The sequence below is a fragment of the Chromohalobacter sp. HP20-39 genome, assembly GCF_033052815.1.
Taxonomy (GTDB): domain Bacteria; phylum Pseudomonadota; class Gammaproteobacteria; order Pseudomonadales; family Halomonadaceae; genus Chromohalobacter.
In genome coordinates this window covers 55,963-113,633 of sequence record NZ_JAWHTP010000009.1, presented here as the reverse complement: position 1 = coordinate 113,633, position 57,671 = coordinate 55,963, and the positions used below count along the sequence as shown (strand labels likewise).

Below are 57,671 nucleotides of genomic sequence, written 5' to 3'. Positions count from 1 at the left end.
CCAATTGACGCCCAACTCCCGGGAGGCGGTGTCGCGGGCGATGACGATGCGTGCTTCGATCTGGACCTGACGTACTGGCACATCGAGCTTGTCAAGCATGTTGCGGATGCCGGCCAATTGCTCGGGAGTATCGCGCACCAGCAAGGTGTTGGTCCGCTCGTCGACCACCACGCGTCCACGCTCGGACAGCAGACCGAAACCTTCACTGCCACGCAGCATTTCCGCCAGATTGGTGGCCTTGGCGTAGCGCACCTTCACGTATTCGGTCTCCAAAGGAGCCAACTCACGGCTTTCAAGCGTCTGCTGCTCCATCTGCGCCAGCTCGCCAGCGGGCGCGACCATGATCACATTGCCCTGGCGCCGACTCGCCAGTCCATGACTTTTGAGAATCAAGGCCAACGCCTGATCCCAGGGCACCTGATCGAGATTGAGTGTCACGCTGCCATTGACGCTATCGCTGGCGACAATATTGACCCCGCTAAAATTGGAGAGTACCGACAATACTTCGCGTACTTTAATATTCTGGAAATTGAGGCTGATCGGCTTGCCATCATATGTCTGTGTGCCGTCCGATGACGTGCGTGCCTCCTCAGCGCGCGGCTGCACCTCCACGATCAGCTTGTCGCCGCGCTGCGTGACCAGGTGCTGAAAATCCTCGCGATTGTCGAACGTCAACGTCACCCCGTCATCGCCCTCATGGGGCACGATGCGCGACACCGGCGTATCGAAATCACTGACGTCGAGGATGCTGTCCAATTCTTCAGGCAGACGTACATCGGGCAATGTCACCGTCAAAGTATCGCCCTGGGTATTCGTTTGCGGCGTCACGTCGCCGTGGTCGAGCGTAACCACCAAGCGCCCGCCACCGCTATCGCCGCGCCGAAAATCGAAGTCGCGGATGCTCGGGGCCGTGTCGCTAGGCATTCCGGCATCGCCCCCCAGGCGTACACGCAGACGTTGCCCCTGACGCTGGGTCGAATAGGACAGGGCCTCGACCAGGTCGAAGACCAGGCGCGTACGCGCAGGTGTCTCGGCCACTCGTACTTCCTGCAAGCCGCCCTGACCCACCTCGAAACGTTGTCGTTCGAGACGGCTGCTCGTCTCCGGCAGATCGAGAACGACCCGCGGCGGTGATGTGCTTCGATAGCCATTCGCCACTGGCGCCGGCCCATCGAAGTCCAGCAACGCATCAACCCCGCCGTCCTCGCGCTGGGCGAACTCGAGCGACGTCAACGTCGCCGCCTGTACTTGGGCACAGACGACTAATCCTGCGAGAAAGAGCCCGCCGACCAGCCAGTCGCGCAGCGTTCGCATCATGTAATTCTCCTGCCTGTACGCATCCGCCATCACTCGGCGGCTTGCGATGATTCGTTGAATGCCAGGGTACGACGCCGCTGACGCCAGGCGCTTCCGCCATCACGCACCCGCTCGACCAGTTCGACGCCCGCGTCATCAATCGACGTGATACGCCCGAAATCGGTCCCCAGATGGTCACCCTCGAAAAGACGGTAGACGTTGCCATCAGGCGCGCGAATCAAGGCCGATGGTCGCCCGTCCACCGTCAAGGTTCCCACCAGTTCAAGCTGCTCCAACGGGAAGCGTTCCAGGGGATCGCGAGGGCGCTGACGATCGGGACCATTACCCTGCGATGAGATCGCACTCTCCATTTGCATGCGGCGTTCGGCATTGAACGGGCTGCGCTGTTGGGCCTGCGTATACTGCGCCGTGCGGTACGTTGGTGGAGGCGGGAGCGCCTCGATGCTACCTTCCGGACGTTGACGCAGATCGTCCAGACGCGCTTCCAGGGCGCTCAGCTCCGCATCGCGACAACCGCTCAGCAACACCAAGGCGGCCAACCCTGCCAGCAGACCACGCCAGCACCGACAATTCGCCAGCCACTCACTCATTATCACGCTCCCCAGCCTTGGGCTCGGCGTCTTCGTGATAGCTGTAGGTACGTGCCAGCAGCGACAGGCGCAGCGTATCGCCATCGTCCACAGGCATTAGCGAGAAGTCATGCAAGGTAACAATACGCGGCAACGCCGCCACGTTGGCCAGGAAAGCAGCGATATCGTGATAGCCGCCCCGCACCTGAATATCGAAGGGCTGTTCGACGTAGAAGTCTTTTGGCACCGGGGAGCGCAACCTAATCGACTCGATGGCAAGCCGATGGGCCTGAGCCGCATCGCTGATATCATCCAGCAACGCGGGCACCTCTGTGTCGGTAGGCAGCATCTCCAGCAATGTCTGCATGCGTTTGTCGAGTTCCGCCATCTGCATACGCATCTGCTCTAGGTTCGCTGCCTGATAAGCGCGGCTCTCGTATTCCTGGAGCAGTTCGACTTCGCGTTCCTGCAAGCTTTCGAGGGTCGCCTGGCTAGGCGCCGCGAAGAACCACTGGGCAACCCAGAAGACGGTCAAAAACAGCGCCACCAGGCACATCGCCTGCAGCAGCGCCGGCCACGTGCCGGCCTCCTTGAGGTCCAGGTCGCGCCATTCGACCTCGCGCAGCTGTCGCCACTGTGAACGCAGACTCATGGCGCCTCCTCGGCATCACGACGAGGCGTTCGCGCCTCGACACTGAGCTGGAAACGCTTCACCGCTGCATCACCGTCGCTCGACTGCACGCTGGAAAGTGCCGGCGTGGCGAAAACCGGCGAAGCCGCGAGTTGTCGCAATTGCTCGGACACACGCCGGTTGGAGCGCGCCAGGCCACTGAGTTCGAGTCGATCGCCCTTGCGTATCAGGCGGTCGTAATACACACCCTCGGCCAGGGTCGCCGCCAACTGATCGAAGATGCGCACCGTCTGCGGGCGGCTGAATTGCAACTCCCGAATCAGGCCTATCTGTTCGAGCATCCGCTCTCGCAATGCGCGATAGTCCTTGACCGTGGCGATATCTTGTTCGAGTGCCTCCATGCGGCGCTCGATCAGCGCGAGGCGGCCGCGCTCGGCGTCGATACCGGCCTGGTACCAGCGCGCCACACCCAAGGCACAAATCAGCGCCAGTGCCGTCACGCCCACCAGTCCCATATAGAAGCGCCGCGTGCGCCGCTGTCGATGCGCCTCTCGCCACGGCAACAGGTTGATTTCGATACTCATCGCCGCCCCCTCATCGCCAGACCACACGCGGTGAGCATCGCCGGCGCATCACTGGCGAGCGCCTGCACGTCGACGCGCGACGCCACGCGCATGCGCTCGAACGGATTGGCCATCACCACCTCCAGTCCGCTTTGCGCCTCGAGCCTTTCTCGCAGCCCCGGGATGACACTCGAGCCGCCCGCCAAAATCAGACGTTGAATGTCACGGGGCTTGCCCGAGGTGTGATAAAGCTGCAATGAGCGGCCGACTTGCTGGATCAGCATATCGATGAAGGGCAACAGCACTTCATGTTCATAATCCTCGGGTAAGCCGCCGCGCTTCTTGGCCAACCCCGCCTCCTCGAGACTCAAGCCATAGCGCTTGCGGATTTCCTCGGTCAGATGACGACCGCCCAATACGTTGTCGCGGGTATAGGCGATGCGCCCATCGATGAGCACATGGAAGGCGTTCATGTTGGCACCGATGTCGACCAGCGCGGCACACTCTCCTACCTGGCCGGACGTCGTCTCGTCTCGCAGCAGCTTGCTGGCCGCGCGCTCCATGGCGAAGGATTCCACGTCAACCGCGGCGGGCTCGAGACCGGCACGGCGAAGGACATCGGCAAGGTGGTCGACGTCCTGCAGGCGACACGCGACCAGCAAGACATCTTGCTGGTCGGGATAACGCGCGTTGAGTCCCAGGCGCTGGAAATCGAAGGCCACCTCATTGAGTGGAAACGGGATATGGCGCTCGGACTCGAGCTGAATGCGGGCCTCGATCTCGTCGTCGCTTAGGGTAACCGGATACGTCAGTGTCTTGGTGATGGTGGCACTGGCGGGCACCGCCGCCACCGCACGCCGTGAATGCGGACGCGCATGCTCGACCGCGCGCGTCAACGTCGCGGCCACCTCGTCGAGATCGCGAATGCGCCGCTCCACCACCGCGCCTTCACGCAAAGGGCGAACGGCATAGCTGGCGATACGCTGGCCCACCCCCGCGCGATCGAGCTCGATCAATTTGACGGTGGCCGAGGTAATATCCACCCCTACCAGGCCTTGCTGGGACTTTTTAAACCGCCACACTGTCATACCCCTGCGATATTCTTCGGCGTGGCGTGGCGCTCGGTCTTGTCATTCGTCGAGCCAACCCGCTGCCCCTGTGCCGAGGCAAGCCGCTTTATTGTCAGCATGCCACACTATCGTATGAGGCACGCCACATTGCGTAAGGTTACATTATGCATACTGCCGTGACAGTCGATTTGCATCAACGCTAGCCCCCATGCGGCTGCGTTCTTATAATACCGACGGCAACGGATTGCACCATTCATCGCGGCCAGACCGCCACCCAAGACGACGGAAAACGCCTTTTCATGAAGCTTTTCAAACGCTTGTTAACGTCCATTCTATGGCTAATTGTGTCTTTGGGGCTGGGCTGCGTACTAGCCATCATCGGCGCCGGTATCTACTTCGCGCCGGGCTTGCCCGACGTTCGCCAACTACAAGGCTTCGAACTACAGACCCCGCTGCGCGTTTACACGCGTGACGACAAGCTGATCGGTGAGTTCGGTGATCAGCGCCGCACGCCCGTGAGCTACGACGACATCCCCCAATCCTACATCGACGCCCTATTGGCCGCCGAGGATGCCAGTTTCTTCGAACACCCCGGCATCGACCCCAAGGGACTCGCACGCGCAGCGCTGGAACTTGCCATCAGCGGCAATATCCAGTCGGGGGGTAGCACCATCACCATGCAGGTGGCACGTAACTACTTGCTTACTCTGGATCAAACGTTCACGCGCAAGATCCGCGAGATCCTGCTGTCGCTGCAGATGGAACAGGTGCTCAGCAAGCAGCAGATACTCGAGCTTTACGTCAACAAGATCTATCTCGGCAATGGTGCCTACGGTATCGGTGCCGCTGCCAAAAGCTATTACGACAAACCCCTCGCGAAACTGGATCTGCCGCAATTGGCGATGCTGGCGGGGCTTCCCAAGGCACCCTCGGCGCTCAACCCCTTGAGCAACCCCGAGCGCTCGCTGATTCGCCGCAACTGGGTATTGCTGCGCATGCGCGAGCTGGGCTTCATCGATCCCATTCAGTACCAGGCCGCCGTCAAGGCACCGATCACGGCGCATCAGGCGTACTCGCAGTATGAGGTCAATGCATCCTATGTCGCCGAAATGGCACGCCAATACGCTGTGAACCGATTCGGCGATAATGCGTACACCGACAATATCAAGATCACCACGACCATCGACAGCCGCCTCCAGTCCCTCGCACGAAATGCCCTCGTGAATGGCTTGATCGAATATGACACCCGGCATGGCTGGCGAGGCCCGGAAAAAACCGATATCCCTTCGAGCTTGGTGGAAGCCCAGGAAAACACTGCGCCCCGGGGCCTAGAGAAAGAGCTGTCCGAATCCCCCGAGGTCATGAAAACCGCACGCCAAGCCGCCAAGAGTAGCGAGCAGACAATCGAAGGTGTCGATGGCGATGTCAGCAACTGGGTCAAGGTGCTCGACCGCACGCCCCGGCTCGGCCCCCTGGAACCGGGCATCGTGGTGAGCACGGACGGTCGCCAGATGCGTGTTCTGACGCGTGACGATGGCGTGGTCACACTCGGCTGGGACGGGCTTGACTGGGCACGTACGTATCACAGTGCCGAATGGCGCGGCAAGGTGCCTGCCAATGCCGGCGCCATCGCTCAACGTGGCGATCTCGTCCGCGTCATGCAGACCGACGACGGCGACTGGCGTCTCTCCCAGATCCCCGGCGCCCAGGCCGCAATCGTCGTCATGGATCCGCAGACAGGCGCCATTCGCGGCCTGCAGGGCGGCTTCAACTTCTCAGCGAGCAAGTTCAACCGCGCCATTCAGGCCGAGCGCCAGGCCGGCTCGATCTTCAAGCCTTTCATCTATCTTGCCGCATTGCACAACGGCATGAGCGCCGCCACCATCATCAACGATGCCCCGGTGGTGATGTCGGACATGGGCGGCAAATGGCGTCCCGAAAACGCCGAAGGCGAGTTCCGTGGCCCCACCCGGTTACGCGTCGGGCTCTATGAGTCACGCAACCTGGTGACTATCCGAGTCCTGCAATCGCTGGGGCTGGACAACACTCTGACGTTCCTTGAGAACTTCGGATTCACCAAGGAACACCTCCCCCACGGCCTGTCCTTGGCACTGGGCAGCGCCTCGCTGACCCCACTGGAGATGGCCAATGCCTATGCCGTTCTAGCCAACGGCGGCTTCAAGGTCGCGCCGTGGTATATCCAATCGATCACCAAAGGCAGCCAGGACAAGCTGATCGAGGAAGCCAATCCCGTGGTGGCATGCCGGGAGTGCGCCCCCGACCAGAAGACCGTCGCAATCAACGGCGAAACCCGCCGCATCGCCGAGCGCGTGGCCACGCCCGAAGAGATGTACATCATCCGCGACATGATGCGTGACGTCATCGAGAAGGGCACGGGACGCGGCGCCCTGGAGCTCAATCGCCCCGATATCGTCGGCAAGACCGGCACCACCAACGATCAACGCGACGCTTGGTTCTCGGGCTTCAATAGCGACCTGGTGGCCACCGTCTGGGTCGGCAAGGACGACAACAGCACAACCGGGGAATACGGCTCGCAAGCCGCCTTGCCGATCTGGAAATCGTTCATGGGCCAAGCGCTTCAAGGCCAGCCCGAAAGCATGCCTTCGCGCCCCGACGATATCGTCAAGGTTCGCATCGACCCTGAAACCGGGCTACGCCTGCATAATGACCAGCCGGGGGGCATGCAGGAAATCTTCCGAGAGGACAACCTGCCCGACTATAAGCCGCGTTCGATTCAGCCCGAACTCGAGAACAGCAGCGGCTCCCAAGGGACCGGCACTTACGATGCCATTTTCTAGTGACTCTCCATGGGTGGCCTCGACGGCCACCCCCATGAGCGCGCCAGCTCCCACACCACCGACCGAGAACCGTTTCTGAAGGGAATCCACCATGCTCGTGTCGCGAGGCTCGCAATGGTTATTGCTCGTCATGCTACTCGGCGGTGCACTCCCGGTGCACGCCGACTTGTTCTACGCACCCCCCGCACCACAAGACGATACCCCCAAGATGAGCGGCGACGCCGAACTCGGCTATACCCACCTCTCCGGTAACAGCAACAGCCGGACGCTGCTCGCCAAGGGGCGCCTCACTTGGCTGACGGGTCGCCATACACACACGCTGCGCGGCGAGACGCGCAGCGTTCAGGAAAACGATGAAACCAGTACCGAACAGTACCTGCTGGGTGGCCGTGAGCGTTATGAACTGAAAGGCCCTCACTACCTGTTCGGCTTCGGGCGCTGGGAAAAGGACCGCTTCAGCGGTTATGACTACCAGTTCACCACCATCGGCGGCTATGGCCGCCAGTGGCTCGACGGCCCGACACACACGTTTTCCACGGAATTCGGCCCCGGCTATCGTCACGACGCCTACCAGGGCGGCAAGGACAATGACCTCGGTCTGGCCTACGCCGCGCTCGACTATCGCTGGAACATCTCGGAGGGGGCCTACTTCGAGCAAGCCCTTTCCATCGAGGCGGCCGAGCCCAACACCACGACACGTTCGATTTCGTCGCTGACCTCCCAACTCAATTCGCACCTGGCGCTCAAAATGTCTTTTGAGGTCAAGAACAACACGAATCCGCCGGACGACGCCGAAGCCAACACCGACCGCACCACCTCGATGTCACTGCTCTACAGCTGGTGACGCCGACACACCACGCCCCATAACCTAAAAGGGCCGCTCCAGGAGCGGCCCTTCGATATCCTGCCTGTTAGGCGCGCGACTATATCGGCCCGTAAACGTCCTTGATGCTGGTCAACGGATAATGTGCCGGATAGGGCTTACGCGCCACACCGCTATCCACTGCCGCCTGTGCCACCGCCGAGGCAACCCGGTCGAGCAGCCGGGAGTCCAGCGGCGTGGGAATGATGTAACCGCGCCCGAACTCCAGCGACTCGATACCATAGCCATCCAGCACCTCGCGGGTCACCGGCTCACGCGCCAGGTCCTTGAGGGCATGCACGGCCGCGACTTTCATTTTTTCATTGATACGCGTGGCGCGAACGTCCAGCGCTCCCCGGAAAATGAAGGGAAAGCCCAACACGTTATTGACCTGGTTGGGGTAGTCGGAGCGCCCGGTGGCCATGATCACATCGTCGCGGGTCTCGTTGGCCACGTCCGGATGAATCTCGGGGTCGGGGTTGGAGCACGCAAACACCACCGGATTCGCGGCCATGCGCTGGAGTTGCTCCGGCTTGAGCAGATTGGGGCCGGACAATCCCACGAAGACATCGGCCCCCTCGATGGCATCATCCAGCGTACGTCGCGACGTCTCGGTGGCGAACATCGCCTTGTACTGATTGAGATCGTCACGCTCGCTGTGCACCACGCCTTTGCGGTCGAGCATGTAGATATGCTCGGCGCGGGCGCCACACGAGACCAGCAGCTTCATGCAGGCGATGGCCGCCGCGCCCGCTCCCAGGCAGACGATCTTGGCGTCTTCCAGGCGCTTGCCGGCGATATCCAAGGCATTGAGCAGCCCTGCCGCCGTGACGATAGCCGTGCCGTGCTGGTCATCGTGAAAGACCGGAATATTGCACTGCTCGATCAACGCTTGCTCGATCTCGAAGCACTCCGGCGCCTTGATATCCTCGAGATTGATACCGCCCCAAGTATCGGCGATGCGGGCCACGGTATCGATGAAAGCCTGCGGACTCTCGGCATCGACCTCGATGTCCACAGAGTTGATACCCGCGAAGCGCTTGAACAGCACACCCTTACCTTCCATGACCGGCTTGCTGGCCAACGGACCCAGGTTACCCAGGCCGAGGATCGCGCTGCCGTCAGAGACCACCGCCACCAGATTGCCCTTGCCGGTATACAGATAGGCGTTTTCTACATCCTTGGCGATCTCTCGGCACGGCTCGGCTACGCCAGGACTATAGGCCAAGGACAAATGCTTCGATGTCTCGGTAGGCTTGGTCAGTTCGACGGACAATTTGCCGGGAATCGGCTTGGCATGATAATCCAGCGCGGCCTGTCTTTTTTCGTCACTCATGAGCTTTTCCAGTCGTCTGCATGGAGGCGTGACTTCCAGAATATAGAAAAAAAATCCGCCAAACAACTTACGCCAAGTTCGCGACAGTAAAGGCTTTTAAGCGACCTTTTGAAGCAATTAACAGCCATTTGTTGAAACTTATGCCTGATGAACCAGGCATAAAACAAACCTTATCGGGGCGGCGTTTTCGACTTCCAAAAATAAAAAAACCCGCCGGAGCGGGTTTCTCGAATGCCGGCGCGTCACCGACGTATCGCTTCTTGCTTGGTTTAGTTGCGCTTGAGCGCTGCACCGAAACGCTTGTTGAAGCGTTCGACACGACCACCAGTAGTCGCCTGCTTCTGCTTGCCGGTATAGAACGGGTGGCACTGCGAGCAGACATCCAGATAGAAGTCGTCTTTGGCCGTGGAGCCCAGTGCGAAGGTCGCGCCGCAGGAGCACGTGGCGGTGACCTTCTTGTATTCGGGATGGATCGCTTGTTTCATTTTGCTGCCTCACGCTATGGTGCGCCGCCACCTGGTCGATGCCAGGCACCGCACACGGGTTGATAAAGATGCAACCGATTGATTCGGCATGCGACCCCGACGATACTCGCCTTGGCCCACAGCCGAAGGGCCGCGCATTATAGCAGTGCCGTGATATCGCTGAAAAGACGCGTGGCGCCTGCAACGCCATGTGTCACCGCCTTTTCGGAGGACTTTTGTCGAGCACCAATCATATGCCGCGCCTACTCAGGGTCGCCCTGCCCACGCCCTTGCGACGCCTCTTCGACTATCGCCCTTGTCGCGAGGCTCCCGCTTGTGGCTGGCGCCCAGGGCTTCGCGTCAAGGTGCCGTTCGGACGCCGCCAACTCATCGGCGTAGTGGTCGAATGTCCCGAGCGCAGCGACGTCCCGGACGCGCAGCTCAAGTCCGTGCTGGCGTGTCTCGACGATGCCCCCTTGCCCGACGACTGGTGGTGGCTGTGTCGCTTTACCGCGCGCTACTACCAGCATCCACTGGGTGACACCATCGCCCAGGCACTGCCCGTCGCCTTGCGCCAGGGGCGGCCCTTACAGGCGCGCTACCAGGAACGCTGGATAGCGCGCGACGGCGATACCGGCCCGCTCGAACGCGCGCCTCGCCAGGCCGAACTGCTGGCGATGCTGCGCCAGCATCCCCGTGGCTTGATGACGCGCGCGATCACCGCGCAAGGCTTCACCCGCGCGCAGCTCGAAGGCCTACAGGCCAAGCATCTCGTCGAGTGCCACGAAGAGCGACTGACGGCCACCGAGGAAGATCCCGGCTCGCGGCTCGCCGAACCCTCATTGCCACTAACCCGCGAACAGGCAGGCGTCCTCGCCGAGATTCACGAGGGCCTCGAGCGCTACCATCCATGCTTATTGCACGGCGTCACCGGTAGCGGCAAGACCGAGGTCTATCTGCAACTCATCGAAGCGGTACTCGCGCGGGGCCGCCAGGCGCTGGTGCTGGTACCGGAGATCGGCCTGACACCACAAACGCTGTCCCGCTTCCGGCAACGTTTTCGGGTCCCGGTGGTGGCCCTGCATTCAGGACTCACCGACCTCGAACGCCTGGATGCCTGGGACGCCGCGCGCACTGGCCGGGCACCGATCGTCATCGGAACGCGCTCGGCGGTCTTTACCCCCCTGGCCGCCGCCGGGGTGATCGTCATCGACGAAGAACACGACGGCTCCTTCAAGCAGCAGGAAAGCCTGCGTTACCACGCCCGCGACCTGGCCATTGCTCGCGCCCACCGCGAGAAAATTCCGATCGTGCTGGGCAGCGCCACGCCAGCTCTAGAGACCCTCGCCCAGGCACGCAGCGGCCGTTACCGTCATCTGCGCCTGACCCAACGTGCCAATCGGCACGCCCCGGCACGCCTGGAGTTGACCGATCTCCGTGGGCGTCACCGCCAGGGCGGTTTAATCGCCCCCGCCATCGAAGCGATTCGGCAGACCTTGAACGCGGGTAATCAGGTGCTGGTCTTCATCAACCGACGCGGCTTCGCCCCCACTCTGGCGTGTCACGCCTGTGGCTGGCTAGCCGAATGCCCGCATTGCGATGCTCGCATGACGCTGCATCGCCAGCCCCAGGAGCTGGTCTGCCATCATTGCGACTTCCACCGTCCGCTTCCCGATGCCTGCCCGGAATGCGACAGCGGCGACCTGCGCCCACTGGGTAGCGGCACTGAGCGCACCGAGGAAACGCTGGCTGCATTATTCCCCGAGACGCCCGTGCATCGCATCGACCGCGACAGCACCCGGCGCAAGCAAGCCTTCGAGGAGATTCTGCGCGAGATTCGACGCGGCGAGCCCAGCCTGCTGGTCGGCACCCAGATGCTCGCCAAGGGCCACCATCTGCCCCATGTCACGCTAGTGGTCGTGGTCAACGCTGATGCCGGGCTCTACGCCAGCGATTTCAGAGCCCTCGAGCACAGCGCCCAGTTGTTGGTACAAGTCGCCGGTCGTGCTGGCCGCGCCGAGCATCCGGGCCGCGTGCTGGTCCAGACTCTGCATCCCGACGACCCCAACCTGCGCCTGCTTGCCGACAGCGGCTATGAAGCGCTGGCCGGCCACCTGTTGGAAGAACGGCGCCTGGCCGGTCTGCCGCCCTATCGGCATCTGGCACTGGCTCGCTTCGAAGCTGCGCGCGAGGAACACGTTGCCGAATTCGCCACCGCTGCCGCCGAGGCATTGCGCGAATGGCTTGGCGCCGAGGACGCCTCGGTCATCTGCTTGGGGCCGGTACCAGCGCCCATGGAGCGGCGCCAGAACCGCTACCACATGCAGTTGATGCTCTCCGACACACGGCGCAGTGCCTTGCACCGCGCATGCGCCTGGCTCGTGCAATGGCTGGAGAGTCACCCCGATAGCCGACGTGTACGCGCCTCTCTGGACATCGACCCCCAGACATTGACATGAGCGCTACCACGAGGCGCCCTGCCCGCGCACCCGCCGTCACGAGCAACCTAGAAAGACTCATGGCATCGCTGGGTTTAAAGGCGTCGGCCAATCGCCGATAATAGGCGATCTAACGCTCTTAGCGCACTTCGTAGCCTGGCGCTCGCCGGCCTGTCGCGCGCCAGACACAGGACATCGGAATTTCATGAAAGAGACGATCATCGAACTGCTCGACGCGGCCGGTACGCAGCTCAAGCAGCAAGGCATTCTTCCCCAAGATACCCCGTTGGACATCAAGGTCGAGCCTACCAAGGACAAGGCCCACGGCGACTACGCCAGCAACCTCGCGCTAACCCTGGCCAAGCCGGCCGGACGCAAGCCACGCGAGCTGGCCGAGGCGCTGGTCGCGGCGCTGCCGGAAAGCGCCGCTCTGCGCCAGGTCGACATCGCCGGTCCCGGCTTCATCAACTTCTTCGCCGCCACCGACGCCGTGGCCCAGGTCGTGCCCAGCATTCTCGACGCCGGCGATACCTACGGACGCAGCCTGAGCGGTCAGGGCCAGAAAGTGCAGGTGGAATTCGTTTCCGCCAATCCCACCGGGCCGCTGCACGTCGGCCATGGGCGTGGCGCCGCTATCGGCGACTGCCTGTGCCGGCTGCTGGAAGCCACCGGCTTCGATGTCACTCGCGAGTTCTACTACAACGACGCCGGCGCCCAGATCCACAACCTCGCCCGCTCGGTGCAGGCCCGTGTGAAAGGCCTCACGCCGGAGGCCGCCGAGTGGCCCGAGAACGGCTACCGCGGCGACTATATCGCCGATGTCGCCAAGGCATATCTAGCCGGCGAGACGATTACCGCGGATGATCGTGAAGTCACCGGCAAAGGGGATGCCGAGAACCTCGATGCCATCCAGGACTTCGCCGTCGCCTACCTGCGTCGCGAGCAGGATCTCGACCTCAAGGCGTTCGGTGTCGCATTCGACGTCTATTTCCTGGAGTCATCGCTATACAACGACGGCAAGGTCGACGCCACAGTGAAAGCACTCGTCGACGGTGGCCATACCTATGAAGAGGATGACGCCATCTGGCTGCGCACCACCGACTTCGGTGACGACAAGGACCGCGTGATGCGCAAGAAGGACGGCGGCTACACCTATTTTCTGCCGGACGTCGCCTATCACTTCGACAAATGGCAGCGCGGCTTCACCACCGTGATCAACGAGCAGGGGGCCGATCATCACTCCACGGTCACTCGCGTGCGCGCCGGCCTCCAGGCGCTGGAGACCGGCATACCTCAGGGTTGGCCGGACTACGTGTTGCACCAGATGGTGCTGGTCACGCGTTCGGGGGTCGAGGTCAAGCTCTCCAAGCGCGCCGGCAGCTACGTGACGCTGCGCGACCTCATCGATGAGGTCGGACGCGATGCCACGCGTTTCTTCCTCGCCGCGCGGCGTGCCGATTCACAGCTGACCTTCGATATCGACCTGGCCCGCTCGCAGTCCAACGACAATCCGGTCTACTACATCCAGTACGCTCATGCGCGCGTGTGCAGCATGGTGCGTCGTGCCGAAGCCGATGAAAAGGCCTTCGATCATGCACTGAGCATGCAGCACCTGAGCCGGCTCGATGCCGAGCAGGAAAAGGACCTGATGAATCGCTTGGCACGCTATCCGGAGGTCGTCGAGCGGGCCGCTCGCACCCGCGAGCCACAACAGGTCGCCCAGTACCTGATGGACCTGGCCTCCGATTTCCACACCTGCTACAACGCGGTCAAGGTCATGGTCGACGACGATGAATTGCGCAATGCCCGGCTGGCACTGGGCTTGGCCACGCGCCAAGTGTTGCGCAACGGCCTCGACCTGATGGGCGTCAGCGCACCCGAGGAGATGTAAGTATGGCTCGTCGCCCCGCCCAGCAAGGAAAAAGCAATGCCCGCGCCGCATCACGCGGGGCCACCAGCCGCAGGCGCCAGGCCAAGTCTTCGCGCGCGGGCTTGCCGGGTTGGCTATGGGGGGTGGTCGGCTTGATCGCCGGCTTCGTGCTCGCTCAGTATTTCCAGCAGACGGCCCCTTCGCCGGTCGCTACGGTCGTGCCCAAACCCTCCAGTAGTGCCTCGTCCGGCAACGATGCCGACGGCAGCAAGGGTGCCTCCAACGGCGCTGCCAGCCAGGCTGCATCAGACGCTCCCGAGTCGCGCATGCCGACCTTCGAGTTCTATACCCTGCTGCCGGAATCGGAAGTCATCGCGCCCAAGGTGGATAACACCACGGCGGCGCCCCAGAGCAGCGACGAGGGTGCGGCAGACTCAAGCGAGCAACGCGCCGACGAAGTGGTCGCCGACCCCTCCGCCGATGGCCTCAAGTACATGCTACAGGCGGCCTCGTTTCGCAACGCCGCCGATGCCAAGCGTCTGGCTAGCCGTTTACAAGACCTCGGCCTGATCGCCAAGATCACCAAGGTCCAGACCGCCAGCGACGAAATCTGGCACCGTGTGCAGGTCGGCCCTTACCAAGATACGAATGAGTTGACGCGCGCCCAGGACTTGATGGTCACGCAAGGCATCGAGCCTTTGCTGATCAAACTGCAGAACTGAAGGGGGCTCGGGCGGCTTGATTTCCCCGCATGCCGCCCGCATTACCGTGAGCATCATGGCATTCGTCGCCACCGTTTTATCGCCTGGGGGCCACGGGCGCCTCGGCCATCAAGTCATCGGGTGTCCGACACCCCCACAAGGAGTTCCCATCCATGACCACGATCGTATCCGTACGTCGCGGCGAGCATGTCGCCCTCGCCGGCGACGGTCAGGTCTCGCTCGGCAACACGGTGATGAAAGGCAACGCCAGCAAGGTACGTCGCATTCACCACGGCAAGGTGCTGGCCGGTTTCGCCGGCGGCACGGCCGACGCCTTCACGCTGTTCGAGCGCTTCGAGGCCCAACTGGATAAATACCAGGGGCATCTGGTCAAGGCCGCCGTCGAGCTTTCCAAGGAATGGCGCACCGACCGCGCCCTGCGCCGCCTGGAAGCGATGCTCGCCGTGGCCGACAAGAACGCCTCGTTGATTCTCACCGGTAACGGCGATGTCGTCGAACCCGAACGCGGCATCATCGCCATCGGTTCCGGCGGCCACTACGCCCAGGCCTCCGCGCGCGCCCTGCTCGAGAATACCGAGCTCGATGCCCGCGCCATCACCGAGAAGTCGCTCGAAATCGCCGGCGATATCTGCGTCTTCACCAATCAAAACATTACCCTCGAGGAGCTGTGAGCCACGCTCACCGCTCCCGGGCAGCATAGGGCTCCGTCATGACACAGATGACTCCCCGCGAGATCGTCCACGCACTGGATCAGTACATCATCGGCCAGCAGGAAGCCAAGCGCTCGGTGGCCATCGCCCTGCGCAACCGCTGGCGCCGCATGCAGCTCGACGACAGCCTGCGCGGCGAGGTGGTACCCAAGAACATCCTGATGATTGGCCCCACGGGGGTCGGCAAGACTGAGATCGCCCGTCGTCTGGCCAAGCTGGCCGGGGCGCCGTTCATCAAGATCGAGGCAACCAAGTTCACCGAGGTGGGCTACGTGGGCCGTGACGTCGAGTCGATCGTCCGCGATCTGGTCGAGATGGCCATGAAAATGGTCCGCGAGCAGGCCAAGGAAGAAGTCGCCCACAAGGCCGAAGACGCCACCGAGGAGCGCATTCTCGATGCGCTTCTGCCGCGGCCGCGCGGCAGCGAGTACGACCATGCCCGCGATGATTCCTCAACGCGCCAGACCTTCCGCAAGAAGCTGCGCGAAGGCCAGCTCGACGACAAGGAGATCGACATCGAGGTCACGCCTCAGGGTGGCAACTTCGATATCTCCGCGCCGCCGGGCATGGAAGAAATGACCAGCCAGCTGCAAAGCATGTTTTCCAACATGGGCAAGCAGAAGTCGGAATCGCGCCGCGTGACCGTCGAGGAAGCCCGGCGCCTGCTACACGACGAGGAAGCCGCCAAGCTGGTCAACGAGGAACAGATCAAGAACCGCGCCATCGAGGCAGTGGAGCAGAACGGCATCGTCTTCCTCGACGAGATCGACAAGGTCGCCAAGCGCGGTGAATCGGGCAGTGGCGGCGATGTCTCCCGCGAAGGCGTACAGCGCGACCTGCTGCCACTGATCGAGGGGTCGACGGTGTCCACCAAGCACGGCATGGTCAACACTGACCATATCCTGTTCATCGCCTCGGGGGCGTTCCACCTCTCCAAGCCATCGGATCTGATCCCCGAGCTGCAAGGGCGTCTGCCGATCCGCGTCGAGCTGCAAGCGCTGACGCCGGATGACTTCAAGCGCATCCTCACCGAGCCGTCCGCCGCACTGACCCGACAATACCAGGCGCTGCTGGCCACCGATGGCCTGGAAGTGAACTTCACCGACGAAGGCATCACGCGCATCGCCGAGATCGCCTGGCAGGTCAACGAAGGCACCGAGAACATCGGCGCCCGGCGGCTGCACACGGTGATGGAACGCCTGCTCGAGGAGCCATCTTTCCAGGGTGGCGACATGGCAAGCCCGCTGACCATCGATGCCGCCTATGTCGACGAGCAACTCGGTGAACTAGCCACCGACGAAGACCTGTCGCGGTATATCTTGTAAGACGCGGCTACGCCGCTGGAAGAAGGAAGAACGGCGCTTCGCGCCTTCAAGGGAGAAGAAAAGCGTCTAGCTTGTCTTCTTTCTTCCTTCTTCCCTCTTACGTCTCACCGAAGGTGATCCTATGTCCTCTCCCGTTCCCACACGTATCCATTACCATCAGCAGGCCCGCGAGCTCGAACTGGGCTATGCCGACGGCGAGCACTACCGCCTACCGGCGGAGCTATTACGGGTGTTCTCGCCCTCCGCCGAGGTTCGCGGCCACGGCCCGGATACCGCTGTCCTGCAGGTTGGCAAGAAGGATGTCGGCCTCAAGAACATCACCCAGGCCGGGCGTTATGCCCTCAAGCTGCATTTCGATGACGGCCACGACAGCGGCCTATACAGTTGGGACTACCTCTATGAAATGGCCCGTCATCAAGAGCAATGGTGGGCCGATTACCTACGCCGCCTCGAGGAGGCCGGTGCCTCGCGCGAGCCTTCCACCATCAGCATCAAGGAGTTATAAGACGCCCCGGCGTGGCGACAAACGCCGGGGGTGACGTTACAATGCAGCCCCACTTCCACGCATCGCGCGGGCACTCCACGCCTGCCCAAGGAAAGGTCATGGACAAGCGCACGACCCACTTCGGTTATCAGGAAGTTCCGGTCGAGGAGAAAGCCGACCGGGTGGCGCAAGTCTTCCATTCGGTCGCCGCCCGCTATGATGTCATGAACGATCTCATGTCGTTCGGCGTGCATCGCCTCTGGAAACGCCTGACCCTCGAGCGCGCCGGTGTCCGCCCTGGCCATCATGTGCTCGACATCGCCGGCGGCACAGGTGACCTGGCACTCAAATTCTCGCGCCTGGTCGGTCCCCGCGGTCGCGTGGTCCTCGCCGATATCAACGCCTCGATGCTGCGTGTGGGCCGCGACAAGTTGCTCGACAACGGTGTCGGCGATAATGTCGAATACGTGCAGGCCAATGCCGAAACGCTGCCCTTCGCCGACAACAGTTTCGACTGCATCACCATCGCCTTCGGTCTACGCAACGTCACCGACAAGGATGCCGCACTGCGTTCCATGGCGCGCGTGCTCAAGCCCGGCGGTCGTCTGCTGGTGCTGGAATTTTCCAAACCGGCGAGTGCGGCACTGTCGCGCCTCTACGACGAATACTCCTTCCGCGTCTTGCCGCGCATGGGTGAATGGGTCGCCCAGGACGGCGAGAGCTATCGCTATCTGGCTGAATCGATCCGCATGCATCCCGATCAGGAAACCCTCAAGGCGATGATGGCAGACGCCGGGCTCGAACGTGTCGAGTACACCAACATGACCGGGGGCGTCGTCGCCCTGCATCGTGGCATCAAACTATGAGGCCGTCATGCCGGTGATGTTCACTACCCTGTTGGCCAGTGCGGAAACACTGATCAACGGGCTTCTCAAGCACGATCCCGCCTCGCCCTCTCGATTGGCGCAGCTTGCCGGACAACGCGTATCGCTACGCCTGGAGCGTCCGGCACTCGCGGTGCTGGTGCATTTCGACACCCACGGCATTACTCTCCTCTCCCAGCACGACCCCGATGAGGCCGATAGCGACGTGGTCGTCGAACTGGACGCCGAGACCTTGGGTGCACTGCTGGGTGGCGAACGTGTCGAGGCGCTGATGTTTGCCGGACGGCTGTCGGTGCGCGGTCGCACCCATGTACTGGAACGCGCCAGTCAGTTGCTCAGTGATCTCGAGATCGATTGGGAAGCCGAACTGGCGCACTGGCTGGGCGACATGCCTGCTCACAGCCTCTCGCAAGGCCTGCGACGCCTGAACCGCTTCGGTCTGCGCACGCGCGGCGAATTGCAACGCGATGTGCATGAATACCTGACCGAGGAAGCGCGGCTGCTGCCCAGCCGCACCCAGTGGGAGATTGCCCGCGAGCACCTGACGCAGTTGGGCCTGGCTACCGATCGGCTCGAAGCGCGCCTGGACCGGCTAGTCCGCGAGATCGAGCGTCGCCGACAGGAGGAGCACGCGTCGTGAGTTTGCGGCTGTTTCGCATCGTCTGGGTAATCGCGCGTTTCCGACTCGACGCCCTGATCCCCGCAGACCGCCTTCCCGGCGTACTGCGGCTATCGATGAAGCTCTCGCCGCTACGTCTTCTGCCCACCGGCCCACATACTCGGGGCAAGCGTCTGCGCCTGGCGCTCGAAGCCCTCGGGCCGATCTTCGTCAAGTTCGGCCAGATGCTTTCCACCCGCCGAGACCTGCTACCGCCGGACATCGCCGACGAACTCCGGCGCCTCCAGGACCAGGTGCCGCCATTCCCCGGCGAACAAGCCCGCGCGCTGGTGGAAGAAGAACTCGGCATGGATATCGATGTCGCCTTCGCCGACTTCACCCGCGAGCCGCTCGCTTCAGCCTCCATCGCCCAAGTCCATGGCGCACGCCTGCACAGCGGCGAAGACGTCGTGGTCAAGATCATCCGCCCCAATATCGATGGCGTGATGCGCAAGGACATTGGCCTGCTGTATACCTTCGCGCGCCTGCTCAAACGTGTGCCCGAAGCCAAGCGGCTACGCCCCGTCGAGGTCGTTGCCGACTACGAGGCCACGCTGTTCGATGAGCTGGACCTTCACAAGGAAGCCGCCAACACCTCGCAGCTCAAGCGCAACTTCCGCGATTCGCCGCTGCTTTACGTGCCGGCCATCCATTGGTCGCTGACACGCAAGCAAGTGATGGTCCAGGAGCGCATCCACGGCATTCCGGTGGCCGACATGGATGCTTTGGAAGCGGCCGGCATCGACTTGCGCCGACTCGCCGAACGCGGTGTGGAGATTTTTTTCACCCAAGTGTTTCGCGATAATTTCTTCCATGCCGACATGCACCCCGGCAATATCTTCGTGTCCGCCGATAACCCACAGGATCCGCAATATATCGCCATCGACTGCGGTATCGTCGGCAGTCTGACCCGCGAGGACCAGGATTACCTGGCCCGCAACCTGCTCGCCTTCTTCCGCCAGGACTACTACGAAGTCGCCGTGCTGCATATCGAATCGGGCTGGGTCGGCGAGGATACCCGCGCCAACGAGTTCGCCGCCGCCATTCGCGCGGTCTGCGAACCGATCCTCGAGAAGCCACTCAAGGACATTTCCTTCGGTCAGGTGCTGTTGGGGCTGTTCCAGACCGCACGGCGCTTCAACATGGAAGTCCAACCCCAGTTGGTGCTGTTGCAGAAAACGCTACTCAACATCGAAGGGCTCGGCCGCCAGCTCTACCCGGACCTGGACTTGTGGAGCACCGCCAAGCCCTACCTGGAACAGTGGATGAAGGAGCGCGCCGGGCCACGCGGCTTCTGGGACGCTTTGACCAAGCACGCACCCGAACTCTCGCGCCAACTACCCGAGCTGCCAGTGCTGGCGCATCAGGCATTGGCCCGGAGCGAAAACAACCATCGCCAACATCGCCAGCAGACCGAAGCACTCAACGCCCTCAGACGACGCCTGCGCGGGGCTGGCGCACGCGCGCGTCGGCTACGCTTCGGGGCGATATTGGTCGCCATCGCCTTGGCTTGGCAGCCTCTCTGGGAGTGGGCGCATAACCAGCCCTGGCCGGTGCTCGCCGCTGCCGCGCTCGGTCTGCTATTGATTGCCTGGCGTTGATCCCCCTATCAGCGCGCAATGTTGCTGCTATCATCCACCCACCACCTTTTTGTCTCGGGACCGTAACATCATGAGTGATACGCTTTCCCAGCTATCGGATGTCCTGGCCACACGCCGCCATGCCGACCCCGACAGCTCATACGTTGCCAAGCTCCATGCCCAGGGCCTCAACAAGATCCTGGAGAAGGTCGGCGAGGAGGCGACCGAAACCCTGCTTGCCGCCAAGGACGCCGAACACGGTGACGATAAAACGCGTCAAGCATTGGTCGCCGAAACCGCCGACCTGTGGTTTCATAGCTTGGTGATGCTCTCGCATCTGGACATCGACCATCAGGCGGTGCTGGATGAGCTGGCCCGGCGTTTCGGAATGTCCGGCCTGGAAGAGAAAGCATCACGCCAATCACCCTAATCGGCTCGGCCATGCCCGAGCATGAAGGAGATCTTCCATGTTAGGTGGAATCAGTATCTGGCAACTGCTGATCGTTCTCGGCATCGTCATCTTGGTCTTCGGCACCAAGAAGCTGCGCAACATGGGCAGCGATCTCGGCGGCGCCGTGAAGGGATTCAAGAGCGCGGTCGGCGAAGAGGAACAGAAAAAAACGCACGACGACGAGGACACGACGCAGCAGCGCGTCGCGCATGACGCCAACGAAGAAACGCTCGACACCCAATCGAACGCCTCGCAATCGTCCAAGGCCGACGAAAACTCAGAGCGGAAGTAACCCGCCATGTTCGATATGGGCTTTCTCGAGCTGATGCTCATCGGTGTCGTGGCCCTGTTGGTGCTGGGGCCGGAGCGCTTGCCCGCAGCGGCGCGCACCGTCGGTCTGTGGATAGGCAAAATAAAGCGCACGGTGTCCGGCATGCAGCGCGAGATCAACGCGCAATTGGAGGCAGAGGAACTGCGCCAGAAGCTCAACGAGCAGCAACGCAAGCTCGACGCCGGTCTGCACAAGGTCCGCGATGGGGTCGAACGCCACGCCGATACCGACACACATCACACCGGGCCGCGCCGCCCCCCGGCGGCGCCTGGACCGGATGATGACGCATCGGCGTCGGCCCCCGACGTTACCCCGGAAACATCCGACGCCTCGTCCGCCAAGGATTCCAACACCCCATGAGCGATACATCGCCACACGAACCGGAGGAGCACGCTCAGACGCCACTGATTGAACACTTGGTCGAGCTGCGCTCGCGGCTGGTCAAGGCAGTGGCGTTGATCGTGATCATCTTCGCCGCGCTTTACGCCTTCTCCAATGACATCTACAGCTTCGTCGCCGAGCCGTTGATGGCGCTTTTGCCTGCGGGCTCGCAGATGATCGCCACCGAAGTGGCCTCGCCATTCCTGGCGCCCTTCAAGCTGACGTTGTTTACGGCCTTTTTCATTGCCGTGCCCTTCGTGCTCTACCAGGCCTGGGCGTTCATCGCGCCGGGGCTCTATCGGCACGAGAAGGCCCTGGCGTTCCCCCTGCTCGCCTCAAGCATCCTGCTCTTCTATGGCGGCGTGGCGTTCGCCTATTTCGTGGTCTTTCCCCTACTGTTCGACTTCTTCGTCCACACGGGACCGGAGAACGTCACGGTGATGACCGACATCAATCAATATCTCAATTTCGTTCTCAAGCTTTTCTTCGCCTTCGGCGCGGCCTTCGAGATTCCCATCGCCACCTTTCTGCTGATCTGGACCGGCGCGACCAGCGTCGAAAGCTTGGGCAAGAAGCGCCCCTACGTGATCGTCGGCTGCTTCGTGGTCGGCATGATGATGACGCCCCCTGATGTAGTCTCCCAGAGCCTACTTGCCATTCCCATGTGGCTACTGTTCGAGATCGGCATTATCTTCGGCCGCCTGGTGCCACGTCACCGACGAGACACAGACACAGACACAGACACGGCAGAAGGCTAATCTTCACGCGCCCGCCCTTACCACTGGCGGGCGCATGGCGAGCCCTGTTTCATGTATATACTGAAAATGCTTGGCCGCTACTGTCACACTCCTGTCACGTAGGAGTGTCATACTTTCGAGTCAGCGGTTGATCACCAGCGACGACAGGGAGCTCATGATGGACGGTACGCGCTCTTCCGATGTTCCCCTCGGTAGCGACAACTCAACGTCCCAAGAGACCGGTGAAACGCCAACGCTTCGCGTCAACCGCACGCGTACGGGCATTCACGCAAAGCCCGCACCGTTTCCGGAAGCCGACCTCGATGACCCAGGGCTTTACTTCAACCGTGAGCTCTCGCACCTGCAGTTCAATATCCGCGTACTCGAGCAGTCCCTGGATCCCTCGCATCCACTGCTCAATCGGCTGACATTTCTGCTGATCTTCTCCTCCAACCTGGACGAGTTCTTCGAGATTCGCGTGGCCGGCCTCAAGCATCAGATCGCCCTGGCCCGCGAGGAAAGCGGCGCCGATGGCATGCCGCCACGCCAAGTGCTTGCCGAGATATCACGCATCGCCCACGAGCAGGTCGAACGTCAGTACCACATTCTCAACGAGACACTGATCCCCGCGCTCGAGGAACAGGGGCTGCGCTTCCGGCGCCGTACGCAGTGGACAAAGGCACAGGCCGATTGGGTGCGCGAGTATTTCGCCGAAGAGATCATGCCGGTAATAAGCCCCATCGGCCTCGACCCCTCACACCCCTTTCCGCGTCTGGTCAACAAGAGCTTGAATTTCATCGTCGAGCTCGAAGGCACCGATGCTTTCGGTCGCAAAGGGGGGCTGGCCATCCTCCCCGCGCCGCGCTCGCTGCCACGTTTGATGCGCCTGCCACGCGAGCTGAGCGAGGCCGGCTATACCGAATACGTCTTCCTGTCATCGATGATCCACGCCCACGCTCAGGAAGTGTTTCCCGGCATGCAGGTGCGCGGCTGCTATCAGTTCCGCCTGACCCGCAACGCCGATCTGGCCGTCGACCCCGAGGACGTCTCGGACCTAGCTTCGGCCTTGCGCGGTGAGCTGCTGGCACGGCGCTACGGCAGCGGCGTACGCCTCGAGGTAGCCGATAATTGCCCTGACCGACTGGCACACTTCCTGCTCACCCAGTTCGAGCTCGAAGCGGAGGATCTCTACCGTGTATCCGGCCCGGTCAACCTGACGCGGATGATGTCGGTACTCAGCGACGTCGACCGTCCCGACCTGCTTTATCGCACCTTCACGCCAGGACTACCACGTCAGGTCAAGGGCGACGTCAGCCTGTTCTCACAGATCGCCCAGAACGACATTCTGCTGCACCACCCCTTTCAGTCGTTTTCGCTGATTGAGGACTGGCTCCACGAGGCCGCCCAGGACCCGGACGTATTGGCGATCAAGCAGACCCTGTACCGAACCGGCGCCGATTCGCCCATCGTCAGCGCCCTGGTCGATGCCGCGCGCAACGGCAAGGAAGTCACCGTGGTCATCGAACTGCGGGCGCGTTTCGACGAGGCCGACAACCTGGCGCTGGCATCGCGCCTACAGGAAGCCGGCGCCATCGTCATCTACGGCGTCATGGCCTACAAGACCCATGCCAAGATGCTCCACGTGGTCCGCCGTGAGCGCGGTACGTTGCGCTACTACGCGCACCTGGGCACCGGCAATTACCACTCCAAGACCGCCAAACTGTATACCGACTACAGCCTGCTCACCGCCAACGAGACGCTTTGCGAAGACGTTCATAAGGTCTTTCAGCAGCTCTCGGGAATGGGCAAGCCACGTCAGATCGATACGCTACTGCATGCGCCATTCGTACTGCACGACCGCCTGGTGTCGATGATCGACCGCGAGGCACGCCATGCCGAAAAGGGTCACAAGGCGCAGTTGATCATCAAGTGCAACTCGCTCACCGAGCCACAACTGATCCGCGCGTTGTATCGCGCTTCGCGCGCCGGCGTACAGTGCGACCTGATCATTCGCGGCATGTGCTGTCTGCGCCCCGGGGTCGAGGGTATCTCCCACAATATCCGGGTGCGTTCGATCATCGGTCGTTTCCTGGAGCACACCCGTGTGTTCCACTTCCATAACGGCGGCAAGCCTGAAACCTGGTGCTCCAGCGCGGATTTCATGGAGCGCAACATGTTCCGTCGCGTGGAAACCTGCTTCCCGCTGCTCGACAAGAAACTCGCCCAACGCGTGCGCAAGGACCTGGCGACCTACATGGTGGACAACTGCCAAAGCTGGGAGCTAATGACCGATGGTCGCTACCGCCTCCTCGAGGCCGGCGATGCCGAACCGATCAGCACTCAGGAAACCCTGCTCTACGCCTACGCCGCCAAGCCCTGAGCTCGAAGCTCGAAGCTCGAAGCTCGAAGCTCGAAGCTCGAAGCTCGAAGCTCGAAGCTCGAAGGCAGCCTAAACCGAACCGCCTCCGTCGCCAGCTCACGCGACGGAGGCGGTTTTTGCTGTCAGCTTCCAGCCTTCAGTTACACCCCGACCTGACCACCATCGACTTTCTGGATCACCACCGTGGCCGCCCGCGGACGCACGCTGCCATTAGTGGCTTGTGTGGCATCCTGAGTCGCGGCATCGGCATTCGCCGGCCAATTGCCGGGATGCTGGATGTTGATGAACAGCGCCGTCTTGTCGGGCGTAGCAAAGATTCCCGTCACCTCGCAGCCGTTGGGGCCCACTGCAAACCGCTTGAGTTGGGTCTGATCATCGGCGCTGATCACCGAGGCGTCGTTATTGCCCCGCTTCACCGACGATGGCACCACGGCCAGCACCTGGTTGTTGGTGTGCTCTGCCACCCCGGCATAACCGTTATCGGTCTGAATCCAAAGAATGCCCTGGCCATCGCCGCGCTCGTCGTACCACAAGCCATCGGGGCTGGCGAACTGATTCGCTTCGGTAAGCCCAGAGAGGTTGACCGTGTCGTCTGCGGCGGCGCCAAAGACGAAAATCTCCCAATCGAAGGCAGTGGGCGAATGCGCCGACTCACGCCAGCGGATCACCTGTCCCCCCTCATTGCGGGGACGTGGATTGGCGGCATCGGTGGGGGCCGTGGCGTATCCAGCCCGCACCGCATCAATGGAGTCGCCATCATTGGTGTACGTCGGCTGCGTATTCTCCGCCGTACGATCGGAGTTGTTGGTCAACGTCATGTAGACCTCGCCGGAGACCGGGTCGACGGTCCCCCATTCCGGGCGATCCATCGGTGTTGCGCCCATCAGGTCAGCAGCGCTACAGGTATGCACGATCACTCCGGCCTGATCGTCGGCATCAAGTCCCAGTGCATCGGCCAAAGTGCGGCCCTCAGGCGTTTTCGCACCCGCCGTCAAAGGCAACCACTCACCACGGCCATCAGCGTCGAAGCGTGCGACATAAAGGGTGCCCTGATCCATGTACTTGGCGCCAATGGCAAGACGATCGTAACCTTCACCGGGACGATTGGCATCCGCCGGGTCCCACTTGGCATCGGAAACGAACTTGTAGATGTATTCATTGCGCGCGTCGTGCCCGGAGTAGAAAACGACCGGCTCGCCCGCCACGAGTTTACCGGGCCAGCAGCCTTCGTGGCGAAAGCGCCCCATGGCGGTACGCTTGACTGCCTGGGATTGGCCATCGTAGGGATCGATTTCCACGACATAACCGAAAGTCCGCGTCTCGTTGCGGTAATCATCTCGCGGTCCATTCCCACGCGGCGTGACATCGAAACGCGCGAATTCACCGCCACGCTCGCTCGCATTGCCGGCGGCGGTTTCCCAGCCATAGCGTCCCCGCTCGGTGGGCAACCCCAGACGAGCATCATCGACATGAAGCTCACCGGTATTGACGAAGACCTCCGGCCAGTTCTCTTCGCAGGTCAGGTAGGTGCCCCAAGGCGTAAAACCATGGGCGCAGTTGTTGTTAGTGCCTCGCGTGCGCGTGCCGTCCGGGGAGTAGCGGGTTTTGACGTAATCGCTGCCGGCCACGGGGCCCGACAACGCCATCGGCGTGGCACTGGTGAAGCGACGATTGTGGACATCGCCAGGCACATGCGACCAGCTACCATCGCTCTGCTTGCGTACCCGCACGATGGTGACGCCATGTGCGTTGATCTCGGTACGCACCTCGTCGGCAGGACGCTGGCCTGCATCGGCATTCGTCGGCCCGCCACGCGGCGCCCAGAGCGCCTGCTGATCGATATACTCGTTGTTGAGGGCCAGCAAGAAATCGCGCGAGGCATTATCCTCGCCCAGTGGGAAGGCATGCATGCCATCATGATGCATCCCCACGCTGTGTGCCTGCGCCTCGGCAGTCATTTCTTGCTCAGGATTCCAGGCCATTCCCTGATCATCGAGCGGCGTACCCCAAGGCACCAACACCTGAGCGGTGTAGCCCTCGGGCACCACCACCGCATCGGTACGCGAGCCGCGCAGCGAATCGAATGCCAGCGCCAGCGACGTCTTCTGGCCGCCGCTTTCCTGTGCCCTGGCCATATTGAGGCCGCCGATACCGCCCAACATGCCCAAGGCGGCCAGACTCAGGCCGCCGCGCATGATGTCGCGTCGCGAGACATGACGCTCCATAACGGATGAGAACGGCTCGTTATTGCTAGGGTTCAGATTGCTGTGATTCTCGATTTCCTTGCTCATGGTCTCTCCTCACGGCGGTCGACCGACAGGATCGTCGGCACATGTTATATGTGCCTTACCCTAGAGAGACGATATGACAGAGGAATGAAGCCTTCTTCAAGCGCGTGAGTTGCGCAATCGCTCGGCGGCCAATGCAAGCAAGTGCTCGGTCGTTTCCCAGCCCAGACAGGCATCGGTGACGGAAACGCCATAACGCATGGCTCCCGGTTGCAGCGACTGCTTGCCTTCTTGCAGGTGACTTTCCAACATCACGCCGACCAGATCGCGATCACCGGCCAGGCGCTGCTCGAGTACATCGAGCATGACCTCGGTCTGGCGGCGGTGGTCCTTGCGTGAATTGGCATGGCTACAGTCGACCATCAGGCGCGGCGTGATACCCGCGTTGTGTAGCTCGCGGCGACAGGCACGCACCGAGTCCGCATCGTAGTTGGGCTTGCCATGTCCACCACGCAGCACCACGTGGGTATGCGGATTGCCGTCGGTCTCGCGCATCGCCGGACGCCCCGCATCGTCGAGGGTGAAATGACGGTGCGGATGCGCAGCAGACTGCATCGCGGCAACGGCGACATCGACGCTGCCGTCGGTACCGTTCTTGAAACCTACCGCGGCGCGCAGGCCACTGGCCAACTCACGATGGACCTGCGACTCGGTGGTGCGCGCGCCGATGGCCACCCAGCTGAGCAGATCTTCCAGGTACGGCGCGGCCATCGGTTGCAGCAATTCGGTGGCCACGGGCATGCCCAGGGCAGCGATGTCGCGCATCAAGCGCCGCGAGACCTCCAGGCCATATGCCATGTCGTCGCTGCCATCCAGATGCGGGTCATAGGCGAGGCCCTTCCAGCCCACGATAGTGCGCGGCTTTTCGACATAGACACGCATGACCATCAGCAGACGGTCGTCAAGGCGCGTGGCAAGTTCACTGAGCTTTTCGGCGTATTCCAGCGCCGCACGCGGGTCATGGATCGAGCAAGGTCCCACCACCACCAGCAGGCGGTCGTCGCGGCCATCGAGAATGGCCTGGATCTCGCCACGCTGGCGTTCGATCTGCTCCTCCAAGGCGTCCCCCAGCGGCAGGCGCTGCTTGAGGTCACCCGGCGTGGGCAAAGGCTGATGCGAAGGCGCCGTGGCGACGTCGGGGCGTTGGGGCATCGTCAAGGGTGCGTTCATGTCGAGTCTCTTGTCTGGGCTGTCCGTCACGCGCGGACAGCGGAACTTCGTGTTCGTTGGTGGACGCCACCCAGCGTTTCACGGTCGGAGGTGGCAGCTAAGACCGACCGGACGTCGCTAAATCGCCAATAATATAGTGCCTGCGTGCTCTGCCATGCGCTGCCGATCTCGAACATGTTCTGCTCCCGTGTCATTCATCAAAAAAGGAGTGGATTAAACGCAAAAACCCCCGGTCGGGTTGCCGACCAGGGGTTCTAAGACGCTGGAGGCAACCCGGGGTAGGGCGTGCCTCGTGGCGTATCAGGTCATGTGACCCTACCGCCGGGCACGCCGGGGCTAAACCAATACCCATAGCTAAACCCGAACAACGCGCACACGACATCTTCCGCCGCCTGAATCGGCAGAGAATGCATGCTTGCGGTGATGGGTGCTATCGACATGGGTTGACTCCAAAACATACCTTCATCCTACACGGCTGTCGCCATTTGGCAAGCCCGCGGGAGAGCCATCGCTCATCGCAGGTGGCGGCCACCATCGACAGGCAATATCGCGCCCGTCACGAAATCGTTGTCGAGTAGGTAGCGTAGTGTCTGATAAATGACACCCGGCCCCGGCACTTTGGCCATCAATGATTTGGCCTTGGCCTTCTCGACATAGGCTTCGTCATCGCCGTCATTGAGCATGATCAAGGCCGGCGCAATGGCGTTGACCTGGATGCTTGGCGCATACATCGCGGCGAACGACAGGGTCAGGTTGTCCAACCCCGCCTTGGTCGCCGCGTAGGCGGCGTGCTTGCGCGAGCCTTTCTGAGTGACGTAATCGGTCATGTGGATGATGTCACGCTGCGGTTCCCGGCAGGCATCGAGCAGCTCGCGGGCATGCAGGTTGATCAGATACGGAGCCTGCATGTGCACGCGAAACAGACGCTCGAAATTGGCGCCGGCATCGTCATCGAGGCTATCCGGCGCCCAGTCGCTGGCATTATGGACGATGGCGCGCAGCGACGAGGTCTGCGCCTTGAGGCGCGCGATGAAATCGTGAATGCCCGCCTCGCTGGAGAAGTCCGCTGCCAGGGTCACCGCCCCGCGCCGACGCAATGCCTCCAGGGACTCGCGCTCGCGACGGTAGCTCATGATCACCGGCTGGCCATCGTCGAGCAGGCGCTCGACGCAATGGCGGCCCAGACGCTGAGCGCCCCCGGTGACGAGAATCGGTGATTGGCTCATGCGTCGTCCTCCGCGCGGCGCTCGCCGGGCGACAGCGGCGCGGTCTCGTCCGGCAGCGGAATCAACGGCACGCGCGGCGCATAGGCAAAGACATCCGAGAAGACCCGCTCAGGATCAAGCCCCAGTGGCACCAGCGTGTCAATACAGGCGTAGACCATGCCCGGCGACCCTGAGAGGTAGACATCGTCACCGGAAACATCACCCAGCGCCTCGGCGAGGACCGCATCGATACGTCCGACGTGACGTGTCACGCCGGGCGGCATGCTCGACACGGTGGCATTCTCCTCGGCCACGGTGTGCACCTCTATGTGCGCGTGCTGAGCAGCCCAGTGCAACGCCAAGCTTTCCAGATACAGATCGCGTGGGGACTTGGCCGCCCACCAAAGCCGAATCGGCCCGGGGTGACCATTGGCCAGCGCGGCCTCGACGATGGCCTTCATCTGGGCGAAACCAGTGCCCGCCGCGATCAGTGTCAGCGGCCGCCGGCTGTGAGTATCCAACACGCAGCCGCCATTGGGCAGGCGCACCGTCAACTGGGCGGCATGCACGAGAATCTCGCGCAGGCGTGCCGAGTTGCTGCGTTCCGGCCAATGCTGGACGTGCAATTCGATGATGCCGTCATCGACATGCGCGTTGGCGATGGAGAACGGCACCCAGGTCTCGTCGTCGAGCTTGAGTTCCAGATACTGCCCGGGAGCATGCGCGATGGCCTCGCGGCGCCCCGCCAGATGAACGCGGAATACGTCGGTCGTCAGGTCCTCGACCGATTCAACATGGCAGGTCAGGGTCTTAGGCGTCATCGTGTCCTCGTTCGTCGCTCGCGGGCGAATGGCGGGGGGCCGGTGGCGGCGTAGCGATGCCGTATTCCTCCCAGCGCGCGTCGACACGCCGCTTGACGGCATCGTCCATGACGATGGGCGTGCCCCACTCGCGGTCGGTTTCGCCTGCCCATTTGGTGGTGGCATCGAACCCCATCTTCGAGCCCAGGCCCGCTACCGGCGAGGCGAAGTCGAGATAGTCGATCGGCGTGTTCTCGACCATGACCGTATCGCGCGCCGGGTCCATGCGCGTGGTGATTGCCCAGATCACGTCTTCCCAGTTGCGCGCGTCGACATCATTATCGAGCACGATCACGAACTTGGTGTACATGAACTGGCGCAAGAAGCTCCAGACGCCCATCATCACGCGCTTGGCGTGACCTGGATACTGTTTTTTCATGGTTACCACCGCCATGCGGTAGGAACAACCTTCCGGCGGCAGGTAGAAATCGACGATCTCAGGAAACTGCTTGCGCAGGATCGGCACGAATACTTCGTTGAGCGCCAGGCCCAGGATGGCGGGCTCGTCCGGCGGGCGCCCCGTATAGGTGGAATGATAGATCGGATCGCGGCGATGGGTGATCCGCTCCACGGTGAAGACCGGGAAGGTTTCGACCTCGTTATAGTAGCCGGTGTGGTCGCCATAAGGGCCTTCCGGCGCCGTGTCATCGGGGTAGAGGTAGCCCTCGAGAACGATTTCGCTGGATGCCGGCACCTCGAGATCGGCATGCCCGCACTTGACCAGTTCGGTGCGCGAGCCGCGCAGCAAACCGGCGAAGGCGTATTCGGAAAGACTGTCCGGCACCGGCGTCACTGCGCCGAGAATGGTCGCCGGGTCAGCCCCCAGCGCCACCGCCACCGGGAACGGCTCGCCCGGGTGGGCTTGCTGCCATTCCTGAAAGTCCAGCGCTCCGCCGCGATGCGACAGCCAGCGCATGATCAGGCGGTTCTTGCCCAATTTTTGCTGGCGATAGATGCCCAGATTCTGGCGCTCCTTATGGGGCCCCTTGGTCACCACCAGCGACCAGGTCACCAGCGGCGCCACATCGCCCGGCCAGCAATGCTGAATCGGCAGTTGATCGAGATCGACATCGTCGCCTTCGCGGATCACTTCCTGGCATGGCGCCTTGCGCAGCGTCTTGGGCCCCATGCTCATCACCTGCTTGAAGATCGGCAGCTTTTCCCAGGCATCGCGGAAGCCTTTGGGCGGCTCCGGCTCCTTGAGAAACGCCAGTAGTTCGCCGACCTCGCGCAACGCGGCTATCGAGTCCTGCCCCATGCCCAGCGCGACACGCTCCGGCGTCCCGAACAGGTTGCCCAGCAGCGGCATCGCGTGGCCCTTGACGTTCTCGAACAACAGCGCCGGTCCGCCCGCGCGCAGCGTACGATCACAGATCTCGGTGATCTCCAGGTAAGGATCGACCTCCGCCGTGATTCGCTGGAGCTCGCCACGATCCTCCAGCGCCGCGATGAAATCGCGCAAGTCCTGATACTTCATGTGGTTTTCCGTGCCAGAACGCGAAAAAGGGCAGCATAACATGCCGCCCCTTTCATTGACCGCCCATCGGCCTTCAGCCCGGCGATATCTTGCACGCGTCAGCCGAGGCAGGCCTTCCGGAGGCGCTATGAACCCATCCCTGGACGCTACCTACGCCATCCATGGCGTAGGACCTCCTGCAGGCCTGTCCTCGGCGCCGCTCGCCTCGACATGTCATCAAGCGTTGAGAGCTGGCCGCAGCCAGCAGGTGCGTCATGAGCGACACGCAGACAAGGCGAATCCGACTGAGGCAGCGGAGTGTACGCGTTTGTACATGAGCATGCCGAAGGAGGATTCAACACCGTCTGCGTGAGCGCAATAGCACCGGATCAGCGTCGCTTCATGGCCTCGAAGAATTCCAGGTTAGTCTTGGTATCCTTCAAGCGGTCGATCAAGAACTCCGTCGCCGCCACATCATCCATGGGGTTGAGCAGCTTGCGCAGAATCCACATGCGCTGCATCTCTTCCTCGGAGGCGATGAGGTCCTCGCGGCGCGTGCCGCTGCGGCGGATATTGAGCGCCGGATAGACCCGCTTCTCGGCCAGCTTGCGGTCGAGGTGCGCTTCCATGTTGCCGGTACCCTTGAACTCCTCGAAGATGACTTCGTCCATCTTGGAGCCGGTATCGACCAGCGCGGTGGCGATGATGGTCAAACTGCCGCCTTCTTCGATGTTGCGCGCGGCGCCGAAGAAACGCTTGGGCTTCTCCAGCGCGTGAGCGTCGACACCGCCGGTAAGCACTTTGCCGGAGGACGGCACCACGGTGTTATAGGCGCGTGCCAAGCGGGTAATGGAATCGAGCAGAATGACCACGTCCTTCTTGTGCTCGACCAGGCGCTTGGCCTTCTCGATGACCATCTCGGCAACCTGAACGTGACGCGCGGGCGGTTCATCGAAGGTCGAGGCCACGACTTCGCCACGCACGGTGCGCGACATCTCGGTGACCTCTTCGGGGCGCTCGTCGATGAGCAGCACGATCAGATGACACTCGGGATTGTTGCGCGTGATCGACGTCGCGATGTTTTGCAGCATCAGCGTCTTGCCCGCTTTGGGCGGCGACACGAGCAGACCACGCTGACCCTTGCCGATGGGCGACGTGAGATCGATCACCCGTGAGGTCAGGTCCTCCGTCGATCCATTGCCGATTTCCATCACCATGCGTTCCTGTGGGAACAGCGGCGTCAGATTCTCGAACAGGATCTTGTGCTTGGCATTTTCGGGCCGATCGAAGTTGATCTGACTGACCTTGAGCAGCGCGAAATAACGCTCCCCCTCCTTCGGTGGCCGAATCTTGCCGGCGATACTGTCGCCTTTGCGCAGGTTGAAGCGACGGATCTGCGACGGCGAGACATAGATGTCATCGGGGCCGGCCAGATAGGAGCTGTCAGCGCTGCGAAGAAAGCCGAAGCCATCCTGCAGGATTTCCAGCACCCCATCGCCATAAATGTCTTCACCACTTTTCGCATGCTTCTTGAGAATGGCGAAGATGATGTCTTGTTTACGCGAACGCGCCAGATTGTCGATGCCCATTTCCCGGGCAATATCCAGCAGTTCGGGAACGGTTTTTTGCTTGAGTTCGGTAAGATTCATCGGTTTCGTCAGAGATTGCTCGTGTCGGCGAGGCAATGGGATTGCCGGACAAAAGACAGGAGGCGGTCATGCGCCGCGCGGTGCGTTCAGAGGGCCCCAGGAAATCCTTTCCACTCGTCGCTTTCATGCCTCAAGGCATCGCCGCGCGAGGGGTTGGCGAAAAACGGTATTGAGAGATTCGGTTCGCGTCGCCTGGCGCCATGCCCAGCTCCTGATCGGGAGGCTTGGCGAGACAAGAATACTTGGGGCGATCTGACGACTTGGAGGACCGCGACGGCAATGCCGCGTGACGGTCAGGAAGCATTCGGAACAGGCGAACGACTCGATGGTAGTCAAGGCGCCAGCCAAACGCAAGCCCACTTTTCTCATGCATCATCGCGGAGCGCAAAATCGAGTCGCCGCACATGATGGTTCCCTGCGAGGCAGGTGTCTCAATTCGTCAGCTGGTGGTCGAGCCATGTCTCGAGCTGAGAAGAGGACAGCGCCCCCACGCGCATGGTATCCAGCCCCGCGTCGGTAAACAGCGCCAGTGTCGGCATACCACGCACACCGTACTTGCGGGCCGTGGCCGCATTGAGATCGACATCGCAAAACGCGACCTGCAAGGTATCGCGTGCGCTGGCAAGCGCAGACAGGCGCGGGCGCAATTCGGTGCAGGGGCCGCACCAGGACGCCACGAAGGCCACCAAGGTGGGCGTGACCGCGTCCAGCACGCGGGCCTCGAAGGTATCGTCCGCCACTTCGAAAATTCGCTCGGACATGCGCACTCCCCTGAACATTCGGCCTCTTCATCGCCTCTCATTGGACGCTGCATGGCGACAATTGACAAGCCTCGGACAGCCCCGCAACCTTGCCATACTTCTGTGAAAAGGATCCTCGCATGAGCAGTCGCCACCCGGCACCCCGGCGTCTCGCCGCCATCGACCTGGGCTCGAACAGCTTTCACTTGCTGGTGGCCAATCATTACGCCGGTCAGCTTCAGGTCGTCGCCAAGCTCGGCGAAAAGGTCCAGCTGGCGGCCGGACTCGACGCCGAGGAGCAGCTCGATGAAGCGGCCATGCAGCGCGCTCTCGCCTGCCTAGAGCGTTTTGCACCTTACCTGAACGGCCTGGAAGCCCACGACGTGCGCATCGTCGGCACCAATGCATTGCGCGCGGCACATAACCGCCAGACGCTGATCGACCGCGCCGAGGCGCTGATCGGCCACCCCATCGAGATCATCGCCGGCCGTGAGGAAGCCCGCTTGATCTATCTGGGCGCCGCGCATGCGCTGGCCGAGGTCCACGGGCGCCGGCTCATCGTCGACATCGGCGGCGGCTCCACCGAGCTCATCATCGGCGAGCGCTTCGAACCGCTGGCGTTGGAAAGCCTGCACATGGGCTGCGTGGCCTATACGCAACGCTTCTTCGCCAGTGGAGACATCACCGAGAAGGCTTTTCGCAAGGCCGAGCTTGCTGCGCTTTCCGAGCTGGCCAACATTCGCCGTTCCTATCAAACACTCGGCTGGCAGGATCCGGTCGGCTCGAGCGGCACCATCAAGGCCATCGCCGCCGTGCAAGCCGCGAGCGGCGATGCACCGGAAGGCATGATAACGCGCCAGGGGCTGAAGAACCTGCGCAGCCGACTGCTGAAGTGCAAGAAACTCGACAAGGTCGCCATGGAAGGACTCAAAAGCGACCGGGCACGGGTATTCCCGGCGGGGGTGGCGATTCTATGCGCCATCTTCGAAGCCTTCGAGCTCGAAGGCATGCGCTATTCGGACGGCGCCCTACGCGAAGGCGTGCTCTACGACCTTCTAGGTCGCAACACCGCCGAGGATTCCCGAGCCTCGGCGCTCATCACGCTGCGCCGACGTTTCGACGTCGACACGCGTCAGGCAAACAACGTGCGCGCCACGGCCGATCATCTGGTCACGCAGGTCGCCGATCATTGGTCGTTGAATCAGGAACAACGCCAGTTCCTGGCCTGGGCAGCCGAACTGCACGAAATCGGTTTGGCCGTCTCGCACAGCCAGTTTCATCGCCACGGCGCCTATCTACTTGAAAACTCCGACTTGGCCGGATTTTCACGCCCCGAGCAACAGGCCCTGGCTTTTTTGGTGCGCGCCCATCGACGCAAGTTTCCCGGCAAGGAGCTCGATGCCCTCCCGGCCTCCTTGCGACCCGCCTATACACGACTGGCACGCCTATTACGCCTAGCGGTGGCGCTCAATCATTCGCGCCCCGAGCACCCCGTCCTTGACGCCCGCCTCGAGACCGATGGCGACACGCTGCGACTGGGGCTCGGCGAGGACAATGATCAATCGCTGCTGATGGCCGACCTCGAGCAGGAGGTGCGCTATCAACGTAGTGCCGGCTTTGCGCTGGTTATCGACGCTTAGCCGAGTCGGCGTCCTTGGGCATCGGCACCAACCGCCAGCCTTCGGCGGCGACTACGCCGAGTACGCCGACCAGGGTGTCGCCTTCCCAGGCCAGCCATAGGCGCTCGCGCTGCCACGGCGGCACGTGGTGCTCCTGCAGCAAGCGCTTGAGATCGCGCCGCCCGCGCCCTGGCAAACGCAGCGTCTCGCCGCCCCGGCGCAAACACAGGGTGAGGCTGACATCACGCAGTGGATCGGGAAGCAGTTGCCACGCCAGCGGACCCAGCGGCGTCTCCAGGGGCGAGCAACCATCCCAGGCCAGGGAAATATCCGCCATCGGTGGGGCACCCAGCGGTGCCAGCAGATAGAGATGCCCTCGCCAGCGCCTGGCCTGCGCACCCGGCCATGTCAGGCATACCTGGGCATCGTCGCGGGCCTGCAATTGATCGAGCAGACTTTCGAGCCTCGCGCGCGGCGGCGTAGGCAGGGAGAGCCGCCGACAGGCATGGCGTACCAGCAAGCGCTGGCGAGGCCGGGAGAGTGCCACGAGGCGCGCGACCGACAGGCAAGATGCTTCGCCTCCTAACGCCTGCAAGGTGTCCTCGGCCAGTTCCTCCAGCAGCGCATCGCTCTCGCCGAGTTGCTCGGCAGTGCGTGCCAGCGATGTCGCCGCACCCGGCCAGCGTGCCGCCAGCGCCGGCATGACCGTGTGGCGTAGATAGTTGCGATCGAAGCGCTCGTCGGCGTTGGACGGATCCTCGACCCAACTCAGATCGCGTGTCGCGGCTTCGCGCTCCAGCGTCGCGCGCGTCACGGACAGCCACGGCCGGACCATGAAACGCCCCTGCCACTCGCGTCTCTCAGGCATGCCGGCCATGCCACGTAAGCCACTACTCCGCATCCCCGCCAGCAACAGGCCTTCGGCCTGATCGTCGGCATGCTGCGCCAGCAGCAGTGTGTCTCCCGGTGCGACACGGCACGCATATGCCGCGAGCCGCACCTCACGGGCATTGGCCTCGAGGCCACGCTCACCGCGCGCCACCGTGACGTGCTCGACGAAGAGGGGTACACCCAGGCGGGAGCAGAGCGCCCGACAATGCCGCTCGAAATCCTCGGCGGCCGGTTGCAGGTCATGATTGACGTGCAACGCATAGAGCCGCCGTGGATGTCGACGACACGCCGCCACCGCCAGCGTCAGCATCAACGAGGAGTCCAGGCCGCCGGATAGCGCGACCCAAACGCAACGCCCCGGCGAGGTCATCACCAGGGCGTCTTCGACAAGGGCTTCGGGAATCGACCGTGCGTTATTGGGGCGCGCCATAGCTCATCAGACGCGCATAGCGACGCGACAGCAGATCATCCGTCTCCATGGCTTCCATTCGCTCGAGGCTAGCGCCGAGGGCGTCCTTGATGCTATCGGCCATCTTCTGAGGGTTGCGGTGCGCGCCCCCCAGCGGTTCTTTGATCAGGGTATCGACGAAGCCCAGTTCCTTGAGGCGCTCGGCGGTAATCCCCATCGCTTGCGCCGCCTCGGAAGCCTTTTCGGCGCTCTTCCACAAGATCGAGGCGCAACCCTCGGGGGAAATCACCGCATAAGTCGAATACTGCAGCATCTGCAGTTCATCGCAAACACCGATCGCCAATGCCCCGCCGGAGCCGCCCTCGCCCACAACGGTCGAGATGATCGGCGTCTTGAGGCGCGACATGACCGCCAGGTTGTAGGCAATGGCTTCGCTCTGGCCGCGCTCCTCAGCGTCGATCCCGGGATAAGCGCCTGGGGTGTCGATGAAGGTCAATACCGGCATCTTGAAGCGTTCGGCCATTTCCATCAGCCGGCACGCCTTGCGATAGCCTTCCGGGCGCGGCATGCCGAAGTTGCGTCGCACCTTCTCCTTGACGTCGCGCCCCTTCTGATGACCGATGACCATCACCGGTTTTTCATCGAGGCGTGCCACGCCGCCCACGATGGCGGCGTCATCGGCGAAGTGACGATCGCCATGCAACTCGTCGAAATCCTCGAACAGGCTGTCGAGGTAATCCAGCGTGTAAGGACGCTGGGGATGACGCGAGAGCTGCGATACCTGCCAGGCGCTGAGATCACGGAAGATCGATTCGGTGAGCTTGCGATTCTTGTCTTCAAGCTTGCCGATTTCTTCGCTCAAGCTGATATGGCTGTCGTTACCGACCAAGCGTAGCTCATCGATCTTGGATTCCAGCTCGGCGATCGGCTGTTCAAAGTCCAGGTAGTTGGGATTCATAGAACGTCTACTTTGTGGTCTGGGGCAGCCCGGGGCCGCACGTCCGATGCCGCGCAAGGCGACGCTGTGACGGACAGGGCATGGCGCCAACCGGCCGTAAACCGGCATTATCGCACCCTGAACGCAGCACGCAAGACACCTCGCGCCAAGTGCCATCGCCAGCGATAGCGGATTCACCCACGATAACGCAACGTAACCGCCTCCTGACCCTCCACCTCGCGTAGGGCGATGAGCAGATCGTCGCTGGGCGCCACCCGCCAGGGGTCGCCCAGTTCCAGCACGCCGCTGGCCTGGGGGTTACGGTAGCGCACGCGCACCGGCAGGCCCTTGGGATCGCGCCACCGCGTCAGGTTATCGTGCAGATGTCGCGCGAAACGTCCATTGAGACGCGCGCCGTCCACGGAGAGTTCCACGGCCTCGCCATAGCGCGTGCGCGCATCGATCATCGGCGTCACTTCCTTGCCACGCAGGCGCAGGCCGCCCGAATAATCATCGGTGCTCACTTCGCCTTCGATGATCAGGACGTCGTCGGCACCGAGCTTGCCACGCATCTGCTCGTACATCTCACCGAACAGCGAGGCTTCGATGCGCCCGGTACGGTCGTCCAGGGTAATGAACGCCATGGTGTCGCCACGCTTGGATTTCATGGTGCGCATGGCCACCACGAGTCCGGCGACACGCTGCGATTCGCCGCGCTGGGGTTTCAGATCGACGATGCGCGTCGACACGAAACGCTTAAGCTCGATTTCATACTCGTCGATGGGGTGGCCGGTCAGATAGAGGCCCAAGGTGTCCTTTTCACCGGCCAGGCGCTCCTTGTCGGTCCATTCCCGGACATGGTGATAGTCGGCGTAGACATCGCCGCTTTCCGGTTCGACGAAGGCATCGCCGAACATGTCGATCATCCCCGCGCTGGCATTGGCATTGCTCTGCGACGCCGCCTTGAGCGCGGCATCCAGCGACGCCATCAACACCGCTCGGGTCGGCCCCAGGTTGTCCAGCGCACCGGAGCGGATCAATGCCTCCAGGGTACGCTTGTTGAGACGCTTGGCATCGACTCGGCGACAGAAATCGAACAGGTCGTCAAAGGCACCGTCGGCCTCGCGCGCCTCGACGATCGCGCCGATGGGTCCTTCACCGACGCCGCGAATCGCGCCCAGGCCATAGACGACCCGGTTCTGCTCGTCGACGGTGAACTTGTAGCTGCCGATGTTGACGTCCGGCGGCGTGACCGTCAGCCCCTGCTTACGGCATTCCTCGATCAGCGGCACGACCTTATCGAGGTTATCCATTTCAGTGGACAACACCGCCGCCATGAAGGGCGCGGGATAATGCGCCTTGAGCCACGCCGTCTGATACGAGACCAGTCCGTAGGCTGCCGAGTGTGACTTGTTGAACCCGTAACCGGCGAATTTCTCCACCAGGTCGAAGAGGTTGCCGGCCAGATCCTTGTCGATACCGTTGGCGGCGCACCCTTCCATGAAGCCGGCGCGCTGCTTGGCCATTTCCTCGGGCTTCTTCTTGCCCATGGCACGCCGCAGCATATCCGCCTGGCCCAGGCTGTAACCCGCTATCACCTGAGCGATCTGCATCACCTGCTCTTGATAGAGGATGATGCCGTAGGTGGGGCCGAGCACCGGCTTGAGCAGCTCGTGCTGGTACTCCGGATGCGGGTAGGCGACCTCGGCACGGCCATGCTTGCGGTTGATGAAGTCATCGACCATGCCGGATTGCAGCGGCCCGGGGCGGAACAACGCCACCAAGGCAATCATGTCCTCCAGCGAGTCGGGCTGCAGGCGCTTGATCAGCTCCTTCATGCCGCGCGATTCGAGCTGGAAGACCGCCGTGGTCTCGGCCTTCTTGAGCATATCGAAGGTGGGCACGTCATCCAGCGGGATCGAGGCGATATCCAACGGCCCCTGCCCTTCGCGGGCGCGCACCGTATCGACCATCTCCAACGCCCAGTCGATGATCGTCAGCGTGCGCAACCCCAGAAAGTCGAACTTGACCAGCCCGGCTTCCTCGATGTCGTTCTTGTCGTACTGCACCACGAGCCCGCTGCCGTCCTCTTCACACAGCAGTGGCGAGAAATCGGTCAGCTTGGTGGGCGCAATCACCACCCCCCCGGCGTGCTTGCCGGTGCCGCGCGTGATGCCCTCGAGCTTGAGCGCCATGTCCCAGATTTCCTGGGATTCCTCGTCGTTGTCCAGGTACTCCTTGAGCGCCGGTTCCTGCTCGATGGCCTTGGACAAGGTCATGCCGACCTCGAAGGGGATCAGCTTGGACAGTTTGTCGCCCATCGAATACGGCTTGCCCTGGGCGCGGGCCACGTCGCGGACCACGGCCTTGGCGGCCATGGTACCGAAGGTCACGATCTGCGAGACGGCATCACGCCCGTAACGACTGGCCACGTATTCGATGACCCGGTCGCGCTTTTCCATGCAGAAGTCGACATCGAAGTCGGGCATCGACACGCGCTCGGGGTTGAGGAAGCGCTCGAACAGCAGGTCGTACTCGAGCGGGTCGAGGTCGGTGATCTTGAGCGCATAGGCAACCAGCGAGCCGGCCCCGGAACCACGCCCCGGCCCCACCGGGATATCGTTGTCCTTGGCCCACTGGATGAAGTCCATGACGATCAGGAAGTACCCGGGGAAGCCCATCTCGAGGATGATATTGAGCTCGAAGTCGAGCCGCTCACGATAGGCCCCCTCATGCTCGGCGAGATCGCGCCCGGGGTAGATCGGCATCTCGCCGGTAAAGAGCTTCTCGAGCCGTTCGGTGAGGCCGTCATGGGAGATCTTGCGGAAGAAGCTCTCCATGCTCATGCCCTCCGGCACCGGGTACTCGGGCAGGAAGATTTCACCCAGCGGCACGTCGACGTTACAGCGCGCGGCAATCATCACGCTGTTTTCCAGCGCCTCGGGAAGATCGGCGAACAGCTCGGCCATTTCCTGCGGGCTCTTCAGGTACTGCTCTTCGCTGTAGCGGCGCTCGCGCCTGGGATCGTCGAGCGCCTTGCCCTCGCCGATCGCCACCCGCGTCTCGTGGGCCCAGTAGTCCTCACGGGTCAGGAAGCGCACGTCGTTGGTCGCCACCACCGGCGTCTCGGTCTCGGCCGCCAGGGCCACCGACAGATGCAGGCACTCCTCGTCGTGCTCGCGGCCGGTACGCTGGACCTCCAGATAGAACCGCCCCGGAAAGGCAGCGTTCCAGGCATCGCACAACTCGCGCGCCGCCTGGCCGTGCTCGGTCAGCAGGTAACGTCCGATCTCTCCCTCGCGAGCCCCGGAGAGCGCGATCAGTCCCGCACTGCGCTCGAAAATCCATTCCTTCTTGAGGATACCCTGGCCACGCTGCTGCCCCTCGCTCCAGCCCCGCGAGATCAGTTCGGTGAGATGGCGATAACCGTCGTTATCCATCGCCAGCAGCGTAACGCGGTAAGGATGCGCCTCGTCATGTGGGTTTTCCATCCACAGGTCGGCGCCGATGATCGGCTTGAGCCCTGCGCCCTGCGTGCCCTTGTAGGCCTTGACCAAACCGAACAGATTGGAATCGTCGGTCACGGCCACGGCAGGCATGCCGCCCTCGGCCGTCGCTTCGATCAGTGGCTTCAAGCGCACTAGGCCATCGACCAAGGAATATTCACTATGCACGCGCAGATGAACGAAAGGCGTAGTCATGACGAGCTCTTGAGACGAAACGGACGATGCCGCACGGGCGACACCTTCCTGAATGAATTGGGTAACGACGTAATCTGGCGCTACACCAGCGGCAACTGCTTGACCGGCGCAAACGAGCGGCGATGCTCTTCGAGCGGCCCCAGGCGCTCGAGCGCCTCGCGATGCTCACGGGTAGGATAGCCCTTGTGGCGCGCAAACCCATACTCGGGATGGCGCTCGTGCAGGGCGAGCATCTGGGCATCGCGCGTCACCTTGGCCAGAATCGAGGCGGCGCCGATGGCGGCATGGCGCTGGTCGCCCTTTACCACACATTGCCCTGGCAAATGGTGCCCCGGCATCCGATTGCCGTCCACCAGCAGATATTCTGCCGCCACCGGCAGCGCGTCGATGGCACGCCGCATGGCCAAATGCGTCGCGTGGTAGATGTTGAGAGTATCGATCTCGGCGGGCGACGCTTCGCCTACCGCGAAGGCCATCGCGTGTTGGTGAATGGCTTCGGTCAAGACTAGACGGCGTTTTTCGCTGAGGGTCTTGGAATCGGCCAGCCCTTCAATGGGACGCGCCGGGTCGAGAATCACCGCCGCCGCCACCACGCTACCTACCAGTGGGCCGCGCCCCACTTCATCGACGCCCGCGAGACATGTGCCCTGATAATCGATCACCAACGGCGGCAGCCCCGTCATGTGTTCTCCTCCTGTGATGGTAAACGGCCGTGTGTGATCAGGCTCTCGATGGCCTCGGCGGCCCGTTCGCTGGCGCCGCGTTGGAGTGTGGCGTGCCAGTCGGCAAAACGCGTCTCCATCGCCTGGCGCTTGGCGTCGTCGCCGAGCCACTCGAGCAGCGCCGCACCGATCGCCTCATGGCTGGCAGCGTCCTGCACAAGCTCGGGCACCAGCGTCTCCTGGGCAATAAGATTGGGCAGCGAGATCCAGTCGGTCTTGACCATCCGTTTGGCCAGCCAGTGCGTGGCAGGCGCCATCTTGTAAGCCACCACCATGGGACGATGACAGAGCATGGCCTCGAGCGCGGCGGTGCCAGACGCGAGCAGCACCGCATCGGCAGCAGTCATCGCCTGACGTGATTCGCCGTCGCACAGGACGACGATATCGCGCACCGGGTGTTCGGCCAGCAGCGCCTCGAGTTCTTCGCGACGCGCCGGGGACGCTGCCGGTACGATCACCTGCAAGGCGGGGATGCGCTCCCGCAGCCAGGCGACGCTATCCAGAAACGTCGGCCCCAAAAAGCGGATCTCGTTGCCGCGTGAACCCGGTAATACAGCCAGAAGCGGTGCCGTGGACGACACCCCCAGTGCCGCGCGGGCCGCCTGGCGATCGTTATCCAGCGGTAGTTCATCGGCCAGCGGATGCCCGACGAAGGCCACCGGCACGTCATGACGCGCGTAGAAGGCCGCCTCGAAGGGCAGGAAGGTGAGCATGGCATCGACCGACTGGGCGATGGACTTCACCCGGCCCTGGCGCCACGCCCAGACAGAGGGGCTGACGTAATGCGCGGTGGGAATGCCGGTGTCACGCAATTGACGTTCGAGCCCCAGGTTGAAGTCGGGCGCATCGATGCCGATCATCGCGTCCGGCTCCCAGGCCAGGGCGTCACGCCGCAAATGACGCCGGACCTTGATCAGCCCCGGCAGGTGCTTGAGCACCTCGACCAGCCCCATGACCGAGAGCGTCTCCAGCGGATACAGCGAATGCAAGCCTTCGGCGAGCATGCGTGGGCCGCCGATACCGCGAAACTCGGCGTCGGGACGGCGACGCTTCAGCGCCTGCATCAGACCGGCGCCGAGGATATCGCCCGACAGCTCTCCCGCGACCAGGTAGATACGCATGACGTGCCTCGTTCAGCGCGTGATGCCGCGCTGGGAATCCTTAAGCGACGCCAGGAACGTCGCGACTTCGGGACTGTCGAAATCGTTCTCGAGACGTTCCAGCGCTTGCTCCATGGTCAGGCCCTGGCGGTAGACGGCGCGATAGGCATCGCCCAACGCGCGCAGAGCCTCGCGCGAGAAACCACGACGCTTGAGTCCCACCAGGTTGAGCCCATGGGCCTGCGCCGGGTTGCCATTGACGATAACGTAGGCCGGGACGTCCTTGGTGATGATCGACCCGCCGCCACACATGGCATGGGTGCCGATATGGCAGAACTGATGGATCGCCGAGAGTCCACCTAGGATGGCATGATCACCGATAGTGACATGCCCGGCCAAGGTCGCCTGATTGGCGAGAATGCAATCATCACCGATCACGCAGTCATGGCCGACGTGCGCATAAGCCATGAAGAGGTTGCGCGAGCCGATGATGGTCGCTTCCTTGTCCTGTATCGTGCCGCGGTGCAGGGTCACGCCTTCGCGCACGACATTATCATCGCCCATTTCCAGACGAGTGGGTTCTCCAGCGTACTTCTTATCCTGGCAATCCTCGCCCACGGAGGCGAACTGAAAGATCCGATTGCGCTTCCCCAGGCGCGTGGGTCCCTTGAGCACCACGTGCGGACCGATCACCGTGCCTTCCCCGATTTCCACTTCGGGACCAATCACGCAGAACGGGCCGATGTCGACGTCATCAGACACACGCGCACTGGGGTCGACGATGGCGGTGGAATGAATCAAGCGACTTTCCTCTCGGCACAGATGATCTCAGCTTCGCAGGCTAGCTCGCCGTCGACCGTAGCACGACAGGCGAATTTCCAGATCCCGCGTTTGCCCCTGATGACATTGGCTTCCAGACGCAGTTGGTCGCCCGGCATCACCGGACGCTTGAAGCGTACGTTATCGCTTCCTACTAGATAATAGACATAGCCGTCGGCAGGCATCTTGTTAACGGTCTTGAAACCCAGAATACCGCATGACTGTGCCATCGCCTCGATAATCAGCACGCCAGGCATGATCGGGTGATGCGGAAAATGCCCATTGAAAAACGGCTCGTTGATGCTGACATTCTTGTAGGCGATGATCGATTCGCCAACCGTGATCTCCGTGACGCGATCCACCAGCAGAAACGGATAACGATGCGGCAGATACTCACGGATCTCGTTGATGTCCATTACCATCGATACAACCTCTGAAATAACGAAGTGCCTGCCGTGAAGGCAGGCACACAAGGGCGGAGTACTCCGCCTACCTGGATGGGGCGAGGATTATACAGACCCGGCCCCTCGCTGGCAGCCTTCAGCCTTTACCAGCATCCGAGGCATCCCGCTCCAGGCGCGTCAGACGCTTGGCGAGATCGTCGAGTTGCTTGAAGCGCACCGCGCTCTTGCGCCACAAAGCATTGGGCATGGCGCCCGTTCCCGAGGAATAAACGCCGGGCTCATGAATGGAGTTGGTGACAAGACTCATACCGGTGACCTGAACGCCATCACAAATCGTCAGGTGTCCCGAGAGACCCACGCCACCGCCCAGCATGCAGTGACGCCCCACGCGAGTCGACCCAGCGATTCCCACGCATCCCGCCAGGGCGCTATGATCACCGATCTGCACGTTATGCGCGATCTGCACCTGGCTGTCGATCTTGACATCGTTGCCGATCAAGGTATCGCCCAGCGCACCGCGGTCAATGCTCGAGCAACTGCCGATTTCGACGTCGTCGCCCACGATGACGCCGCCGAGCTGAGCGATCTTGTGCCAGCCGTGGCCATCGTGGGCGAAACCGAAACCATCGGCCCCGATCACGCAGCCGCTGTGCAGGATAGCCCGTCGCCCGACGCTCACACCGTGATAGAGAGTGACATTGGCATGTAACCGGGTATCGGCGCCGACCTCGCTATCCGCCCCGACGATACAGCCGGCACCGATCACGCAACCGTCGCCGATGACGGCACCGGATTCGATCACGCACTGGGGGCCAACCGATACACGGGCACCGAGCTGCGCGCTCTCGGCGACCACCGCACTGGGATGCACGCCTTCCATCGCTTGCCCAGCCAACGGGTCGAACAAGCGTGACAGTTCAGCGTAACCAAGATAGGGATTATCGAGCTCGAGGCGCGCGCAAGGCGCCTCGGCACCATGCGCGGGGTGCACCAGCACGGCAGCCGCATGCGTCTCAGGCAAGTGTTTGAGATAGGTCTTGTTGGCCAGGAACGTAATATCATTCGGTCCCGCATCAAGCAACGTAGCTAGGCCGGTGACACGGTGGTCGCTGTCGCCGACCAAGCGGGCCTTGATACGTTCGGCCAGTTCGCCGAGCGTGAAGGCGCAAGGGATAAGGGTCTTCATGTGCGCTTGGAGCCGCTAGCCATGGGGCGCCATCGGCGCCCATGGGCTCAGTTGAGCGAGTTAAAGATGCGGGTGACTTCTTTGGTGACGTCCAGGCCCTCCTTGGAGTACACCACGGCATCGCGATCCACCACGAGGTCCAGGTCATGCTGCTCGACGACCTGCTCGATGGCGCGGTCAAGCTTGGGCTTGGCCGACTTCATGAACGCCTGTTCCTTTTGCTGCTGTGTGCGCTGAATCTGCTGGCGCAGCTGCTGGAACTCAGCGCCTTTCTTGCGCAATTCCTGCTGTGTGCTGGTGCGTTCGGATTCGGACATCACCGCACCATCTTGCTGGAGCTTCTGCTGCAGTTGCTGGAGTTCCTGACTCAGTGACTGCGCGCGCTGCTGCTGGGAACTAATCTGATTCTTGAGTTCGTTCATCGAGCGCTGAGCGGCGTCCGAATTCAGCAGCGCCTGACGCCAGTCAAGCACGCCTACCTCGGTCGCCATGGCCGGCATGGACAACACACTCATCACCCCAAGACATAGGGCACCCGTCAATTTGCGCATCACACCCCTCCTTGATTCGTTATGGTTACTCGGCGCGGCGGTCTCGCCACCGCACTTAGTACATGCCGCTACGTCAGCCCACTTTAGAAAGTCTGACCCAGCGAGAATTGAAAGACCTGCGTATCGTCGCCTTCTTCGTCGCTCAACGGCTTGGCGACACTGAAGGTCAACGGCCCCACCGGGGTCAGCCAAGATAAGCCCAGCCCGACGCTGTAGCGCAAGCTACCCATGTCAACGCCACTGCTGCAGCTAGAACTATAATCATCCGGCACATCGTAGCAGTCGGTCAGATAGGTGTTGCCGGCATCGAAGAAGACACTGGTCTGCAACGAGCGACGATCCTCGACCCAGGGGAACGGATAGATCAACTCGGCCGAGCCCTCGACGAGCACGTTACCGCCCAGAGTATCGTCGTCGCCACCGTTACGCGGCGTGGTATTCGGCCCCAGCGTGTTGCTGGAAAAGCCGCGCACCGAGCCCAGCCCCCCGGCGTAGAAGTTCTCGTAAAACGGATAGGCATCGTTGCCGACGGTGTTCGCGTAACCGATATTGGTACTGAACTTGAGCGACCAGCCGGGACGAAACTCAAACAGCTTCTTGCCTTCGTAGCGGGTCTTGTAATACTGCGTATCGCTCCCCGGCATTGCAGCCTCCAGCGACAGTTGCTGATAGCTGCCGTCGGTGGGCATGATGCCGCGATTGAGGTTATTGCGCGTCCAGCGGGCGGTGAGCTTGTAGTTCAGGAAGTCTTCGCCCTCGTCTCGCGTGTACTGAATGATTTCGGCTGGCGTATCGCGGTAGGTGTCGAGCGACAGATCCTCGACACCGACACCGAAGTTGAGACGCGACAGCTCGTTGATCGGATACCCGAAGTTGATGCTGCCGCCGAGCTTGTCGGAAGAATACGTCGACACATCGTCGAAATCTTCGTAATTGGTTTCGCGGTAATACACATTATAGCCACGCGAAATGCCATCCAGCGTCCAGTAGGGGTCAGTGTATCCGAAGTTGAGATTGGTGAAGTAATCACCCTTTTGCGCGTTGATGTTGACGCGGTTACCGGTCCCCAGGAAGTTGCTCTGAGACAACGACGCCCCATAGATGACCCCGGCGCTCTGCGAATACCCCAGACTCGCCGAGACCGAGCCAGAGGGCTGCTCTTCGACGGTATAGGTGACATCGAGCTGATCGGGTTGATCGGCGACAGGCCGCGTTTCGACGTCGACCGTGCGGAAGAACCCGAGGCGCTGCAGGCGCTCACGCGACTGGCTGATCTGGTCAGTAGACGCTGGCGCGCCCTCCATCTGCACTATCTCACGGCGGAGCACTTCATCTTGGGTCGTGGTATTGCCTTCGAAGTTGATCCGCCGCACATAGGCACGCTGCCCCGGCTTCACCTGGAAGGTCACATCAACGGTATCACCGCCAGCGTCGACCTCGGGGACGCTATTGACCTCGGCGAAGGCGAACCCTTCGGCCCCGAGACGCTTGCGCAAGGCCTCGGCGGATGCGGTCATCGCGCTTTGCGAGTAATACTCGCCGGGTTTGGCGGTCACCAGCTCACGCGCCTCGCTCTCGGCGATCTTCAAGTCGCCGGCGAAGCGGATCTCATCAAGCCTGTAGCGCTTGCCCTCATCGACGTTGATGGTGATGAAAATATCGGACTTATCGGGGCTGATCGATACCTGCGACGAGGTGATTTTGAAGTTCACATAGCCGCGATCCAGATAGAATGAGCGCAGCGTTTCCAGGTCGCCAGAAAGCTTGTCACGCGAGTATTCATCGTCGGAAAACCAGCCAAAGAACCAGCCCGGCTTGTCTTCCAACGCGAACAGTTCGCGCAAGGTTTCGTCATCGAAATCCTGATTACCAACGACGTTGATCTGGTGAATTTTGGCAACGGCCCCTTCATTGATCTCGATATGAACCTTTACGCGATTGTTGTCGAGCTTCTCGATACGTGTATCGATGCTCGCACTATAACGCCCCTGAGATTGGTAGAGTCGCTCCAGTTGACGCTGCACTTCATCGAGTGTCGAACGCTGCAGCACCTGACCTTCATCGAGACCGGCGTCGGTCATACCTTTGCGCAGGTCCTCATCGGATACCTGGGAGTTGCCCTCGAGCTCGATGGAGGCAATCGTGGGGCGTTCGTCCACATTGACGATCAAAACATCACCGTCGCGTAAAAGCTCGATATCGTCGAACAGGCCGGTGTCGAAAAGCTGCTGCGACGCTTCAGCCAGTTCGCGGTCATCGACCGTCTCGTGGGCACTCACCGGAAAGGCATTGAATACCGATGCCGGCGAAACGCGCTGCAGCCCCTCCACGCGAATGTCTGAAATCTCGAAGGGGGCCGCCAGTGCTGCGGGAGCTGTGGTCATCAGCAGGGCCGCCAATCCGATGGTCTTGATCTTCATGCAGTCGATTCGCTTCTCTCGAGTCCGCCCGCTCATGGAACAGGCACCTTATACATTTCCCTGGGCGACTGGCAAGGTCGTACCCCGCTTCGCAGTAACACCCGGGTCGCTCATCCTTACGGCCGCCGGCCGCACCTAAAGGCGCATCAAATCGAAATACAACGCCATCAACATCAACGAGCCGACCAGGGCGACGCCGATGCGCAACCCGAAGGCTTGCACCGCCTCTGGCACCGGCCTTCCCCGAACCGCCTCGATCAAGTAGTAAACCAGATGACCGCCGTCGAGCACGGGAATCGGCAAGAGGTTGAGTACCCCCAGACTGATCGACAAATAGGCCAGGAAGCTGATGAAACTTTCCACGCCCTCGCGCGCAGAATCACCCGCAATACGCGCGATCGTCACCGGCCCCGATAGATTGGAAGGCGAGATCAGTCCCACCAACATCTTGCGGATCGAATCCAGCGTGAGCAAGCTCATCTCACCCGTCTTGCTGATCGCCTCACCGACAGCGGCCAGTGGGCCGAAACGAATCTCGCGGCGATAACGCTCGGGCCATTCGGTGGCTTGCACTCCCGCACCGATATACCCCATCGCCGAACCATCCTCTCGCTCGCGCGAAGCCGGCGTCAGTGTCACGTCACGACGCTCGCCATCACGCTCTACTCGCAACGCAAGCGTCTTGCCGGGGTTGTCACGGACTCGTTCGACGAAATCCATCCAGTCCTCGACAGCGACACCATCGACGCTGACGATGCGGTCTCCACTCTGCAGCCCGGCCTGCTGGGCACGGCCATCATCCAGCACCTCCCCCAGCACGGCGGGCAGCTCCGGGCGCCATGGCGTCACGCCCAATGAGGCTAGCGGCCGTGGTGGGCTCTGACCCACCAGCCAACCGCCGACCGGGACCTGATGCTGCTGCGGCGTGGCGCCCTCGGACGTTCGCGTAGTCATCTCGAGCGCGCCATTGGCGCCAATGGCCGCTATTAATTCGAGATTGACGTCGCCCCAGGAAGGCGTGCGCTCACCCTCGACGGACACGATTTCCTGACCGGTCTGCAAGCCGCCACGAGCGGCCGGTGAGTCCGCGGCGATATCGCCGATCACCGGCGCCACCGTGGTCGTGCCATAGACGAACAGCGCCCAGTAGGCGACGAAGGCGAGCAAAAAGTTTGCCAACGGTCCAGCCGATACGATGGCGATGCGCGCCCAGACACTCTTGCGATTGAATGCCTGCGCCTGCTCCTCCGGTGCCACCGGGCCCTCACGCTCGTCGAGCATCTTGACGTAGCCACCCAGCGGAATCGCGGCCACGGCGAACTCTGTGCCATGGCGATCGACACGTGACCACAGCGGCTTGCCAAAGCCCACCGAGAAGCGCAGCACCTTGACGCCACAACGCCGTGCGACCCAGAAATGGCCGTACTCGTGGAAGGTGATCAACACCCCCAGCACCACGATGACCGCCAGCAGATTCTCAATCATGCCCATGGAGTCGCCCTCTTACTTGCGGCTTGCCGAACCTGTGCATCATGACGTGAACCGCGTCAATTGCCGTTCGGCCTCGCGCCGCGCCGTCTCGTCCGCAGCCAGCACCGCGCTCAACTCATGCGCCGAATGTACCTCACAGGCCTCACAGACCGCTGCCACGAGACGCGGAATTCCTTCAAATTCCAACCGTGCGTCAAGAAACGCCTCCACCGCCACTTCATTGGCGGCATTCAGCGTGGCCGGGGCGGTACCGCCCGCCGCCATCGCCTCACGGGCGAGACGCAGGCAGGGGAAGCGTGCTTCATCGGGCGCCTCGAAATCGAGCCGCGCCACCTGAAACAGGTCCAGAGGCGCCACACCGGCGTCGATGCGCTCGGGCCAGGCCAGCCCATAGGCAATCGGTGTACGCATATCGGGATTGCCCAACTGCGCGATCACCGAACCGTCACTATAGGCAGCCATGGAGTGAACGACGCTTTGCGGATGCACGACGACCTGGATCTGCTCCGGCCGCGCATCGAACAGCCAGCATGCCTCGATCAGTTCGAGCCCCTTGTTCATCAAGGTGGCACTATCCACCGAGATCTTGCGCCCCATCGACCAGTTGGGATGTGCACACGCCTGCTCCGGGGTTACCGCCTTCAGTTGCGCTTGAGACCAATCGCGAAAGGGGCCACCAGACGCAGTCAACAGCAACTGTGTCACGCCATGCCATGCCAACCCGCCACGGTGCTCGGTGGGTAGACACTGATAAATGGCATTATGTTCAGAATCGATGGGCAACAATACCGCGCCATGACGTTCGACGGCCTCCATGAACAGCGAGCCGGACATCACCAGGGCCTCCTTGTTGGCGAGCAGGACGCGCTTTCCGGCACGTACCGCAGCCAACGTCGGCATCAAGCCGGCCGCCCCCATGATCGCGGCCATCACCACGTCGCTATCGGCGCTTCCGGCCACCTCCGACAATGCCGCCTCCCCGGCGCGCACCTGGGTATCGATGCCGGCCTCGGCGAGAGCCTCACGCAACCAGGCAGCATCGCGCTCCTCGCCAAGTACCGCGACATCGGGACGATGCGCCAGGCATTGATCGCGCAATACCTCGCGCGAACGGTAAGCGGTCAAGGCATGCAGCCGATAACGTTGGGGATGACGGGCAATGACATCGAGGGTGCTCTTGCCGATGGAGCCGGTGGCTCCGAGCACGGTCACACGCTGTATCCGAGCGCTATCGGCATATTCCATGCGTCACCTCAGCCCAACCAAGGGCGCAACAATACGAAAAGCGGAATCGCGGCGGTCAAGCTGTCGATGCGATCGAGCACACCACCGTGTCCGGGCAGCAAGTGGCTCGAGTCCTTCAAGCCGCGCTGGCGCTTGAGCATGCTTTCGAACAAATCGCCCAGCACCGATATCAGCACCACCGGCAGCGACAGGACCATCAGCCACAGCGCCTCACTGCCGGCCGCCCCCTGCCACTGCGCGAAGATCAGGGCCAGCACCGCCACGGCCACCATGCCGCCATAGACGCCTTCCCAGGATTTCCCGGGGCTAACGTGTACGGCCAGTTTGCGGCGCCCGAACGCACGACCCGCGAAGTAGGCGCCGATATCCGCCACCCAGACCAGCAACAGCACGAACAGCAGCCACGCCGCACCGTCGCCGCGCAACTGCACGAAGCCGATCCAGCACGGTAACAACACCCACAAACCCATGCCCAGGCGCACCGTGCAGCTTTGCCATTGCTCATGACGCCGAGGGTAACGAACCACCCAATAAAGATTGGCCAGCCAGCCCAACATACCCAACCACAACGGCCAGGGTTGATGCACAGCGCCGCTCAGCCATAGAAGAAACATCGCCACGGCACAGGCGGCGACGAAGGCAAGACGCGGCAGTTGGCGCTCGAAACCCGCTAGGTTGGCCCATTCCCAGGCACCGATCAGCACGATCGCACCCGTAAACAAGGCGAAAGGAAGCCCGGAAAGCCCGAACAAACCGAGCAGTGCCAATGGCGCCAGAACCAACGCAGTCAGAATACGTTGCCTAAGCACCATGCGCCTCGACTTGTTCCGGAGACATGCCGAAACGGCGCTTGCGCTCTTTGTAGGCGCTCAGTGCGGCATCGAATGCCTCGGCACCGAAATCCGGCCACAGCTCGGGAGTGAAATAGAATTCCGCGTAGGCCAGTTGCCACAACAAAAAGTTAGAAACCCGTTGCTCGCCGCTGGTGCGGATGCACAGGTCGACGGGTGCTTCATCGGCCAGGCTGATTTCAGCTCCCAGCGCTTCCTCGTCGATAGCATCGGGGGCCAACTCCCCCGCCGAGACCTGCTCCGCCAACCGTCGCGCGGCACGAGTAATGTCCCAGCGACCGCCATAATTGGCCGCGATCACCAGGTGAAGGCCCTGATTGTCACGGGTCAGGGTCTCGGCACGCTCGATATATTGCTGGATGGACGCAGAGAATTCCTCGCGCCGGCCGATCACCGACAGGCGAATGCCGTGGCCGTGAAGCTTTTTTACCTCGCGCTTGAGTGCGATCAGAAACAGTTCCATCAGCGCGTTGACCTCGGAAGCGGGGCGTTTCCAGTTCTCGCTGGAGAAGGCAAACAAGGTCAGTGTATCGATGCCACGCTCGGCGGCCCGACGGATCACTGCACGCACCGACTCGACACCCGCGCGATGTCCGCGGATGCCGGACAGCCCACGCGCACGCGCCCAGCGATTGTTACCGTCCATGATGACCGCCACGTGGCGTGGCAGCTCGCCCGCACGGGGTGGAGAAAACGGCTGTGAGGTCATGGGATCCCGTATCATGGAGATCGACGGAACGCATCCCGCCGGTCACCTCTCAGACCTGCAGCAGGTCATGTTCCTTGGTTTCCAGAAGCTTATCGATCTCGGCGACATACTTGTCGGTCAGCTTCTGGATCTCATCGATGGCCTGATGTTCATCGTCCTCGGTGATCTCTTTCTCCTTGAGGAGCGCCTTGAGATCACCGTTAGCATCGCGCCGCACATTGCGAATCGCGACACGCGTGTTTTCCGCCTCACCACGCGCTTGCTTGATGTAATTGCGCCGCGTTTCCTCGGTCAGCGGCGGCAGGGGGACGCGGATCACATTGCCGGCTGCCGCCGGGTTGAGCCCCAGATCAGAGGTCATGATGGCCTTCTCGACCTTGGGCACCATGCTCTTTTCCCAAGGCACTACCGCCAGAGTCCGGGCGTCTTCCACATTGACGCTGGCTACCTGATTGAGCGGCATGTCGGCACCATAATAGTCCACGTGAACCGCATCCAGCAGGCTAGGGTGAGCGCGCCCGGTACGGATCTTGTGGAAATTGGCGTTCAACGACTCGACGCTTTTCTTCATGCGCGCGTCGGCGTCTTTCTTAATGTCTTTGATCACGGTTTCAGCCTCTATCTACCAACGTTCCTTCCTTGCCCCCTACCACGAGATTGAGCAAGGCACCCGGCTTAGTCATATCGAACACGCGCACCGGCATGTCATGGTCCCGCACCAAACAGATGGCGGTCAAATCCATCACGCCGAGCTTCTGATCGAGCACTTCATCATAGGTTAGGCGCTCATACTTGGTGGCATCGCTGTGCTTGACCGGATCCTTGTTGTAAACACCATCCACCTTGGTGGCCTTGAGCACCACATTGGCATCGATCTCGATGCCACGCAGGCAGGCCGCCGAGTCGGTGGTGAAGAACGGATTGCCGGTTCCGGCGGAGAAGATCACCACGTCGCCCGAGGTCAGGTAACGAATGGCGGTACGCCGATCATAATGTTCGACGACACCGCTCATGGGAATCGCCGACATGACCCGCGAGCGGATATTGGAACGTTCCAGGGCATCACGCATTGCCAAAGCGTTCATGACAGTCGCCAGCATACCCATGTGATCGCCGGTGACACGCTCCATGCCCGCCGCGTGTAGCGCCGCCCCACGAAACAAATTACCGCCGCCAACCACGATCCCCACCTGGACACCGATCCCGACCAGTTGGCCGATTTCCAGCGCCATGCGATCGAGCACCTTGGGGTCGATCCCGAAATCATGCTCGCCCGTCAGGGCTTCGCCGGACAGTTTCAACAGAATGCGCTTGTACTTCGACTTCTCGTTACGCTCCTGGGAAGTGGCGTTACGATCGGTGGGAACAGACATTCGGACTCTCCTCGTCTCAGCGGACTGTATCGGCGGTGGGAACGACTCGGCCGAGCGACGGCCGGATACGCGATGGCGTGCGCATCCGCGCACGCCATCGACAGCACAGGCACATGGCAGCTTAGCTGCGACGCGCCTGTTCCATGACTTCCTGAGCGAAGTCGACTTCTTCCTTCTCGATGCCTTCGCCCACTTCGAAACGAGTGAAGCTGACCATTTCGCCACCGGCGGCCTTCACGTATTCGGCCACGGTCTGGTTAGGGTCCTTGACGAAAGGCTGCTGGGTCAGGCTGTTCTCGGCCAGGTACTTCTTCAGGCGACCCTGGACCATCTTCTCGGCGATTTCCGCCGGCTTGCCGGCCATGTCCGGCTGCGCCAGGATGATCGCCTTTTCGCTGTCCAACTCCGCCTGGGGCATGTCTTCCGGGTGCGACACGCTCGGGTTGATCGCCGCGACGTGCATGGCAATGTCCTTGGCCACGTCGGCGTTGCCACCGCTGAGAACGGTCAGCACGCCGATACGGCTACCGTGCACATAGGCACCCACGACGCCGCCTGCCGGGGCATCGACGACCACCGCGCGACGCACGCTGATGTTTTCGCCGATCTTCTGCACCAGCTGCTCGCGCGCTGTTTCCAGTTCCCCTTCCATCAGGCTTTCCACGTCATCGCTCTTGGTCTCAAAGACCCGGGAGATGACCTGGTCGGCGAAGGCGATGAAGTTGTCATCGCGGGCCACGAAATCAGTCTCGGAGTTGACCTCGAGCATGACACCGTAAGAGCCATCGTCGGCGACACGCGTCACCACGGCCCCTTCGGCGGCCGTACGATCGGCTTTCTTGGCCGCTTTCAGGCCGGAGTTCTTGCGCAGGTTTTCGATGGCGGTTTCGATGTCACCGTCAGCTTCGGTAAGCGCTTTCTTGCACTCCATCATGCCAAGGCCAGTGCGCTCGCGCAGTTCCTTGACCAAAGATGCGCTGATAGCTGCCATGGTAAATACCTCTGAATGTGGTTCGACGTCTGGTGGAAACGCTGCCTCGTCGCCGGCACGGCTTGAGCGTGGCTTGGCGTGACCTGCACGCACGACACTCGACCAGCATTTCCTTTGAATGAAGAATGTCTTCAGGGTTCACCGTCCGTGCATCCGGACGGTGAAAAGGGGGCTCATAGCCCCCTTTATGTCCGCGCCGACCCGCGACCACGGGCTGCTTGGTTTTCGTCGCTCGCTTGCGAGCGTCAGCACGGACACGCCACCATCACTCGGCGGCGGCTTCGTTTGCTTCGCTTGCCTCGTCGGTCACTTCGACGAACTCGCTAGCGCTGTTGCCCTTGGCCTGCACGCAGGCGTCGGCAACGGCCTGAGTATAGATCTGGAGAGCGCGAATGGAGTCGTCGTTGCCCGGAATCACGTAGTCGACACCGTCCGGATTGGAGTTGGTATCGACGACACCGATGACCGGAATGCCCAACTTGTTGGCTTCGTTGATCGCGATGCGCTCATGATCGACATCGATCACGAACAGCGCGTCGGGGAGGCCGCCCATGTCCTTGATACCGCCGACGCTGCGCTCGAGCTTGTCTTGCTCGCGGGTCGCCATCAGGACTTCTTTCTTGGTCAGCTTCTCGAACGTGCCATCTTCGTGCATGGCTTCAAGTTCGCGCAGGCGCTTGATCGACACGCGAATGGTCTTGAAGTTCGTCAGCATGCCGCCCAACCAGCGATGGTTGACGAACGGCTGGCCGGCGCGGCGCGCCTCTTCCTTGACGATCTTGCTGGCGGCGCGCTTGGTGCCGACGAACAGGATCTTGTTGTTGGACGCTACCATCTTCTCGATCACGGCGAGCGCGTCGTTCAGCGCCGGCAGCGTGTGCTCGAGGTTGATGATGTGGATCTTGTTGCGTGCGCCGAAGATGTACTTGCTCATCTTCGGATTCCAGTAACGGGTCTGGTGACCGAAGTGAGCGCCTGCCTTGAGCAGGTCACGCATATTGACTTGTGCCATGGATGACTCCTGAATCGGGTTAGGCCTCCATACACCCCATGGATCCGACCACGACGGCATTGTTGCCGCCCCGGCACCCGGGACCATGTGACGGTGCATGTGTGTTTTCAAGGCGTTATCATTTCGCCCTCTTGCCTCACCGCGCCAATGCGTCGGCCAAGCCGAACGCGCTAGGCGGCGATTGCAGTAAGGCGCGCGGCTTTATACCATAGATCGATTCCAAGATGAAGTCGCTCCCGGTCGCCGCGCCTGGCTACTGAATGCTTGTGTCGCGTCTCGCCCCAGCCAAGCTGGGCGTCGAGACTATAGGCGAGGAGCCCTTCCAACGCCAGCCCCGAACCCTCCGAATTCGAGATCGCATGAACATTCCCATCAAAACCGCCGACGAAATCGAGAAAATGCGCGAAGCCGGCCGCCAGGCCGCTTCGGTACTGGAAATGATCACACCCCACGTGGTGGCCGGCGTCAGCACCGGCGAGATCGACCGACTGTGCCATGAATACATCGTGGACGAGTTGGGCTCCGCCCCTGCGCCGCTCAACTATCACGGTTTCCCCAACGCCACCTGCACCTCGATCAACCATGTCGTCTGCCACGGCATCCCCGATTTCGCCAAGAAACTCAAGAACGGCGACATCATGAATCTCGATATCACGGTGAAGACCGCCGATGGCTATCACGGCGATTCCAGCATGATGTTCGTGGTCGGCGATAGCATCCAGGGTGGGCGCCTGACCCGCATTACTCAGGAGTGTCTATACAAAAGCATCGCCCAAGTGCGACCCGGCGTTCACCTCTCCGAGCTGGCGCGTACGATCCAGCAGCATGCCGAGAGCAACGGCTACTCCGTGGTGCGCGATTTCTGCGGTCACGGCATCGGTGCCGGCTTCCATGAGGATCCGCAGTTCCTGCATTACGACGGTTATGAACCCAGCGCCGATATCGCGCTCGCCGAAGGCATGTGTTTCACCATCGAGCCCATGATCAACGTTGGCGACTATCGTACCAAGGTGCTGCGTGACGGCTGGACGGCGGTGACCAAGGACAAGAGCCTGTCGGCCCAGTGGGAACACACGCTGCTGGTCACTGCGAGCGGCGTCGAGGTGCTCACTGCGCGTGGCGACGAGGACCTGAGCTTCCTCGAGGTATAATGACTCGAGGTATAAGCGTCACGACCACTACCCGCCCAATCGCTTGTCCGATGTACGTGCGAACAGGAGTGCCACGCGAATGCTGCTTCATCACTACCGCTTCGTGCCCGACGAGACGCTGTTCGATGCGTCCGCCTTC

The 57,671-nt window shown here is 62.0% G+C and carries 51 protein-coding genes (2 of these 51 only partly in view); 19 read left to right on the top strand and 32 right to left on the bottom strand.

Annotation, left to right across the window (positions count from 1 at the left end; all coding sequences use genetic code 11):
* The 5 genes in view from pilQ to pilM are tightly spaced (at most 29 nt apart) and all read right to left on the bottom strand, a layout consistent with a single transcriptional unit that may run on beyond the window.
* Window positions 1-1,317, bottom strand: the 5' portion of a protein-coding gene (gene pilQ, locus RVY79_RS15020; protein WP_317465205.1) for a type IV pilus secretin PilQ. The gene continues 684 nt to the left of window position 1, outside the view; only the first 1,317 of its 2,001 coding nucleotides appear in the window; its start codon is at window positions 1,315-1,317; its stop codon lies off the left edge, out of view.
* Between the two features lie 29 nt (window positions 1,318-1,346).
* Complete coding sequence (locus tag RVY79_RS15015) at window positions 1,347-1,907, bottom strand: pilus assembly protein PilP (RefSeq protein WP_317465204.1); 561 nt, start codon at window positions 1,905-1,907, stop codon at window positions 1,347-1,349.
* A complete protein-coding gene (locus RVY79_RS15010) occupies window positions 1,900-2,538 on the bottom strand; it encodes a type 4a pilus biogenesis protein PilO (protein WP_317465203.1) in 639 nt (212 codons plus the stop codon). Before RVY79_RS15010 ends, RVY79_RS15015 begins: the two co-directional genes overlap by 8 nt.
* On the bottom strand, window positions 2,535-3,101 hold the full coding sequence (locus RVY79_RS15005; protein ID WP_317465202.1) for a PilN domain-containing protein: 567 nt from the start codon (window positions 3,099-3,101) through the stop codon (window positions 2,535-2,537). The genes RVY79_RS15010 and RVY79_RS15005 overlap by 4 nt, the downstream gene beginning before the upstream one ends.
* Window positions 3,098-4,168: a type IV pilus assembly protein PilM gene (gene pilM / locus RVY79_RS15000; protein WP_317465201.1), complete on the bottom strand. Its 1,071-nt coding sequence runs from the start codon at window positions 4,166-4,168 to the stop codon at window positions 3,098-3,100. The genes RVY79_RS15005 and pilM overlap by 4 nt, the downstream gene beginning before the upstream one ends.
* A 281-nt stretch (window positions 4,169-4,449) precedes the next feature.
* Here pilM and RVY79_RS14995 point away from each other — a divergent pair, with 281 nt between their 5' ends.
* Window positions 4,450-6,969 (top strand): penicillin-binding protein 1A, encoded by a 2,520-nt coding sequence (locus RVY79_RS14995; RefSeq protein WP_317465200.1) that lies wholly within the window; start codon window positions 4,450-4,452, stop codon window positions 6,967-6,969.
* A 91-nt stretch (window positions 6,970-7,060) separates the two neighbouring features.
* Window positions 7,061-7,813: a DUF481 domain-containing protein gene (locus RVY79_RS14990; protein WP_317465198.1), complete on the top strand. Its 753-nt coding sequence runs from the start codon at window positions 7,061-7,063 to the stop codon at window positions 7,811-7,813.
* 79 nt (window positions 7,814-7,892) lie between these two features.
* On the opposite strand, the gene RVY79_RS14985 is transcribed toward RVY79_RS14990, so the two are convergent.
* Complete coding sequence (locus RVY79_RS14985) at window positions 7,893-9,167, bottom strand: malic enzyme-like NAD(P)-binding protein (RefSeq protein ID WP_317465196.1); 1,275 nt, start codon at window positions 9,165-9,167, stop codon at window positions 7,893-7,895.
* Between the two features lie 269 nt (window positions 9,168-9,436).
* The gene (gene rpmE, locus RVY79_RS14980; RefSeq protein ID WP_317465195.1) at window positions 9,437-9,652 is read right to left on the bottom strand and encodes a 50S ribosomal protein L31; all 216 of its coding nucleotides are present in this window, start codon (window positions 9,650-9,652) and stop codon (window positions 9,437-9,439) included.
* 233 nt (window positions 9,653-9,885) lie between these two features.
* On the opposite strand from rpmE, the gene RVY79_RS14975 reads away from it, so the two are divergent.
* From RVY79_RS14975 to ppk1, 14 genes are all read left to right on the top strand, one after another.
* Window positions 9,886-12,090: a primosomal protein N' gene (locus RVY79_RS14975; protein ID WP_317465213.1), complete on the top strand. Its 2,205-nt coding sequence runs from the start codon at window positions 9,886-9,888 to the stop codon at window positions 12,088-12,090.
* A 184-nt stretch (window positions 12,091-12,274) separates the two neighbouring features.
* Complete coding sequence (gene argS / locus RVY79_RS14970; protein WP_317465194.1) at window positions 12,275-13,960, top strand: arginine--tRNA ligase; 1,686 nt, start codon at window positions 12,275-12,277, stop codon at window positions 13,958-13,960.
* 2 nt (window positions 13,961-13,962) lie between these two features.
* Entirely contained in the window at window positions 13,963-14,661 is a 699-nt protein-coding gene (locus RVY79_RS14965; RefSeq protein WP_317465193.1) for an SPOR domain-containing protein, read from the top strand.
* A 152-nt stretch (window positions 14,662-14,813) separates the two neighbouring features.
* Window positions 14,814-15,332, top strand: coding sequence for an ATP-dependent protease subunit HslV (gene hslV / locus RVY79_RS14960; RefSeq protein WP_040239597.1), 519 nt, complete (start codon window positions 14,814-14,816; stop codon window positions 15,330-15,332).
* Window positions 15,333-15,370: 38 nt separating this feature from the next.
* Entirely contained in the window at window positions 15,371-16,696 is a 1,326-nt protein-coding gene (gene hslU / locus RVY79_RS14955) for an ATP-dependent protease ATPase subunit HslU (RefSeq protein WP_317465192.1), read from the top strand.
* A gap of 121 nt (window positions 16,697-16,817) precedes the next feature.
* Window positions 16,818-17,201 (top strand): DUF971 domain-containing protein, encoded by a 384-nt coding sequence (locus tag RVY79_RS14950; RefSeq protein WP_317465191.1) that lies wholly within the window; start codon window positions 16,818-16,820, stop codon window positions 17,199-17,201.
* 98 nt (window positions 17,202-17,299) lie between these two features.
* Window positions 17,300-18,046 carry a bifunctional demethylmenaquinone methyltransferase/2-methoxy-6-polyprenyl-1,4-benzoquinol methylase UbiE gene (gene ubiE / locus RVY79_RS14945; RefSeq protein ID WP_317465190.1) on the top strand — a complete coding sequence of 249 codons (747 nt, stop codon included), beginning with the start codon at window positions 17,300-17,302 and terminating at the stop codon, window positions 18,044-18,046.
* 7 nt (window positions 18,047-18,053) lie between these two features.
* On the top strand, window positions 18,054-18,704 hold the full coding sequence (locus RVY79_RS14940; RefSeq protein WP_317465189.1) for an SCP2 domain-containing protein: 651 nt from the start codon (window positions 18,054-18,056) through the stop codon (window positions 18,702-18,704).
* Window positions 18,701-20,323 (top strand): ubiquinone biosynthesis regulatory protein kinase UbiB, encoded by a 1,623-nt coding sequence (ubiB, locus tag RVY79_RS14935; protein WP_317465188.1) that lies wholly within the window; start codon window positions 18,701-18,703, stop codon window positions 20,321-20,323. The genes RVY79_RS14940 and ubiB overlap by 4 nt, the downstream gene beginning before the upstream one ends.
* 70 nt (window positions 20,324-20,393) lie before the next feature.
* A complete protein-coding gene (locus RVY79_RS14930) occupies window positions 20,394-20,732 on the top strand; it encodes a phosphoribosyl-ATP diphosphatase (protein ID WP_317465187.1) in 339 nt (112 codons plus the stop codon).
* Window positions 20,733-20,769: 37 nt separating this feature from the next.
* Window positions 20,770-21,045, top strand: a complete 276-nt coding sequence (gene tatA, locus RVY79_RS14925) for a Sec-independent protein translocase subunit TatA (protein ID WP_317465186.1) — start codon at window positions 20,770-20,772, stop codon at window positions 21,043-21,045.
* A 6-nt stretch (window positions 21,046-21,051) separates the two neighbouring features.
* Window positions 21,052-21,444 (top strand): Sec-independent protein translocase protein TatB, encoded by a 393-nt coding sequence (gene tatB, locus RVY79_RS14920; protein WP_317465185.1) that lies wholly within the window; start codon window positions 21,052-21,054, stop codon window positions 21,442-21,444.
* Complete coding sequence (gene tatC / locus RVY79_RS14915) at window positions 21,441-22,223, top strand: twin-arginine translocase subunit TatC (RefSeq protein WP_317465184.1); 783 nt, start codon at window positions 21,441-21,443, stop codon at window positions 22,221-22,223. Before tatB ends, tatC begins: the two co-directional genes overlap by 4 nt.
* 157 nt (window positions 22,224-22,380) lie before the next feature.
* Window positions 22,381-24,582, top strand: a complete 2,202-nt coding sequence (gene ppk1, locus RVY79_RS14910) for a polyphosphate kinase 1 (protein WP_317465212.1) — start codon at window positions 22,381-22,383, stop codon at window positions 24,580-24,582.
* Window positions 24,583-24,722: 140 nt separating this feature from the next.
* Here ppk1 and RVY79_RS14905 read toward each other — a convergent pair whose 3' ends face one another.
* From RVY79_RS14905 to RVY79_RS14875, 7 genes are all read right to left on the bottom strand, one after another.
* On the bottom strand, window positions 24,723-26,873 hold the full coding sequence (locus tag RVY79_RS14905; RefSeq protein ID WP_317465183.1) for a PhoX family phosphatase: 2,151 nt from the start codon (window positions 26,871-26,873) through the stop codon (window positions 24,723-24,725).
* A 96-nt stretch (window positions 26,874-26,969) separates the two neighbouring features.
* The gene (locus RVY79_RS14900; RefSeq protein ID WP_317465182.1) at window positions 26,970-28,040 is read right to left on the bottom strand and encodes a 3-deoxy-7-phosphoheptulonate synthase; all 1,071 of its coding nucleotides are present in this window, start codon (window positions 28,038-28,040) and stop codon (window positions 26,970-26,972) included.
* 512 nt (window positions 28,041-28,552) lie between these two features.
* The gene (gene folM, locus RVY79_RS14895) at window positions 28,553-29,266 is read right to left on the bottom strand and encodes a dihydromonapterin reductase (protein ID WP_317465181.1); all 714 of its coding nucleotides are present in this window, start codon (window positions 29,264-29,266) and stop codon (window positions 28,553-28,555) included.
* Window positions 29,263-30,066 carry an NAD(P)H-flavin reductase gene (locus RVY79_RS14890; RefSeq protein ID WP_317465179.1) on the bottom strand — a complete coding sequence of 268 codons (804 nt, stop codon included), beginning with the start codon at window positions 30,064-30,066 and terminating at the stop codon, window positions 29,263-29,265. Before RVY79_RS14890 ends, folM begins: the two co-directional genes overlap by 4 nt.
* Window positions 30,056-31,582 (bottom strand): 4-hydroxy-3-polyprenylbenzoate decarboxylase, encoded by a 1,527-nt coding sequence (ubiD, locus tag RVY79_RS14885; RefSeq protein WP_317465178.1) that lies wholly within the window; start codon window positions 31,580-31,582, stop codon window positions 30,056-30,058. Before ubiD ends, RVY79_RS14890 begins: the two co-directional genes overlap by 11 nt.
* 368 nt (window positions 31,583-31,950) lie before the next feature.
* Window positions 31,951-33,210 (bottom strand): transcription termination factor Rho, encoded by a 1,260-nt coding sequence (gene rho, locus RVY79_RS14880; RefSeq protein WP_178998501.1) that lies wholly within the window; start codon window positions 33,208-33,210, stop codon window positions 31,951-31,953.
* Between the two features lie 431 nt (window positions 33,211-33,641).
* A complete protein-coding gene (locus RVY79_RS14875) occupies window positions 33,642-33,971 on the bottom strand; it encodes a thioredoxin family protein (RefSeq protein ID WP_317465177.1) in 330 nt (109 codons plus the stop codon).
* A 119-nt stretch (window positions 33,972-34,090) separates the two neighbouring features.
* Here RVY79_RS14875 and ppx point away from each other — a divergent pair, with 119 nt between their 5' ends.
* Window positions 34,091-35,590, top strand: a complete 1,500-nt coding sequence (gene ppx / locus RVY79_RS14870; protein WP_317465175.1) for an exopolyphosphatase — start codon at window positions 34,091-34,093, stop codon at window positions 35,588-35,590.
* Here the strand turns inward: ppx and tilS are convergent.
* From tilS to rpsB, 18 genes are all read right to left on the bottom strand, one after another.
* Window positions 35,577-36,890 carry a tRNA lysidine(34) synthetase TilS gene (gene tilS / locus RVY79_RS14865; RefSeq protein ID WP_317465174.1) on the bottom strand — a complete coding sequence of 438 codons (1,314 nt, stop codon included), beginning with the start codon at window positions 36,888-36,890 and terminating at the stop codon, window positions 35,577-35,579. The genes ppx and tilS overlap by 14 nt on opposite strands.
* A complete protein-coding gene (locus tag RVY79_RS14860; RefSeq protein WP_317465172.1) occupies window positions 36,874-37,827 on the bottom strand; it encodes an acetyl-CoA carboxylase carboxyl transferase subunit alpha in 954 nt (317 codons plus the stop codon). The genes tilS and RVY79_RS14860 overlap by 17 nt, the downstream gene beginning before the upstream one ends.
* A gap of 173 nt (window positions 37,828-38,000) precedes the next feature.
* A complete protein-coding gene (gene dnaE / locus RVY79_RS14855) occupies window positions 38,001-41,507 on the bottom strand; it encodes a DNA polymerase III subunit alpha (protein WP_317465171.1) in 3,507 nt (1,168 codons plus the stop codon).
* 80 nt (window positions 41,508-41,587) lie between these two features.
* Window positions 41,588-42,190, bottom strand: a complete 603-nt coding sequence (gene rnhB, locus RVY79_RS14850; protein WP_317465169.1) for a ribonuclease HII — start codon at window positions 42,188-42,190, stop codon at window positions 41,588-41,590.
* The gene (gene lpxB, locus RVY79_RS14845; RefSeq protein WP_317465167.1) at window positions 42,187-43,350 is read right to left on the bottom strand and encodes a lipid-A-disaccharide synthase; all 1,164 of its coding nucleotides are present in this window, start codon (window positions 43,348-43,350) and stop codon (window positions 42,187-42,189) included. The genes rnhB and lpxB overlap by 4 nt, the downstream gene beginning before the upstream one ends.
* Before the next feature lie 12 nt (window positions 43,351-43,362).
* Entirely contained in the window at window positions 43,363-44,130 is a 768-nt protein-coding gene (lpxA, locus tag RVY79_RS14840; RefSeq protein ID WP_317465166.1) for an acyl-ACP--UDP-N-acetylglucosamine O-acyltransferase, read from the bottom strand.
* Entirely contained in the window at window positions 44,127-44,570 is a 444-nt protein-coding gene (fabZ, locus tag RVY79_RS14835) for a 3-hydroxyacyl-ACP dehydratase FabZ (RefSeq protein WP_317465165.1), read from the bottom strand. Before fabZ ends, lpxA begins: the two co-directional genes overlap by 4 nt.
* Before the next feature lie 118 nt (window positions 44,571-44,688).
* Window positions 44,689-45,738, bottom strand: coding sequence for a UDP-3-O-(3-hydroxymyristoyl)glucosamine N-acyltransferase (lpxD, locus tag RVY79_RS14830; protein WP_317465164.1), 1,050 nt, complete (start codon window positions 45,736-45,738; stop codon window positions 44,689-44,691).
* 47 nt (window positions 45,739-45,785) lie between these two features.
* The gene (locus RVY79_RS14825; RefSeq protein ID WP_317465163.1) at window positions 45,786-46,289 is read right to left on the bottom strand and encodes an OmpH family outer membrane protein; all 504 of its coding nucleotides are present in this window, start codon (window positions 46,287-46,289) and stop codon (window positions 45,786-45,788) included.
* 83 nt (window positions 46,290-46,372) lie between these two features.
* A complete protein-coding gene (bamA, locus tag RVY79_RS14820; protein ID WP_317465162.1) occupies window positions 46,373-48,709 on the bottom strand; it encodes an outer membrane protein assembly factor BamA in 2,337 nt (778 codons plus the stop codon).
* A gap of 135 nt (window positions 48,710-48,844) precedes the next feature.
* A complete protein-coding gene (gene rseP / locus RVY79_RS14815) occupies window positions 48,845-50,200 on the bottom strand; it encodes a sigma E protease regulator RseP (RefSeq protein WP_317465160.1) in 1,356 nt (451 codons plus the stop codon).
* A 39-nt stretch (window positions 50,201-50,239) separates the two neighbouring features.
* Window positions 50,240-51,445, bottom strand: a complete 1,206-nt coding sequence (ispC, locus tag RVY79_RS14810; protein ID WP_317465158.1) for a 1-deoxy-D-xylulose-5-phosphate reductoisomerase — start codon at window positions 51,443-51,445, stop codon at window positions 50,240-50,242.
* Between the two features lie 8 nt (window positions 51,446-51,453).
* Window positions 51,454-52,254, bottom strand: coding sequence for a phosphatidate cytidylyltransferase (locus tag RVY79_RS14805; protein WP_317465211.1), 801 nt, complete (start codon window positions 52,252-52,254; stop codon window positions 51,454-51,456).
* Window positions 52,247-53,005 carry a polyprenyl diphosphate synthase gene (uppS, locus tag RVY79_RS14800; RefSeq protein ID WP_317465156.1) on the bottom strand — a complete coding sequence of 253 codons (759 nt, stop codon included), beginning with the start codon at window positions 53,003-53,005 and terminating at the stop codon, window positions 52,247-52,249. The genes RVY79_RS14805 and uppS overlap by 8 nt, the downstream gene beginning before the upstream one ends.
* 49 nt (window positions 53,006-53,054) lie before the next feature.
* The gene (frr, locus tag RVY79_RS14795; protein ID WP_317465155.1) at window positions 53,055-53,612 is read right to left on the bottom strand and encodes a ribosome recycling factor; all 558 of its coding nucleotides are present in this window, start codon (window positions 53,610-53,612) and stop codon (window positions 53,055-53,057) included.
* Window positions 53,613-53,616: 4 nt separating this feature from the next.
* Window positions 53,617-54,378 (bottom strand): UMP kinase, encoded by a 762-nt coding sequence (gene pyrH, locus RVY79_RS14790; RefSeq protein WP_317465153.1) that lies wholly within the window; start codon window positions 54,376-54,378, stop codon window positions 53,617-53,619.
* 121 nt (window positions 54,379-54,499) lie between these two features.
* Window positions 54,500-55,369: a translation elongation factor Ts gene (gene tsf, locus RVY79_RS14785; RefSeq protein WP_317465152.1), complete on the bottom strand. Its 870-nt coding sequence runs from the start codon at window positions 55,367-55,369 to the stop codon at window positions 54,500-54,502.
* 265 nt (window positions 55,370-55,634) lie between these two features.
* Window positions 55,635-56,381: a 30S ribosomal protein S2 gene (rpsB, locus tag RVY79_RS14780; RefSeq protein ID WP_133695761.1), complete on the bottom strand. Its 747-nt coding sequence runs from the start codon at window positions 56,379-56,381 to the stop codon at window positions 55,635-55,637.
* Between the two features lie 359 nt (window positions 56,382-56,740).
* Here rpsB and map point away from each other — a divergent pair, with 359 nt between their 5' ends.
* Complete coding sequence (gene map / locus RVY79_RS14775; RefSeq protein WP_317465151.1) at window positions 56,741-57,532, top strand: type I methionyl aminopeptidase; 792 nt, start codon at window positions 56,741-56,743, stop codon at window positions 57,530-57,532.
* Between the two features lie 79 nt (window positions 57,533-57,611).
* Window positions 57,612-57,671, top strand: the 5' portion of a protein-coding gene (locus RVY79_RS14770) for a [protein-PII] uridylyltransferase (RefSeq protein ID WP_317465150.1). The gene runs 2,616 nt beyond the window's last position; the window shows 60 of its 2,676 coding nt (coding positions 1-60); the start codon lies at window positions 57,612-57,614; the stop codon falls past the right edge of the window.

Coding starts and splice junctions, on each gene's coding strand:
- RVY79_RS15010 (WP_317465203.1), bottom strand. CDS start 2,538: ATGAGTCTGCGTTCACAGTGGCGACAGCTGCGCGAGGTCGAATGGCGC.
- RVY79_RS14975 (WP_317465213.1), top strand. CDS start 9,886: ATGCCGCGCCTACTCAGGGTCGCCCTGCCCACGCCCTTGCGACGCCTC.
- rpsB (WP_133695761.1), bottom strand. CDS start 56,381: ATGGCACAAGTCAATATGCGTGACCTGCTCAAGGCAGGCGCTCACTTC.
- hslU (WP_317465192.1), top strand. CDS start 15,371: ATGACACAGATGACTCCCCGCGAGATCGTCCACGCACTGGATCAGTAC.
- tilS (WP_317465174.1), bottom strand. CDS start 36,890: ATGGCGCGCCCCAATAACGCACGGTCGATTCCCGAAGCCCTTGTCGAA.
- lpxD (WP_317465164.1), bottom strand. CDS start 45,738: ATGAAGACCCTTATCCCTTGCGCCTTCACGCTCGGCGAACTGGCCGAA.
- RVY79_RS14985 (WP_317465196.1), bottom strand. CDS start 9,167: ATGAGTGACGAAAAAAGACAGGCCGCGCTGGATTATCATGCCAAGCCG.
- RVY79_RS14900 (WP_317465182.1), bottom strand. CDS start 28,040: ATGAACGCACCCTTGACGATGCCCCAACGCCCCGACGTCGCCACGGCG.
- tatC (WP_317465184.1), top strand. CDS start 21,441: ATGAGCGATACATCGCCACACGAACCGGAGGAGCACGCTCAGACGCCA.
- tsf (WP_317465152.1), bottom strand. CDS start 55,369: ATGGCAGCTATCAGCGCATCTTTGGTCAAGGAACTGCGCGAGCGCACT.
- tatA (WP_317465186.1), top strand. CDS start 20,770: ATGTTAGGTGGAATCAGTATCTGGCAACTGCTGATCGTTCTCGGCATC.
- lpxB (WP_317465167.1), bottom strand. CDS start 43,350: ATGCGTATCTACCTGGTCGCGGGAGAGCTGTCGGGCGATATCCTCGGC.
- dnaE (WP_317465171.1), bottom strand. CDS start 41,507: ATGACTACGCCTTTCGTTCATCTGCGCGTGCATAGTGAATATTCCTTG.
- hslV (WP_040239597.1), top strand. CDS start 14,814: ATGACCACGATCGTATCCGTACGTCGCGGCGAGCATGTCGCCCTCGCC.
- fabZ (WP_317465165.1), bottom strand. CDS start 44,570: ATGGTAATGGACATCAACGAGATCCGTGAGTATCTGCCGCATCGTTAT.
- RVY79_RS14875 (WP_317465177.1), bottom strand. CDS start 33,971: ATGTCCGAGCGAATTTTCGAAGTGGCGGACGATACCTTCGAGGCCCGC.
- ubiD (WP_317465178.1), bottom strand. CDS start 31,582: ATGAAGTATCAGGACTTGCGCGATTTCATCGCGGCGCTGGAGGATCGT.
- ubiE (WP_317465190.1), top strand. CDS start 17,300: ATGGACAAGCGCACGACCCACTTCGGTTATCAGGAAGTTCCGGTCGAG.
- RVY79_RS14965 (WP_317465193.1), top strand. CDS start 13,963: ATGGCTCGTCGCCCCGCCCAGCAAGGAAAAAGCAATGCCCGCGCCGCA.
- rho (WP_178998501.1), bottom strand. CDS start 33,210: ATGAATCTTACCGAACTCAAGCAAAAAACCGTTCCCGAACTGCTGGAT.
- RVY79_RS14990 (WP_317465198.1), top strand. CDS start 7,061: ATGCTCGTGTCGCGAGGCTCGCAATGGTTATTGCTCGTCATGCTACTC.
- RVY79_RS14905 (WP_317465183.1), bottom strand. CDS start 26,873: ATGAGCAAGGAAATCGAGAATCACAGCAATCTGAACCCTAGCAATAAC.
- pilM (WP_317465201.1), bottom strand. CDS start 4,168: ATGACAGTGTGGCGGTTTAAAAAGTCCCAGCAAGGCCTGGTAGGGGTG.
- ppx (WP_317465175.1), top strand. CDS start 34,091: ATGAGCAGTCGCCACCCGGCACCCCGGCGTCTCGCCGCCATCGACCTG.
- pyrH (WP_317465153.1), bottom strand. CDS start 54,378: ATGTCTGTTCCCACCGATCGTAACGCCACTTCCCAGGAGCGTAACGAG.
- rnhB (WP_317465169.1), bottom strand. CDS start 42,190: ATGACGGGGCTGCCGCCGTTGGTGATCGATTATCAGGGCACATGTCTC.
- RVY79_RS14995 (WP_317465200.1), top strand. CDS start 4,450: ATGAAGCTTTTCAAACGCTTGTTAACGTCCATTCTATGGCTAATTGTG.
- RVY79_RS14860 (WP_317465172.1), bottom strand. CDS start 37,827: ATGAATCCCAACTACCTGGACTTTGAACAGCCGATCGCCGAGCTGGAA.
- rpmE (WP_317465195.1), bottom strand. CDS start 9,652: ATGAAACAAGCGATCCATCCCGAATACAAGAAGGTCACCGCCACGTGC.
- uppS (WP_317465156.1), bottom strand. CDS start 53,005: ATGACCTCACAGCCGTTTTCTCCACCCCGTGCGGGCGAGCTGCCACGC.
- RVY79_RS14930 (WP_317465187.1), top strand. CDS start 20,394: ATGAGTGATACGCTTTCCCAGCTATCGGATGTCCTGGCCACACGCCGC.
- map (WP_317465151.1), top strand. CDS start 56,741: ATGAACATTCCCATCAAAACCGCCGACGAAATCGAGAAAATGCGCGAA.
- RVY79_RS15015 (WP_317465204.1), bottom strand. CDS start 1,907: ATGAGTGAGTGGCTGGCGAATTGTCGGTGCTGGCGTGGTCTGCTGGCA.
- ispC (WP_317465158.1), bottom strand. CDS start 51,445: ATGGAATATGCCGATAGCGCTCGGATACAGCGTGTGACCGTGCTCGGA.
- argS (WP_317465194.1), top strand. CDS start 12,275: ATGAAAGAGACGATCATCGAACTGCTCGACGCGGCCGGTACGCAGCTC.
- bamA (WP_317465162.1), bottom strand. CDS start 48,709: ATGAAGATCAAGACCATCGGATTGGCGGCCCTGCTGATGACCACAGCT.
- RVY79_RS14890 (WP_317465179.1), bottom strand. CDS start 30,066: ATGACGCCTAAGACCCTGACCTGCCATGTTGAATCGGTCGAGGACCTG.
- tatB (WP_317465185.1), top strand. CDS start 21,052: ATGTTCGATATGGGCTTTCTCGAGCTGATGCTCATCGGTGTCGTGGCC.
- RVY79_RS14825 (WP_317465163.1), bottom strand. CDS start 46,289: ATGCGCAAATTGACGGGTGCCCTATGTCTTGGGGTGATGAGTGTGTTG.
- rseP (WP_317465160.1), bottom strand. CDS start 50,200: ATGGGCATGATTGAGAATCTGCTGGCGGTCATCGTGGTGCTGGGGGTG.
- RVY79_RS15005 (WP_317465202.1), bottom strand. CDS start 3,101: ATGAGTATCGAAATCAACCTGTTGCCGTGGCGAGAGGCGCATCGACAG.
- ppk1 (WP_317465212.1), top strand. CDS start 22,381: ATGGACGGTACGCGCTCTTCCGATGTTCCCCTCGGTAGCGACAACTCA.
- RVY79_RS14940 (WP_317465189.1), top strand. CDS start 18,054: ATGCCGGTGATGTTCACTACCCTGTTGGCCAGTGCGGAAACACTGATC.
- RVY79_RS14950 (WP_317465191.1), top strand. CDS start 16,818: ATGTCCTCTCCCGTTCCCACACGTATCCATTACCATCAGCAGGCCCGC.
- folM (WP_317465181.1), bottom strand. CDS start 29,266: ATGAGCCAATCACCGATTCTCGTCACCGGGGGCGCTCAGCGTCTGGGC.